The following is a 55265-nucleotide window of genomic DNA, read 5'->3' on the forward strand; positions in this document are numbered from 1 at the left end:
CTTGACAGAGACGATCGTCGCGTCGCGCCACTCCAGCGACTGGAAATAGGTCTGGTACCAGCGCAGCGACCATTGCTGCGGCGGGAATTGCAGCAGCGTCGAATCCGAAAACGACATGATGACGATGATGATCGACGGCGCGATCAGGAACAACAGCACGAGGCCGCCGAGGGCGTAGAGCCACAGGCGTTGCCGGTGCGAGATCGGCAGGCCGATATCCTCGCTCATCGCGAACTCCATACGCCGGTGGCGCGCGCGCCGAGCAGCCATTGGAATAGGCCAAGAAGCGCCAGCGTGACCACCAGCAGCACCACGCCGAGGGCCGCTCCGGCTCCCCAGTTGGAGTAAAGGCTGGTGGTCTGTTCCATGCGCATCGCCCACATGATCACCTTGCCGCCGCCCATCAGCGCCGGGGTGACGAAGAACCCCAGGCAAAGCACGAAGACGATGACCACGCCCGAGGCAAGCCCGGGCAGCGACAGCGGAAAGAAGATCTGCCGGAAGGTGGCGACCGGACCGGCGCCAAGGTTCATCCCGGCGCGCAGGCAATCGCCGTCTATGGTCTTCATCGAGGCGTAGAGCGGCAGCACCAGGAAGGGCAACAAGATGTGCGTCATGCCGATGACGACACCCGACAGATTGTTGGCGAGCGACAGCGGCTGGCTGATCACGCCGAGGTCGATTAGCCAGCTGTTGATCAGGCCCTTGCGCTGCAGGATCACCAGCCAGGCATAGGTGCGCACCAGGACCGAGGTCCAGAACGGCAGGATAACGAAGATCAGGCAGATCGACGCCGCCCGGCGCGGCAGTTGCGACAGCATGTAGGCCAGCGGATAGCCGAGCAGGACGCAGGCGCCGGTAACGATGAAGGCGACCTTGAAGGTGGTGACGAAGGTCTTGATGTAGGAGGCCTGCTCGAAGAAGCGCGCATAATTGGCGACGCTGAGGACGCCGGCCTCGTCGAACAGCGACAGCCAGAACAACCAGCCGATCGGCACGACGATGATGGCAAAGACCAGGAACAGGCTTGGCGACAGCAGCGCCAGCAGCCGCAGCGACTCGCGCCGGGCGTCGGCCCGCAACGACTGCGCATTCAGATCGCCGGCAGATGCGTGGAAGGCGGATTGCGCGCTCATCAGTCTGATGCCACCAGGATCGTGTCCTGCGCGTCGAGGCCGAGGTTGATCGGCTGGCCGGGAGCCGGCATTCTGGCCAGCACATCGCTGCGGCAATAGTCGCGCAACGTCAACTGGCGGCCATCGCGCAGCGCCGCGTAGCAGACGAAGCTGTCGCCCTGGTAGATGATGTCACCGACCGTCGCATTGATCACATTGACGCCGCTTTGCGGCTCGGAATTTGCCAGCAGCCGCAACTTTTCCGGCCGCACCACCATCAGGTGTTGGCCCGATGCCGGCGCCGGCGCCGCGGTATGGATTCTCCTGTCCTCGTACCAGACCGAACCATTGCGGCATTCGACGGGAATGAAGTTCGATTCGCCGATGAAGCCGGCTACAAACCGCGTCTGCGGCGTGGCGTAGAGGGTTTCCGGTCTGTCTAGCTGTTCGATGCGCCCGCCATTCATCACCGCGATGCGGTCCGACATGGTGATGGCTTCGCGTTGGTCATGCGTGACATAGACGGTGGTCATGCCAAGCCGGCGATGCAGGCTGCGCAGCTCGATCTGCATATGTTCGCGCAGGCCCTTGTCGAGCGCCGACAGGGGTTCGTCCATCAGCACGATGCGCGGCTCGAAGACGATGGCGCGCGCCAGCGCCACGCGCTGGCGCTGGCCGCCGGAGAGCTGGTTGACGCGGCGCTCGCCGAGGCCCTGCAGCTTGACCAGATCCAGCGCCTTCTCGACGCGCTCGGCCGTCTCGGTGCTGGTGACGCCGCGCTGCTTCAGCGGGAAGGCAATGTTGTGGAAGACGTTCATATGCGGAAACAGCGCGTAGTTCTGGAACACCATGCCGATGTTGCGCTTGTGCGGCGGCGTGGTGATGATCTCGACGTCGCCGACCTTGATGCTGCCGGCATTGGCGCGCACAAAGCCGGCCAGGATCATCAGCAGCGTCGTCTTGCCGGATCCGGAAGGCCCCAGCAGCGTCAGGAACTCGCCGGCTTCGACATCGAGGTTGAGGTCGCGCAGCACCGCTACGCTGCCAAATCGTTTCTCGATCCGGCGCATGCTGATCGGCAGCGCGGATGGCGCAATGGACAAGATCATCGTCTCCTGAACTGAGGCGGCAGAGGCAGGGCGAGCGGTTGCGCCGCCCTGCCGTGGTTTGGGTTCTGGCCAGAGCCTATTGCTGGACCAGATTGTTGAACTTTTCCGTCGCCTCGACCAGAGTGTCGCGCCAGAATTCGGCGTCCTGCAGCACCTGCTTCTTGACGTTTTCTGGCGCCGAATTGATGTCCTTGATCCTCTCCGGTGGGATCTTGCCGGTCTCGAAGGCCTTTTCATTCACCGGCCCGTTGTCGACATAGAGCGGCAGGTTGGCCTGCAATTGCGGGCTGACGAACATCGCCAGCGCCTTCATGGCGGCTTCCTTGTTCTTGGCGCCCTTCGGAATGACCATGCAGTCGGCGGTCAGGACACCCTGGTCGAACGAGAAGCTGACCGGCGCGCCTTCCTTCTTCAAGGTGCCGGCGCGGCCGTTCCAGATGCTCGCCATGTCGACTTCGCCGTCCTTGACCAGCTGCATGGCCTGGGCACCGGAGGTCCACCAGGCATCGACATGGCCACGGATCTTGTCGACGGATTTCAGCGCGCCGTCGATATCGACCGGATAGACCTTGTCGATCGGAATGCCCTCGGCCAGTGCCGCGACACTCAGCGTCTCCGTCGCCTGGCTGCCACTCAGCGCGCGCCGGCCCGGAAACTTCTCGACATTCCAGAAGTCGGCCCAGGTCTTCGGGCCCTTGTCGCCGAAGACGTCGGTTCGGTAGATGAGCACGACCGAGGTGTAGGAAATGCCGACCCAGTCATCATGGACCAGCTTCGGGTTGATGCCGCTCTTGTCGATGATGCCGTAGTCGAGTTTTTCGAACAGGCCTTCCTTCGAGCCGCGCGCGCATTCGTCGGCGCCTAGCTCGGTGATGTCCCATTTGACGGCATTGCCGGTCACCTGCAGCCGCACGTCGTCGAGGCCGTTGGTGGTGTCTTCCTTGATGGTGATGCCGAGCGCATCGGCGGTCGGCTTGAAGAACGCCTTGGTCTGCGCCTCCTGGTAGGTGCCGCCCCATGAGGCGACGGTGATGGTATCGCCCGCCATGGCGGGGGCTGCGAGCGGCGCCATGAGAGCGGCAACCGCAACAACGCTAACGTTTCTGGTCATGTTCATTTTCGGCTCTCCAACCGGTGTTCCCATTGTTTTTGATTTCGCATGCTATCTTGTATACAATTTTGAGTGTAGCCTAGCGATCGGTGATGTCAACACCGTCCGGCGCGATCGAATTCAGGCGTGTCGAGCAGGGCAAAGATGGAAAGAGACGGCCTCGCTGGGGCGTGGCAAATTACGCCGACTGCGACTACAGCTGTGCGTGTCCCGGCTGAAAGACCGGAGAACTGGGGACGAAACCTTGGCCAAGGAAACCAAAAATACACTGCGCGACTCGGTCTATTCCTCGCTCAAGGCGATGATCGTGACCGGCCAGATTCCGCCGGGCTCGCGCGTCACCGAAAGCGACATCGCCGCGAAGCTGAATGTCAGCCGCACGCCGGTGCGCGAGGCCTTCAACCGCCTCGAGCGCGATGGCCTGGTCACCGGCAGGCCCCGCCAGGGCTATGTCGTCACCGAGTTCGACATCAGCATGTTCCGCGAGGCCTTCGAGATCCGCGAACTGCTCGACGGCCATGCGACAGAGTTGGCCGCGGCCGTGGCGACGGAGCAGGACAAGGCGCGGCTGCGAGCCATTCTGACTGAGTGCGAGCGGCTGGCCGCCATACCGGATCGCACCACCAGGGAAAAATTCCAGGAGCTCGAGGCCGGCATCGACCTGCATCGCGTCATCGCGCAGATCAGCGGCAATGTCATGCTGCACGGCATGCTGTGCGGCATCCTCGACAAGTGTCAGCACTATGTCTGGACCGAGCTCTTGTGGCTGGACGAATGGAAGATCGCCCGCGACGAGCATGCCGAAATCGTCGACGCGATCTGCGCCGGCGATGCCAGCCGGGCCGGCACGCTGGCGCGCGCCCATGTGCGGGGATCCCGCGACAACGTGCTGCGCCTGCTGCAGGCCAAATCGGACTACCAGAGTTTCCTCGCCAAGGCGTCTTGAACACGCCGGCTAACGGGATGAAGCGCCTGGCAGGCTTTCATTGGCACGCCCGAAGAAGTTCGAACGCCTTAGCGGCCAGCGCCTATCATGGGCTGAGATCTATGCGCTGCGGCCGAACCTGCGGCCGGCCAACGATAACGGGCGGAGGGGTACAGCCGGCGAGCCCGGCTGCATTCGGCCGCTGGAATGACATGACAGCCAGTCGCGTCCTGGTTTTCCAAATGGGCACGAGATGCCAGTGGCTCCTGCTTAGCGACGAATATGGATCCGGCTGGCGTCCCCGCCGATCGAAGTGGACCGCTAGGCCTTCGTTGACTGCTGCCAATACAGCGCACCGCTCAAGCTGATCGTCCGACAGCTCGCAATCAGGGACTTTATCTCGCACTGACTGAACTGCCGAAAAGGTCGAGATGATGCGTCCGGGGGCGGAGGAGTCGATATATCCAGCGATAGCGTCAGTGACGTCATCGGGAACAAGAAAGTTGAATTGGCGCGACGTGGTGGAAGCTACGATCCGATTTAGCATTTCGCCTGCTGAAAGCCCCAACGGATACTATCCGCTGCGGATGGTATATCAGCAAGAACTAATGGGCATCGGTCGGGTGTTATGCACCGAATTCTAATTGAACCTGTCGAAAGACACGCTGCCTCGTTCCGGCGAAGCGCCTTTGACCCTTCAGCCCTTGCGTTCCTGCAGGCTGTTGCCGCCGTCGACCACCAGCAGCGCGCCATTGACGTAGCTGGCGCCTTCCGATGCCAGGAACACGACCGCTGCGGCCACTTCATCCGGCCGGCCGGCCCGCGCTGGCGGCGTATGCAGGGCCGCGGTCCGCTCCATCTCGCTCGACGAACCCGTTTCGATCCAGCCGGGGGCCACGGCGTTGGCGGTGATACCGCTTTTCGCCACTTCGAGCGCCAGCGTGCGGGTCAGGCCGACCATTCCGGCCTTGGCGGCGGAATAGGCGGCGGTGCCTTCGAAGGACACCAGCGGCCCGGTGACCGATGCCACGTTGACGATGCGCCCATAGCCCGCTTCGACCATCGCCGGCAGAAATGCACGGGTGACCAGAAACGCAGTCTTCAGGCTGACGTCGATCCCTTGGTCCCAGTCGGCCTCGGTCATGGAGAGGAACGCCTTGTCGACCGAGGGCGATGCCAGCGAGCCCATGCCGGCATTGTTGACCAGGACGTCTATGGTGCCGGCGCTTGCCCGCAGCCGCTCGACATCGGCGGCGACAGTGAGATCGGCGACCACGGCAGTGGCATCGATGCCCTCGGCACGAAGCTCGGCGGCGCGATCGAGCACACGCGCGCTGGCGCCGGTGAGGACAACGGCATGGCCGGCATGGCTGAGCTGCCGGGCAATGGCAAAGCCGATGCCGTCGGACGCACCGGCCCCGGTGATCAGCGCACGCTTGATGCTGGCAGGGGACTTGGTCAAATCAGTCTCCGATGGTCGCAATCAAAGCACCATAGTCGATGAATGGATTTGGCGCGCCGGATCAGATGAAATTGGTACTGCTGTGTTGTTCGGCGCCTATCAGTTCTAATAGGCTCGGCCATTGCACAGAATGTTGGCGCACCAGTCGCCGGCCGCTGCGCGAACGGCAGATTCGAACCGGAGGCTCAAATGTCAGTTGTCGAGGAAGAAGCTTCGCCCGCGGTCCCCTCACATCCTGAGGAAATCAAGTCGGTTTTCGACCTGCGCTTGGGCAAGCATGTTACTTTGCAGGGCAGTGCCAGGATAACGCCGGCAGGCGTGATCAGCGCCGGCATCGCGGTCGCCGTGATGACGCTGGCGATGGGTTATCTTGCCTCGTCGACCAGGCGTCGCAGGCAATAGGCGAGAGCCAGCTGACGCGCCGGCCGAAAGGAAATTGCGCGCCGCTATGTCATTGCTGCGCCTGTTGGTTTCTGAGATCACCCGCTCGGAGTGTTAGGCCCGCTTGGCAGCATGAGCCGACGCTTGGCACCGAGGCGATGAACATCTCAATGGGGCCGGAAGCGACTGTCAGCTTTCAGGCTGGGCAAAACAGCGGCCCCTTGCGTCCAGCGTAGTGCGGACCGCTTTGCGCCGATTCTGTTGAAAGAGTCCGACGCACCGCAAAGTCCACGCCGCGGGGCGGGCCTCTCGTCAGGGCGCAGCATTAGGTGTACCATTTTGGCCCTGTTGGTCCGGGGCCGGGTGATGATCGTCCCTCCATTGAACCGGAAACTGCTGGCGATCCTGGCAGCGGACATGGTCGGCTATTCAAAGGCGATCGAGATCGACGAAGCTGGCACCATCGCACGCCTGAGGGCTATCCGGGCCGATGTGACCGATAAGGCGATCGCTCTGCGCCAGGGTCGAATTGTCAAGCTGTTAGGAGATGGCGCACTTGTCGTCTTCGACAGCGTGGTCGATGCGGTGATCTGCGCAGCCGAAATTCAGAAAGCTGTGGCCGTTCGCAATGGTGGATTGCCGGAGCATGAGCGGATTGTGTTCCGCATCGGGATAAATCTTGGCGATGTGGCGCTGGTGGATGGCGATGTGTATGGCGACGGCGTCAATATCGCCGCTCGCCTAGAGCAGCTTGCCGAACCGGGCGGAGTAATGGTGTCAGGTACGGCCTACGACCATTTGCAGGGCAAGCTTGATTGGCCACTCGATTTCGTTGGCGAGCAGCATGTCAAGAACATCAACCGCCCCGTGCGGATGTACCGGGTGAGGCTCGATGGCAAGCGGGTGCGTTGGACCTTACGCAAGGCGATGCCGCGCTGGACCAGGACGGCTGCGGCGGCCGTCGTGGTGCTGGCTCTGGCGGGTGGAGGGACCTGGTGGTTCTTTCAGCCCGCGCCACTGGGGGCCAAGCCGTCGGTCGCGGTGCTGCCCTTCAATAATTATGGCGACGACGAGGTCACCGGTCGTTTGGCCGATGGATTGACTGAGGATATCATCACCGACCTCGCACGGTTTCCCGAACTTGAGGTCGTGGCCCGGAACTCGACGGAAGTTTACAAAGGCAAGCCGGTGGATGCCCGCCAGGTCGCAAGTGCGCTCCATGTCGGCTTCGTGCTGGAAGGCTCTATCCAGCGGCAAAATGGGCGGGTGCGGGTTACCGCGCAGTTGATCGATGCACAAACCGGCAACCATCTTTGGTCGGATCGTTGGGACCGGCCCGCTGAGGACGTGTTCGCCGTCCAGACCGAGATTGCAGAGCAAGTCACCAACCGTCTCGGCAACGGCGTGGGGCTGATTCAGGGAGCGGGGCGGGCTGCAGCGAAGCGTAAACGGCCGGACAACTTGACTGTCTATGATTACTATCTGCTCGGAACCGAAAGGATTGAAAAGATTACCGTAGCGGATGAGGAGGAGGCTATCAGGCTGCTCAACCTCGCTGTCGCGCTGGACCCCGGGTTCGCCCGCGCCTGGGTGGAACTTTATCATGCTCATAACATATTGGCTGGCTTCGGTATCAATCCCGAGAGTGAGATCAAGGCGGCTGCCGATGTAGCCGAACGCGCGGTGCGGCTCGATCCGAGCGACGCCGAGGCGCACGCCGTTTTTGGCATGAGCCTCAAAGAAAAGGGCGACAACTCCCGCGCCAAGGTCGAGATGGACACGGCCCTCCGCCTCGCTCCGGGTTCGGCCGAAATCCTGACATTCTATTCCGGCTACGCGGCAGGCTTCGACGAACCCGAACGCGGCGCTCAGTTGGTCGACCAAGTTATACGGCTCGACCCGAATTACCCGATGTGGGCAACTAGTTTCTACTCCACGGCCTATTTTATGGCTGGCCGCTATGAGGACGCCGCGAAGATGCTGGAGCGCAAGACGCCCGATAACTACGGCAAAGGGGATTGGGTGGTGCGTAGCAGCTCCCTCGCGGCACTGGGTCGAACCGATGAGGCGGATGCTTCGGTCAGGGAAACCCTCAAACGGTATCCGGACCTGACCATCGAGGGCCTGGTCAATGAATTCAGCTCGAGCAAGAGGGAAAGCGGTCGTTTCATCGAGACAATGCCGCTCGCCGGCTTCCCACTTTGCGCCAAGCCCGACGGGCTGGCAAAGCTCGCCAAACCAGTGCGACTACCGGAATGCGAGACGGGGGAGGCGCAGCCTCTCGGGCAGCCATAGAACAGCTCGGCTTGAGCGCTGACCGCCCGGTGAAATGAGCTCCCTACAGTGAAAGCCGGCTCGGCAAGTGAAGTCTGGCCAGTGGCGGCTATGTCCGGAATTGAGCCGCAAGCAGATCGGCAGCTTTCGAGCATCCAGTTAGCAAAAGCAGCCATTCAGCTCACGACCCCAAGCGGACGATTTTCGCCGTTGGTCGAATTCGCGCCTCTGATTTTATTCCAGACATTCGTCGGATCCTAGACCGAACATCTAGCTTGGAACTCAAGGAGTACCGCCGAGCCGAAACGACCAGACTAGGAAGCTATTTGACCACAATGCTTGCCTGATTCCTGCCCCAGTTGCCCGCTCCAGAACGGTCACTCGTCGAGCCAGTATTGGCGGGGACAGCCGAACTGGCGCGAAGTGACAGATTGGCGCTTGGCGACAAATGCCAGTGCGAAGAGACTCCGGGGCGAGCTGTTCGCTTTCACACCAGGCAGGATCGTGTAACCCTGATCGACCAGTTGCAATTTCAGCTCGCTGAGATGCCGTTTGAAGCCGTTCTCGATTTGGCTCCGAGGGTAGCGCCATCCGTTCCTGCACGCTCGGATCAGAATGTCGGAATACAATTCGGCACTAACGGCTCTCACAGCATCTTCGGAAATCAGCTTGCCGCCAGATTGCGTGCCTTCGGACAAGCACGGTCCAACCGACAGAGGCAGCACCAGCATTGCGGCAAAGATAGATGACTTTGTCATGGACACCTCCTGCTTCCTGAATGGATCGGGTTTCTGCGACCCGACCAAACCCCGTCGACAGGAAAGCCTAGAATTGGTGGCGGTCGGATGGCATCGTGCAAATGCAGTGTTTTCGAGATCGCATCTGTAGTATTTTGCCGTGCCGGGTCGGCCACAACTCGTAGCGGATCGGAGACTTGAAGCGATGCTTCGCGCCGTGAGCAATCCTCTGACCAGTCTGTCGGACCGGGAGCGGGTGGTCGCTGCAAAATTCGCCGAGGGGATGACCTACCGTGAAATCGGCGAGACGCTCTTCATAGCGCCGACTACCGTTCGGACCCATCTGTCGGCCATATATCGGAAACTCGATATTCGCAGCAAAGTTGCGCTTGCAATCTTGCTTGCCGACCAACGCGAGCAAGACACGGGCCATGCATCATCCGGTGGCCTTTCGGTAGAGGCCTCTGGGCCAACAGTCGTTGCGGTTCTCCCTTTCGACAATCTGAGCGCGGACGAGCGATGGAACCGCTTGGCCGATGGCTTGTCGGCGGACATCATGGTCGACCTCGCTCGCTACCCCGACCTTGCGGTCATCGCCCGCCAGACCATGCTCTCGTACAAGGGACGGCGCGATGACGTGCTATCCATCGGGCGGGAACTGAATGCGGATTATCTACTTGAGGGGACCTTGCAGGCGGCAGCGCAGCAGCTGCGGATCTGCGTCCAACTCGTCGACGCGCGCACTGGAGTCGATTTGTGGACGGCCCGCTATGATCGATCAGCTGAAGACCTGTTTGCGATGCAGGACATGGTCACCGAAAACGTCGTCAACGTCCTTGCTAGCTGTTGCGGCAAGCTCGCAAAACTTCGACGCGATGTTGTCCGCCGAAAACACCCCGCCAGCCTACGTGCCTATGACTACTATCTGCTCGGCGTCGAGCAGCACAATTTGTACACGCACGCTTCGAATACGGAAGCGGTGCGGCTTCTGACGCGTGCCATCGAGCTCGACCCTGGACTTGCCAGAGCCTGGACAGTACTGGGGCTGGCGCATGCCGTCGCCGCCATCAATGCGTTTACCAACGACCCTTCCGCCGCAAAGGAGCAATGGAAACTGTGCCTCGAACGAGCTTTGGCGCTCGACGCGGGTGATACCCATGCACGCATATGTCTAGCCGAGCTTCGAGCCTTGCAGGGCGATCTCGATGCGACAGCAAGAGAACATGATCTTGCCTTGGCGGCCGCCCCGCACGATGCCGATACCCTCGCCTTGCTTGCCGGAGGAAAGGCATTCGTGACAGGCGACCCGCGGGAAGGATATGAACTGGCGAAGCGTGCGATCCGTCTCAATCCGTATGTTTCCTGGTACTATAGCATGCTTGGCCGATCGAGCTTCGTTGTAGGTCTCCACAGGGAGTGCCTGACCGCGTTCAGCCAAGCACCGCCGGACTCGCCTGCAACGCTGCTGTTCCAGGCCATGGCGCACGCCATGCTCGGCGAAACACCTCAGGCAATAAAGATTGCCAACCGGTTGGCGAGAGAATTTCCAAACACTTCGGCCGAAGGGTTTATCGGCTCCTATCCAGTCACCAATCCTCCCGCTATTGCCGCGATCCGGGAGGGTGCCCGCCGCGCGGGGCTGGCAAGCTTCAATTGAGATACCATTGCGGAGACCTCGCCGAGACCAGGCGAATCCTAGCCACAATGTTTATTGCGTATGGTGCCGTAGAGGCTGTCGGCTACGCGCAGGCGCAAAATCTGCTCACAATCATCGCACCAGTCTCCGGTCAGACTGCCGATGGGACGCTCTCCTTTTCCGGGAAGGCTTTCGTCAACAGCATTACACGGCGCGGAACTATTAGCGGACAGACCAATACCGGGGTCGAATGCCGAGGGACGGCTATCGTCAATCTTACGTTCTCGCATGGAGAAGGGACGATCGTTTGCGGGCAACTCTCATCCCGGTTCGTGTTCTCGCTGACCAGCAGACAACCCGTAGCTGCACAGGAGCGGGAACCCTTTCCGACGGGCGCAAGGTGATGTTGAGAATAGGACAATGACCACAAATCGACCGCCCTTTTGTCAAGAAGTGGCGAGCTGAAACATTGATGCAAGTGGGCTGACTATTACTCTTGCCAAGGCCGACGGATCCCGAGCCGATCGATGACGTCGCACGGGGAAACGGAAGCCCCCGAGCCCGGTTGTAGCGGATCATGGGTGGGCAACGCTTTCTCACGGCGGAAGTTGAACATCAACCACGAGCAATAGCCCTACGTTTTTTCGAGCGGATGGCTTAGGCTCGTCGCATGGGACTATTGACCTTCAGCATAAACGTCACCCTGGACGGCTGCGTCGATCATGAGGAGGGAATCGCTGACGACGAGACGCACGCGTTCTTCACCCGCCTTATGGACGAGGGCGGGGCGATGCTGTGGGGCCGCATCACCTACGAGATGATGGAGAGCTACTGGCCGGCGGTGGCTCGCGGCGACGTGCAGGCGCCGCCGGCGTTACGCGAGTGGGCGGTCAAGCTGGACGCCAAACCGAAGTACGTGGTGTCGTCGACGCGAACGGACTTCCCGTGGGCCAACAGCCACCATATCGCCGACGACCTGCGAACAGGCGTACAGAGGCTCAAGGACGCGACTCCGGTCGGCGTGCTCCTCGGTAGCGGCAAACTCGCGACCGAGCTGGACCGGCTGGATCTGATCGACGAATATCAGGTCCTCGTCCATCCCAGGATCGCTGGCCACGGCCCGACCCTGTACCAGGGCGGGCTGCCCAGTGCGCGACGGCTCGAACTGGTCTCGGCGAAGGCGCTCCGCAACGGCGCGGTCGCTATGCACTATCGGCGCGAGCGCTGACTCCGAGCAGCCTCAACGCGCCTAGCTCGGGGGTTTGCGCGTCGCAGGAGCGCCGCCGATTAACAGTCGGCTTTGGTAGCCTGGCGGCCCTGGATGAGACCAGATGCACCCAAGCGCCGGGCCGTCTGTAGCGGAGACCTCGGCTGGCTGCCCGTACTGGCGGGGTGACGATTCTGCGCGCCATTTGTGAACAAACTGGACACTCCTGCCGGAGCCGCCCGGCCGCCCATCGCCAGACCTTCCAGTAGCCAGCTTGGTCGAGGTCAATCGGCGACTTCTGCTTCCAGGACGTCCCCTTGCCTTCGGCCACCGTCAGACCGGCGAGCTGCTCGATAACGGCCAGGCGATAGGCCATGATGTCGATGGAACAGCTTCGAAAACGCGGCCGGGGTCTCGTAGCCGACACGGGTCGCAATCCTTGCAATCCCCTCGTCGCTTGTTTCGAGCAGAAACGCAGCCTCCGACATCCGGCGTGCGATCAGATAACGGTACATGGACTGGCCGACGAGGTTGGTGAAGCGAGCTGAAAACGCCGAGCGACCGAGCCCCACGCGCTGCCCTAGGTCGCCAAGGGTCCAGGGTTGATCCGGTCGTTCGTGAATCAACTGAAGCGCCGGTCCTATGTGCGGGTCCGCCATCGCCCCCAGCCACCCGCCTTCTCCGGAATCGAGAGACTTGATCCAGCTTCGCAACACCTCAACGAAGAGCACTTCTGTCAGTCGTGACAGTGCGACGTCTTGGCCGGGACGCGCAAGCGCCGACTCGCTCACCATGCGTTGCAGAATCGCCTCGAGCCATCCGCCGTCTTCCGTCGGCTTCAGGAGAAGCAGGGGCGGAAGCAATTCCAACACGCTGCCGCGCGAGGGCCGCTCCACAGTGAAATTGCCACAGATCATCGTCGAGAGTGGCTGCGCGTTGCCTCCATGACGAACGACGCCAAGACGTCCGGGCAGTCGACCGAGATCCGGAATCGGTAATGGCGTCGTCCGGCGATCCGAATAAATCAGGTGAGGCTCGCCGCGTGTGACGACGACAAAGTCGCCCGCAGTCATCTGGAGTTCTCGTCCCTGATCGAGCGCGAGGGTAGCTGAGCCGCGACTGAGATAATGAAACAGGGCGTAGGGGCGCGCTGGCAATGCCAGATTCCATGGATGGCCGAGCTCGAAGTGGAAGAGCAGAGTCCCACCGAGGCGAATGCGATCGAGCACTTGGGCGAGGATGTCCATCCTCCCGATATTAATACGACGGACGGTCGGACACAATATTCGGACGATTGATGGCTAACGTCCGAATGCTCCACGTACTAACTGATCTCAAGTCGAGCCAGCAGGTCGCGCGGCAAACCATTACGCAAACGGCAGATGGGAGAACCGCGACTTTTGCCGACACGCCTGCCCCGGACCCGCGTCGTCCGTCATCTCAACAGGAGCAATCAATGCGAAATCTTCTACTCTCAGTCGCCACCGTCCTCATGGCCGGAGCAACACTTGCCGCCCCCGCCCAATCAGCTCAACTGCCCAAGGGCGCGGCTCACAATATCGTGCTCGTCCATGGCGCTTTCGTCGACCAGACGAGCTGGAAGCCGGTTGCCGATATCCTGACGAAGAAGGGCTACAACGTAACGCTCGTCGAAAACCCGCTCACCTCCCTCGCAGCGGACGTCGATGCCACCAAACAGGCGCTCGCGAAACAGAACGGGAAGACCGTTCTCGTTGGACACTCTTGGGGCGGTGTGGTCATCACCCAAGCAGGCGACGATCCAAACGTCTCGGCGCTCGTCTACGTCTCCGCATTCGCGCCCGACGTGGGGGAATCTCTGGCGAGCTTATCCAAGAGCGGTCCGGCAACCGAAGGCGCCGCGGCGATCCATCCCGACGAACAGGGCAACCTCTACATCGATCCCAAAGTGTTTCCTTCGGCAGTCGCGGCTGACCTTCCTCCGGAGATCGCCGAATCCTTGGCAAACCATCAGCTCCCGTTGAACCACACGGCGTTCGAGGCTCCCGTCGATAAGGCAGCTTGGCGCGACAAGCCGACGTTCTATGTGATCAGCACGAAGGACAAGGTCATCGCACCCGAGGTCCAGAAGATGTTCGCCGACAGGATGAAGGCCCAGACGACGGAGGTCGCCGGCAGCCACGCCTCTCTCGTCGTCCACGCGAAGGAAGTCGCCGCCGTGATTGAAAAGGCCGCACTCGTGAAGTGACGATACCGCTCCCGGCACTTTCGTGCCGGGAGCACGGGTGCTCGGCGGACTACGGAATGCCTTGGACCGCGAGCGGCTCAGACCTAGCCAAAACCGCACCAGCTACTCCCACTCGATTATTTGCCAAGCATCCGGAGGATGACATGACTGAGTTCGACACCGCGAGCCAGGACGCCGCCACGCTAGAAACGGCGCCCACCCGTTACATCGAAGGCAGCGGAATCCGCTTCGCCTATCGCCGCCTCGGCCCATCGACCGGAACGGCGCTGGTTCTCCTGCAGCATTTCTCGGGCAACATCGACGCGTGGGACCCCGCCGTCGTGAATGTCCTGGCCGCCGATCGACCGGTGATCGTTTTCGACAACGCCGGGGTCGGCCGCTCGACAGGCCAAACGCCCGACAATATCGCGGCGATGGCCCGAGACGCGGTCGCTTTTATCAAACTGCTCGGCCTCTCCGAAGTCGACCTTCTGGGCTTTTCCCTCGGCGGTTGCGTCGCCCAGCAGATCGCTGCCGAGCACGGACGGCTGGTCCGCAAGCTAATCCTCGTCGGCACCGCTCCGAAAGGCGGAGAGGAACACCTGTTGACGGTTCTCCAGGACGCTTTTTCCCAAACCGAGGCGCCGGACCTCCGCCTGCCGCTATTCTTCACGAAGTCGTCCGCCAGCCAGTCGGCCGGCCTGGCGTTCCTGAAGCGGGCGAAGGTGCGAAGGGAAGATCGGGACACCGATAACGGCGGCGCGGTGACGGATCCGCAGGCCAAGGCGCTTATTACTTGGTGCGCCACACCTGATCCCGAGCACGCCATTCTGCGCGCCATCCGCCAGCCCGCCCTTGTGGTCAGCGGCAGCCACGACACCATGCTGCCGGCGGACAACGCCTACGCAATGTTCAAGGCTCTAAGCAACGCCCAGCTGGTCCTCTATCCCGATTCCGGCCACGGCGCGCTGTTTCAATACCACGAATTGTTCGTCAGCCACGTCCGGAGCTTCCTGGAAGCGTAATCGGCGGTTGCATAATCCCGGCGCGATCGGTCGCGCCTTTGTTCTTGAGAGCTGTAGCGGAGAAAGAAATGACAATCGCAAAGGTCGAGGTTGAGCGTTTCAGCCTGGCGTGTTCCAAACCCTTCGACGCCGTTGTGGCCGCGCTCAAGTCAGCGGTCGGGCAACCTGACATGGTCGATTTTTTCAAGGCGACGAGGGCTGCAAATTCCTTCTCGGATTTGGAGCGCGTTGTGCAAAACGGCCAAGGCCGCATCGGTCTCATGCTCTTCGCGGAATTCGACTTGGGCGCCATTCTGCGCCGCGAAACTGGACGCGACACTCCTAAGAGCATGCGGTTTCTGGTGGGCAATCCACTCATTATGAAAGAAATGGTCAAGCACGTTCCCGATGCTGGATCCTACGCCCCAGTCACAGTCCTTGTTGATCAACGTCCCGATGGCGTGCATGTCTCATATGACAAAATGGAGAGTTATCTGCTCTCCTATGGTAATTTGGAGGCTCTTGCTGTCGCCCGCGATCTTGATACGAAAATCACAAGCTTGTTACGCGAATGCGCAAGCTGAACTCTCCTGGTGACGCTTCAGACGGATGGAAGTAGTCCGTCCCGAACGGCGGATGGGAACCATGGCGGCGACGGCGTTTAGGAAAGCGGTCGCCGAAGCGATGGTGGCTCGGCATCCTTCCGGGTCGTGTGGAGCGGCTCGGTACAGTATCGCTTCGAGAGACCGTGATAGTCCCGCGAGCGAGCGCGTTCCGTCTCGGCGGCACCACTTGCGTCACGACGCGACCTGCGCTTTTCCCTAGGGAACTCGCGAGCTCGATCGAACTCACCCTCAGCTCTGCGCCAATGGCGGACGTTCGGTTGACAGACGTTCTCATAGGCGCGGATTACACGAGACGCGACATCTTAGGCATCGCCTCGCCAAGTGTTGCCGTGTTCGATCTTGTCGCGTGAGAGCAAGCAGCACTAGAAAGCAGGCCATTTGCTAATCTAACAAAGTACAATAGGGTGACAATCAGAGGGGGCCTAATGACGAGCGGAACGGACATTCTTGATGCCGCCGTCATCGGTGCCGGTTGGGCGGGTCTGGGCGTCAGTCATGCGCTGACGCAGCGCGGCTTGCGTCATAGAGTGTTGGAGCGAGGTCGCATCGGTGAGACCTGGCGGACCCAGCGCTGGGACTCCTTTCGGGTAAACACACCTAACAGCCAAACGGTCATGCCCGGGGATACCTATGTCGGCCCCGATCCCAACGGTGCAATGACAAGCGGTGAGTTTGTTACGCTGTTGGAGGACTATGCAGTCCGGTATGGCCTCCCGGTTGAAACCGGCACGCCGGTGACGGAACTTGTTGCGAGCGGCGGCCTGTATCGGCTGGCCCTTCCGCACGGCCCCTTGTGGGCGAGGACTGTGGTGATCGCAAGCAGCAACCAGAATTGCCCGGCGCGCCCGCCTTTTTCTGCGTTGCTGCCGCCGGAAGTCCAACAGATTGATGCATCGGCCTACCGCAACGCATCTCGTCTCGACAGCGGAGCCGTGTTGGTGGTCGGTAGCGCCCAGTCGGGCGGCCAAATAGCCGAGGACTTGGTCCAGGCGGGGCGAACTGTATTTCTTGCAACGAGCCGGGTCGGCCGACTGCCTCGAATGTACCGAGGCAGTCACATCAGCGTCTGGATGGTTCTTAGCGGACTGATAGATGTGACGCGCAGCGAAATACTTCAGCAGGGCCCCATCCCTGGAAGGCCGCTGACAGGTGCGCTCCATACGATCAGCCTGCAGTCCCTCAGTGCGCAAGGCGTTATCTTGCTGGGTCGCCTCACCGGCGTCGACAACGGCCGCCTCTCGTTCAGCGACGATGCAGAGGAGCATGTTCGCTATGCAGACGAGGGCTCCGCCAGAATTCGAAGCCATATCGACGAGTACATCACGCGCAACGGGATCGACGCCCCAAGGGCCGAGCCGGACCCGGCGGAGGTGATTGGCGCGCTTCTGCCGAATCCACCCGTCCGATCAATTGACCTCGCCGCGCGGGGGATCACAACGGTGATCTGGTGCACCGGGTTCAGAGGGGATTTCGGGTGGGTGCGCGTTCCCAATGTGCTCGATGCGCAAGGGCAACCATTGCACGAGGGCGTGTTCGCGGGCGCCCCTGGCGTGTATTTTGCCGGCCTGCCTTTCGCGATCTCGCGACGGTCGGGCACAATATTGGCAATCGCGGAAGAAGCAGCCCTGTTGGTCGAGGACATCCAGAGTCGTTTAGCAGACACCTGCCTCTGATGTCCCGATTCAGTGTGTGGACTCTGAGCGATCATCCGGCAGGCGGCTTCCTCCCTCTCGCGAGGACCAAACCACGAAGGTGATTGGCCGCTGAGGGTCGATCGCGGACCCCGAGTGCCCAGTGTTGCTCTGGGGTGGTGGTGATGTAATGGCGCGCCCGAAGAGATTCGAACTCCTGACCCCCAGATTCGTAGTCTGGTGCTCTATCCAGCTGAGCTACGGGCGCGCAACAGGCCATGCTTTCCATGACCCCGCTAGCCGATCGTGAACGACCGGCCGCGACGAGACGTGTTCCCTAGCGACTGAATTTCCGAAAAGCAAGCCGATCCGGCAAAAGTTTTGTCGCAAGTATGTCATCCGGCGACGGCGGTCAGGATTCCGCCATGTTCAAAAGGGCCCGAAGCCGAGCTAAAAAGCGATTCCTGGAGGGAATAGCGCCGACCCAGAGGAAATAGGCACCGGGCCTGCAGAGGAAGAGCATCGGGCGAAACAGCGCCCGAACCATCACGCCGGGCGGCGCAGGCCGTTGCGGGCCTGGTCGAGCCGGACCGGTTGGTCGGGAATGGTGACCGCGAATGTGGTGCGCCCGCCAATGCTTTCCACCAGCTCCACCGTGCCGCCATGCGCCCGGATCAGTTCGTGCGCGATCGCCAGGCCAAGGCCGGTGCCGCCGCTGCGGGCCGAGCCGCGAAAGGCCGCGAACAGGTTTTCCCGCGCCTTGGGTGGTAATCCGGGGCCGGTGTCGGTGACGACGATGCGGCTGACGCTGCCCAGGCGCACGGCCGATACCGCCAGGCGCCGGACCAGCGCGCTTTCATTGTCCGCGGCCATGGCCTGCACGGAATTGCGGCACAGATTGGTGAGCACGCGGAACAACTGTTCGGAATCGGCATCCACCTCGAAGGCCGGCTCGATCGCATTGACGAACTCGATGCCCTGCTCGATGTCGAGCAGGCCGTGCACGTCCTCGACCAGCTGGCGCAGCCTGAGCCTGCGGCGCGAAGGCGGCGGCTCCTGGGTGCGGCCATAGTGAAGCACGCCTTCGGAGTAGGAGACGGCGCGGTCGAGCGCGCGCAGCAGTTTCGGCGCGAAGGCCTGCACGGTCGGGTCCTTGACCTGGCGCAGGCGGTCCGACATCAGCTGCGCCGAGGCCAGGATGTTGCGCATGTCATGGTTGATCTTCGACACGGCCAGGCCGAGGTCGGCAAGGTGCTTCTGCTCCGAGAGCATCTTTTGCAGCCGCTCCTGCATCTGCGACAGCTCGCGCTCGGCGACGCCGATCTCGTCGGCGCGGGCGGCGGGATGGATGATGCGTCCGGGATCGTCCGGCGCTTCGGAGAAGGACAGCATCGAACGCGTCATCGTCCGGATCGGCCCGATCATGATCAGGTCGATCGCGGCATAGACCAGCATTGCGGTGAACAGCGAGATCAGCAGCGAGACGAAGGCGACGTTGCGCGAATATCGCAGCATGGCGTTGCGCAGACTGTTGTCCGGCATGATCAGCTCGAACTCCTTGTCGCTGTCGCCGACCGGGCCGAAGACGCGCAGCATCCTGTGGCCGCCGAAAAACAGCGTGTCGAGCGCGCCGGTCATGCCTTTGATCATGCCGATCGAGGCGATATCGATGTGTTCGTCGACCTGCGGCGGCATCTCGGCCACCACCAGCAGCCGCGACACGCCGCCGTCACGCACCGCGATCGCCTTGGCGCCGATCGCCATCAGCACGTCGTTCTGGGCCGCACGCGACAGCGAGGTGGATTCACCTTGCACCAGCACGATCGACACCGCCGCCGCCGTGCTCAGCCGCTCCTTCAGCCAGTTCAGCCGGTAGCTGGCGATCCACGGCAGGAAGATCAGCACTTCGGCCAGAAGCACGAAAACGATGGTGAGCAGCAGCAGCTTGGTCGACAGGCCGCGCGACAGCGGCACGGTGCGCCCGGCGGTTGGCGCCGCCGTGTCGATCCGTTCCTCCGCCTGTATGGTTTCGTTCATGCGGCTATGTCTTCACGATCACTTGATCAACGCAGATTAGGCGATTACGGCTTTTTTACCAATTTCATCCTTGGCCGGAAACAAAAACCGGCCTTGACGACGACCGGCTTCGGCCTGGCGACTCCGGATTGACTTCCAAAACCCTTCTTTCTATAAGCCCGCTCACGCTCGGGCCATTCGTCCCGGCGCGGTTTCGATCGCGCCAAAACCGGCCCGGCAAAGCTCCTGTTACACAGTGACAGAATCAAGAAGGGCCGCACCCCGCGGTATTAAAACAAATGAAGCGTACCTACCAACCGTCTAAACTCGTCCGCAAACGTCGGCACGGCTTTCGTGCCCGCATGGCCACCAAGGGTGGTCGCGGCGTCGTCGCAGCTCGCCGCAACCGCGGTCGCAAGCGGCTCAGCGCCTGAACGGAAGACGAGATCGTTGCCCGCATCCGGCAAGCCAGTGGGACCAAATCCCAAGCGGCTTCTGAAGCGCGCCGAATTCCTGGCCGTCCGTCGTGGTGAAAAGCGACGCGGGCGGCTTTTTCTCGTTGAAGTTCTCGACCGCGGCGACGGCCTGTCGCCGCGCGTCGGCTATACCGTCACCAAGAAGGTCGGCAATGCGGTTGTCCGCAATCGCGTCCGGCGACGGCTGCGAGAAGCGGTCCGTACGCATGCCGCAAGTGACATGGCGCCTGGCAATGACTATGTCATCGTCGGGCGCGAAGACGTGCTGACCATTCCGTTCGGCCAGTTGAAGGCCGAACTCTCCCGCCGATTGCGCGGAACACGATAGGCCAAGGGCTTTCGATGGAAAACAACCGGAACTTCTTCATCACCATCGCGCTGTCGGTGCTGATCCTGGCGGTATGGCAGTATTTTTATGTCTTGCCGCGCAGCGAGCAGCAGCGCGAGGCGGCCCGCATCGAACAGCAGCGCGTCGAAGAGCAGAAGAAGGCCGCCGACGCCGCCAATCCCGGCGCCGGTACCGCAACGCCCGCCGCACCTGGCGCCATTCCGAACGCACCCGGCACCGACGCCGTGACGCCTGCCGGCCGCGAACAGGCTCTGGAGACCACCAAGCGCGCCAAGATCGACACACCGAGCCTGGAGGGCTCGATCAACCTCACCGGTGCCCGCCTCGACGATCTCAAGCTCAAGCACTACACCGAGACGGTCGACAAGAATTCGCCCGAGATCAGCCTGCTCAACCCGGCGGCACTGCCCAACGGCTATTATGCCGAGATCGGCTTTGTCGGTAACGACAAGACCGGCACGGTGCCCGGTCCCGAGACGGTCTGGACCGTCGACGGCAATGCGACGCTGACCCCGACGACGCCGGTCACGCTGACCTATTCGAACGACAAAGGCCTGACCTTCAAGCGCACCTTTTCCGTCGACACAAACTACATGTTCACGGTTTCCGATACGATCCAGAATTCGGGCGCGGCCGCCGTCTCGCTGTCCAATTACGGTCGTGTCACCCGGTTCGACAAGCCGGCCGTTGCCAGCACCTATGTGCTGCATGAGGGCCTGATCGGCTTCACCGGCACGGAAGGCCTGCAGGAGCACAAATACGCGTCCATCGAAAAGGACAAGCAGGCGATGCCTGGCAAGTCCACCGACGGCTGGCTCGGCATCACCGATAAATACTGGGCGGTGACGCTGGTGCCGACCGAGAAGCAGCCGTTCCAGCCGCGCTACGCCTATTTTGAGGACGGTCGCCATCGCTACCAGTCCGACTTCCTGACCGACCCGATCACCGTCGATGCCGGTCAGTCGACGACGGTGGAGAGCGAAATCTTCGCCGGCGCCAAGGAAGTCGGCAAGATCAACGCCTATGCCGAAGACCGCCACATCAAGCGCTTCGACCTCTTGATCGATTGGGGCTGGTTCCACTTCATCACCAAGCCGATGTTCTGGCTGATCGACACGCTCTACAAATTCTTCGGCAATTTCGGCCTGGCGATCCTCGCCACCACCGTCATCGTCAAGGCCATCTTCTTCCCGCTCGCCAACAAGTCCTACGCGTCGATGGCGAACATGAAGAAGGTACAGCCCAAGATGCTCGAGATCCGCGAGAAATACGCGGACGACAAGATGAAGCAGCAGCAGGCGATGATGGAGCTGTACAAGACCGAGAAGATCAATCCGCTGGCCGGCTGCTGGCCGGTGGCGCTGCAGATCCCGGTCTTCTTCTCGCTCTACAAGGTGCTCTACATCACCATCGAGATGCGCCACGCGCCGTTCTTCGGCTGGATCCAGGATCTGGCGGCACCCGATCCGACATCGATCTTCAATCTGTTCGGCCTCGTCCCTGTCACTTTGCCGCACATGCTGATGATCGGCGTCTGGCCGCTGATCATGGGCGTCACCATGTTCCTGCAGATGCGCATGAACCCGACGCCGCCGGACCCGACGCAAGCCGCGATCTTCACCTGGATGCCGGTCATCTTCACCTTCATGATGGCGGGTTTCCCGGCCGGTCTCGTCATCTACTGGGCCTGGAACAACACGCTGTCGATCCTGCAGCAGGGCGTGATCATGAAGCGCCAGGGCGCCAAGATCGAGTTGTGGGACAATCTCGTGGCATTGTTCCGAAAGAAACCATCGCCGGCGGAATAGCAGGCGTCTCCTTCCATCAAAGCCCCGGCTGGTCCGGGGCTTTTTTATTGGCCACAGGTCGGGTCACGTTCCCGTGATCGGCGAAACTGAAAGCGGTCGCGAGGCGTGACTGCGTGTGCATTTCCAAAGGCTATCAATCCCGATCAGCCCTCACCCGGAGGAAGACCACATGCACTTGCCGTCATTCAGGACCATCGCCCTTTCCGCACTCGTCGCCGGCGCGACGATCGTCGCTCCAGCCTATGCCAAGAACCCCAATGTTGGTGGCGCGCCCATGTACACCACCAAGACCATCGTCGAGAACGCCGTCAACTCGAAGGACCACACGACGCTGGTCGCCGCCGTCAAGGCCGCCGGCCTGGTCGACACGCTGCAGGGCGCCGGTCCGTTCACTGTCTTTGCGCCGACCAATGAAGCGTTTGCCGCGCTGCCCAAGGGCACCGTCGACACGCTGCTGAAGCCCGAGAACAAGGACCAGCTCACCAAGGTGCTGACGGCGCATGTCGTGGCCGGCAAAATCTCCGGCAAGGACATGATGGCCAAGGCCAAGGCAATGGGCGGCAAGTATGAGATGAAGACCGTCTCCGGCGATACGCTGACCGCCGAGGTCAAGAAGGGCAAGCTCTACATCATGGATGAGTCCGGCGGCGAGGCCAAGGTGACGATCGCCGACGTCAACCAGTCGAACGGCGTCATCCATGTCGTCAACAAGGTGCTGCTGCCGAAGTAACGGCTTCCGGCGCAGGGATCAAGGCAGGTCCGTTGGGCTTTCTCGGGCCTGCCATCCCCACCTCATGACGAGGTGCCATATTTTCTTGGGAAGCCGTATCGGCATCGGCCGGGGTCCTGTAGTCCCCCACAGGGCCCCGGTTTCTTTTAGCATCGGCATATCCAAAGAGTAGCCCCTCGCGTCGTCACTCCACGACGGCGCTGTGGTCGACCTTGGCCGGCGTCGCCGGCTTGCGCAGCAAAAGAACCAGCGGAACGGCGGCAAGCGAAAGGATCATCATCAGCTTGAAGTCGTTCATGTAGCTGATGATCGTCGCCTGCAGCGTTACCACGCCGTCGAGCGCGGCACGGCCGGCGGCGCTGTAAGGGTTCATCGCCTGGAAGATCGCCGGGTTGCTGAACGCCTGGTTGTAGGGCGTCACATAGGTGGCGATGTTGGCGTGGTTGACCTGGACATTCTGGGTCAAAAGCGCGGTGACCACCGATATGCCGACACTGGAGCCGATGTTTCGCGACAGATTGTACAGTCCGGTGCCTTCCGCGCGCCGCTCCGGCGCCAGCGTGGCAAAGGTGATGGTGGTCAGCGGAACGAACAGGAAGCCGAGCCCCGCACCCTGGATGAAGCCGGTGCTGATGATCGTCCATTGCGAGACATCAGGCGTCCAGCCGGTCATGTCGTACATCGCCCAGGCGGTGATCAGCAGGCCGGTCAAGAGCAGCCAGCGTGTATCCACCTTGCCGACCAGCCTGCCGACCAGGAACATGCACGCCATGGTGCCGAGGCCGCGCGGTCCCATGACGATGCCGGCCGTCACCACCGGATAGCCCATCAGTGTCTGCAGATAGGGCGTCATCAAGGCCAGCGAAGCGAGGTAGGTGATGCCGACGATGAAGATGAAGACCATGCCGACGGCGAAATTCCGGTCGAGGAAGAGCCGTGGGTTCACGAACGAGTTGCGGGCGGTGAAGGTGTGGACGAGGAAGATGTAGAAGGCCGACGCGCAGATCAGCGCCTCGACGATGATCTCGGATGACGAGAACCAGTTGAGCTGCTCGCCGCGATCGAGAAACATCTGCAGCGAAGCGATGGTGAGGCTGAGCATGCCAAAGCCCAGCCAGTCCAGCCTTGCCTTGAGGTCGGTCTTGGTTTCCAGGACGAACATCGACACGCCCGCGAAGGCCAGGGCGCCGATCGGCACATTGATGTAGAACACCCAGCGCCAGCTGACATTTTCGGTCAGCCAGCCGCCGATGACCGGCCCGAGCACCGGCCCGACCATCACCGAAACGCCGAACAGCGCCATGGCCGAGCCGCGCTCTTCAACGCTGTAGATGTCGAGCAGGATGCTCTGCGACAGCGGCACCAGGGCCGCGCCGAACAGGCCCTGCAGCAGGCGGAAGCCGACGATCTGCGGCAGCGACTGCGCGAAGCCGCAAAGCACCGATGCGACGACGAAGCCGGCGATCGAGGTCAGCAGGATGCGCTTGCGGCCGAAACGATTGGCAAGGTAGCCCGAAGGCGGCGTCATCACGGCCGCGGCGACGATATAGGACGTCAGCACCCAGTTGATCTGGTCGGCGCTCGCCGAAACGCTGCCCTGGATGTAGGGAAGCGCCACATTGGCGATGGTCGTGTCCAGCGCCTGCATGATCACGGCCAGGATTACGCAGGCGGTAATGGCGCCGCGATTGGCGACCACCGATGTGCCCCCTGTCGCGGACGCGCTGGTCATGACTTCTGCTCGAACCGGTTGATGAGATCCGTGACGAAGTCCGGCAGGCCGCGAGCATGGCCGGTATCGATGCCGACGACGGCGCTCATCCCGCCGCGCAGCGGCGGTTTGCCCTGGAGATCGTCAATCGTCACGCGCATCGGGATGCGCTGCACGACCTTGACCCAGTTGCCGGTGGTGTTCTGCGCCGGAAGCAGCGAGAAGCTCGACGACGAGGCGGGGCTGATGGAGGCGACCGTGCCGTGCCAGACGCTGCCCGGATAGCTGTCGACGCTGATCGTCGCCGTCTGCCCCGGCCGCACATAGGTCAGTTCGGTTTCCTTCGGCTCCGCCGCGATCCACAGGTCCGTCGCCGAAACCAGGCTGAACGCCGGTTGCGACGCCGGCAGGTACTTGCCGACCTGGAGCGCGTCCACATTGGTGACGATGCCGTCGAACGGCGCCTTGACGATCGCATCGCCGAGGTTGCGCTGGGCGTCGTCCACCGCCGACTGGGCCTGCAGGTAGAAGGGGTTCTTCTCGACCGGCTGGCTGGCGTCGCCACCCAGCTGGGCAAGCATCGCGTGTGCCTGCGCCTTGGCGACGGACACTTTCTGGCGGGCGGCATCGAGGTCGTGCTGGGCGCTGTCGAAAGTGGCCTGCGAAGAGGTAGACGTCTTGAGAAGATCCTGCTGACGCTTGAAAGCGGCCTCATAATAGGGAATGTCGGCCTGCGCCTGCTCGATCTGCGCCAGCGACTGCTGGTAACTTGCCTGCAAGGTCAGCACCTGGTTGCGCACCGTTCCCAGCTGGGCCTGGGCCGCGGCAAGAGCGGTTTCGAAGGAGGCCGGCCTCAGGCGGAAAAGCACGTCGCCCTTCTTCACCGCCTCGTTCTCGTGCACGTCGATCTCGGAGACGGTGCCGGAGACGTCGGTGGAAACGCCGAGCGACTGCGCCTGGATGTAGGCATTGTCCGATGTCATGACCTGGCCGCCGACAACGTAGTAATAGCCGCCGACAGCCAGCGCGACGGGAAGCAGGGCGAAAAGGATCGGCCGTGTCAGGCTGCGCCTGGGCTTGACCGGCGCCGCAGGCGCAACAGCCACCATGGCTTGCGGCTGCGGCTCTTTGGAGGGGGCTTCAAGTGCCACCGGCTCCAGCGCAACCGGCGCTTCCAGCTCGCCATCGGCGATGACTGCGCTGGCACGCCTCTGCTCGCGTTCGCTATCCAGCCGGATGATCTGGTCGCTCTTGCGATCCGATGGTTCGTCCTTGCCGGGCTTTTTGGGTGAGGTCGATTCAGTCATGGTCGTTCTCCCGGTCGACGGCTGGCTGAGCGCAAGCCTCGAGCAGATTGGATTTGATCAGGCATAGGGTTTGCAGCAGATGCAGCTGGGCATCCGCCGAAAGGCCGACGAAGGCCTCGTCGCGCGTCTTCTGGCCGTTGCTGCGCATGATTTCGAGCAGGGGATGGGCTTGCGGCGTCAGGTAAAGCAGCCATGCCCGGCGATCGGCCGGATTTGGCCGGCGTTCGATGAAGCCACGCGCCTCCATCTTGTCGAGCAGCCGGGCGAGCGTGATCGGCATGATCTCGATCAGGTCGGCCAGTTTGTTCTGGTGGATGCCTTCATGCCGGGACAGATAGGCCAGCACCTGCCACTGGGCGCGGGTCAGGCCCGACGCTCGCGACCGCTGCTCGAACCGCTTTCGAAGCAGACGCGCGACATCGTGCAGCACGAAGCTGATGTTGGGTGACGATGGCATGGGAGGGGCTGGTTTTCTGAACGCGACTTTTAGTGAGCATGCTTATTATCATCATGCACATAATCCTGCTGGGCGCGGCGCACAAGACGCACTAAGTCCGGAAAAAATGTCACACGCGCTTGCGGCGCCCCAGAAGGGTCGAGCAACAGGCCGTTGCCGGACAAGGATATGATGATGAATTGGCTCAAGATCGCGACCGTGGCGGCTCTCTTGGGATGGCCCGGCATTGCACTCGCAAGGGAGGCGGTAAGCTGCGGCGGCGCCGCCATGCTGGGTGGGGCGCAATTGAACTGCAGCCACGTCGAACCCCAGGCGCCGCCTCAGTTTTGCACGTTTAGCTGGGCTCTGCACACGTCAGCCGGCGATCAGAAAATCGTCGAAGGCACCTTCATGTTGCCGCCCGGAGCTTCGAACGTCACCGTCTACCAGGGCAGCGGTTTCGACAGTGCGCTGTCCGATCCGATCGTGATCTGCCGCGGCAACAAATGAGCAACGCCACCACGCAAGACTCGCTCCTCAGCCGATTGGTGCTATAGGGCGGATCACGCTATTTTGAACCGGCGCATGCGAACTTCGCCTGTTGCCTGGTGGCCAATCATCCGACGGACATCGACATGGACGGACCCAACCCCGACATCAAGCACCCTATCCCGATGCACACCCGCGTCGGCTTCCTCAAGGGATTGGTGAGCGCGCCGAACATCGAGATCGGCGACTACACCTATTACGACGATCCGGACGGGTCGGACAAATTCGCCGAGAAGTGCGTGCTGCATCATTATCCGTTCATTGGCGACAAGCTCATCATCGGCAGGTTCTGCGCCATCGCCGAGGGCGCGCGCTTCATCATGAACGGCGCCAATCACGCCATGTCAGGCTTTTCCACCTATCCGTTCAATATTTTCGGCCATGGCTGGGAAAAGGGTTTTGACCCGGCGACATGGTCGAAGGAAGTGCGCGGCGACACCGTGCTCGGCAACGACGTCTGGATCGGCATGGAGGCGGTGATCCTGCCCGGCGTGACGATCGGCCATGGCGCCATCATTGCCGCGAAATCGGTGGTGACGCATGACGTGCCGCCCTATGCGATTGTCGCCGGCAACCCGGCCAAATTGGTGAAGACGCGTTTCGACGACCGGACGATCAGGCGGCTGCTGGCGGTGGCGTGGTGGGACTGGCCGGTGGACAAGATCAGCCGCAACCTCGATGCTATCCGGGGTGCCGATATTTCTCTTCTGGAGGCAGCAGCTTGAACGCTCTGAACAACACCGTGATCGGCACCGAACTGTTTACGCGCGGGTGGATCTTCATCCGCGGCGTGCCGGCGATGAAGTTCCTGCCGCCGGAAGGGCCGCCGGAAATCGCCTTTGCCGGCCGCTCGAATGTCGGCAAGTCGTCGCTGATCAACGCGCTGGTCAACCAGAAGGGACTGGCGCGCACCTCCAACACGCCGGGGCGCACGCAGGAGCTCAACTATTTCGTGCCGGATGGATTTTCCGGCGAGGGCGCCGACCTGCCGCCCTTGGCGCTGGTCGACATGCCGGGCTACGGCTACGCCACTGCGCCGAAGGAGAAGGTCGACGAGTGGACCAAGCTGGTCTTCGACTATCTCAAGGGCCGCGTCACGCTGAAGCGGGTCTATGTGCTGATCGACGCCCGCCACGGCATCAAGGCCAAGGACGACGAAGTGCTGTCGCTGCTCGACAAGGCGGCGGTGTCCTACCAGATCGTGCTGACCAAGACCGACAAGATCAAGGCTGCCGGCGTGCCGCGGCTGATCGAGGAGACGCTGGCAAAGATCAAGAAGCGGCCGGCGGCGTTTCCGTTCGTCCTGGCGACGTCGTCGGAAAAGGCCGAGGGCCTCGACGAGTTGCAGGCTGCGATCGTGTTGGCCGCTAATGGTGGCTAGAGCATGATCCCGAAAAGTGGATTCCGGTTTTCGGAAAAGGTCATGCTCAACAGACAAACAATTCCAGGAAAAGTGTGCAACGGTTTTCCGTCCGGAATCGCGCAAAAACAAACAGCTAGGGCTTAGCCTCGATTGCAATCGTCTGGTGGCTTTCTTCCGCGGCGAGGCTTTCGGTGCCGTAGGTCTTCAGGAACATGCCGACGCCGGACCTGACGATGTGGTCGATCTCATCCTGGCCCGGGGCTTTGGTGCGGTAGGCGAAGATGCACTGGCGGAAAAGACCGGCAAGGCACAGTTCGGTGAACTGGTAGGCGGCAAGATCGACATCGTCGATCCGCAGCAGGCCCCGCTCGATGGCGGCATCGAGAAAGGCCGCGACCTTGTCATGGCCGCGTTTGGGACCGCGCTCGTAAAAACGCGCGCCAAGCTCGGGAATCCGGTCGGATGCCCCGATCACCGTGCGCTGCGCCTGGATGACCTTGGCCGACGTGATCTTGAGGGCAAGCACCTTGCCGAACTTCACCAGCGTCTCGCGCAGGTCGTCGGCATTGTCCAGCACGTCATACATGTTCTTGAAGATCGTGCCGCGCTCTTCCTCGATCAGCGCTTCGAACAGTTCTTCCTTGTTGGCGAAGTAGACATAAATGGTGCCTTTGGAGACGCCGGCCTCGCGCGTGATGTCGTTCATCGACGCAGCCTCGAAGCCCTTGTCGATGAACACACGACGGGCGCCCTCGATGATCTGGCTGCGCTTGACAGGATCCTGGCCTGCCGCCGGGCGGCCACGGCGCACATGGTCCAGCAAGTCGCCGCACGGGTCGGTTTCGACGTTAGGCTGAGTCTCAACCATAAAAGTCACACCTCGAAAATAATTCGAACCAATCGGTTCGATTGCACTTGATATGGTCCTGTTTCCGCGCTATGTCAACGGCCGGATCGAACCGAACGGTTCAGTATTATAGCTTTATTTTAGAGAGATGTCATGTCCTCGAACGCGCCAGCCACAGCCGAAGTCCGTCCTTTCCCCAATGCCAAGGTCGCTCCGGCGACGGAAGCACCCGAAGTGCCTTTCCCGCCCGCCGTCAGCGCGCCGGTGGAAGCACCAGCCAAGAAGAAGCGTTCGGTGCGCTCGTTTCTGCTGCCGATCATCGGCGTTGCCTTGCTGAGCGCCGGCGCCTGGTACGGTTACAACTACTGGACCACCGGCCGCTTCATGATCTCGACGGACGACGCCTATGTCCAGGCCGACATGGCGTTCATCTCGCCCAAGATTTCCGGCTATGTCGATCAGGTCAAGGTGAGCGAGAACCAGTCGGTCAAGGCTGGCGACCCGCTGCTCGTCGTCGATGACGGCGACTACAAGATCGCCGTCGCCCAGGCCGAGGCCCAGATCGCCACCTTGAGCAAGACGCTCGACCGTATCGACGCCCAGACCGAAGCGGCGCGCGCCTCGCTGCAGCAGGCGCAGGCACAGAAGGTCGCTGACCAGGCCGCCGCCGACAATGCGGCGAAGGTAGAGGTACGCGCCTCGCAACTGCTCAAGACGCATGTCGGCACGCAGGCACAGCTGGACGATGCCCAGACGGCGGTCCAGCAGGCCAATGCTGCCCTTGTCGGCGCCGACGCGCAGATCGCCGCGGCACGGGCCAATATCGGCGTGCTGCAGGCGCAGCGCGCCGAATCGGCAAGCACCCTTGCTTCCTTGCAGCTCGGCCGCGACAAGGCCGCGCGCGATCTTTCCTTCACCGTGCTCAAGGCGCCTTATGACGGTGTCGTCGGCAACCGCTCGGTCGAGCAGGGCGATCTCGTCAGCCCCGGCCAGAAGCTGGCCGTCATCGTGCCGATGGACAAGCTCTACATCGTCGCCAACTTCAAGGAGACGCAGCTTGCCCGGCTGGTTCCCGGCGAGAAGGTCAAGATCTCGGTCGATGCGACCGACGGCCAGGATTTCGAGGGAACCGTCTCGTCGCTCGCACCGGCTTCAGGTGCGGTGTTCTCGCTGCTGCCGCCCGAAAACGCCACCGGCAATTTCACCAAGGTCGTGCAGCGCGTCCCGGTCCGCATCGACGTCCCGGCCGACGTGTTGAAGAGCGGTAGGCTGCGTGCCGGCCTGAGTGTCGTCGTCGCCGTCGACAGCCGTACCGCGCCCACGGCCTCGAATTGAGCGGCCGCCGGGGAGCAATGCCATGGCCACCGCAACCCTGACAGCAGGAGCGCCGCCGGCGATGCCGGCCGTGCCTGACACCATCTCGACGCGGCGCGTCATCGCCTTCCTGGCGATGGTGTTCGGCATGTTCATGGCCATCCTGGACATCCAGATCGTCTCGGCCTCGCTGGCCGAGATTCAGGCTGGCCTGAGCGCTAGTTCCGACGAGATCCCGTGGGTGCAGACCGCCTATCTGATCGCCGAGGTGGTGATGATCCCGTTGTCGGGATTCCTCAGCCGGATGCTGTCGACGCGCGTGCTGTTCACGATCTCGGCGGCCGGCTTCACCGCGGCCAGCGCGCTGGCCGCGACCGCCACCAACATCGACCAGATGATCGTCTACCGTGCCGTCCAGGGCTTCATCGGCGGTGGCATGATCCCGAGCGTCTTTGCCGCTGCCTTCACCATTTTCCCGCCGTCGCGCCGCGCCGTGGTCTCGCCGATGATCGGCCTTGTGGCGACGCTGGCGCCGACCATCGGCCCGACCGTTGGCGGCTATATCAGCCATGCCATGTCCTGGCATTGGCTGTTCCTCATCAATGTCCTGCCCGGCATCCTGGTGACGACGGCGGCCTGGACGCTGATCGACTTCGACAAGCCCAATCTCAAGCTGTTCAGCAAGTTCGACTGGTGGGGCCTCGCCGGCATGGCCGCCTTCCTGGGTTGCATGGAGTATGTGCTCGAGGAAGGCCCGAACAATGACTGGCTGCAGGACCAGGGCGTATTCATCTGCGCCATCGTCATGACCGTGGGCGCCGTGCTGTTCTTCTGGCGTGTGTTCACCGCCGAGGAGCCGATCGTCGACCTGAAGGCGTTCACCAACGTCAACTTTGCCTTCGGCTCACTGTTCTCCTTCGTCATCGGCATCGGCCTCTATGGCCTGACCTATCTTTATCCGGTGTTTCTCGGGCGCATCCGCGGCTACGATTCGATGATGATCGGCGAGGCGCTGTTCGTCAGCGGCCTGGCGATGTTCCTCACCGCGCCGGTCTCGGGCATCCTGTCGAGCAAGATGGACCCGCGCCTGATGATGATGGTCGGCTTCTTCGGCTTCGCCACCGGAACCTGGTGGATGACGCATCTGACCGCCGACTGGGATTTTTATGAGCTGCTCATTCCCCAGATCCTGCGCGGCTGTTCGATGATGCTGTGCATGGTGCCGATCAACAACCTGGCACTCGGCACCTTGCCGCCAGACCGGTTGAAGAATGCTTCCGGCCTGTTCAACCTCACCCGCAACCTTGGCGGCGCCGTCGGCCTGGCCGTCATCAACACCGTGCTGATCGACCGCAACGCGTTCCACTACGTCAGGCTCTCCGAGCACGTGCAGTGGGGCAGTGCCGCCGCGCAGCAAAAGCTGCAGAACATGACGCTCAATTTCGAGCAGACCGCCGGCCTCGACGCGACCAGCGCGGCGATCTCCAAGCTGTCGGGCATGGTGCAGCAGCAGGCCGCGCTGCTGTCCTTCATGGACGTGTTCTTCCTGCTGACGGTGCTGTTTGCGACGCTCGGGCTGTTCACCATGCTGATCCGAAAGCCGGCCGCGGCCGGTGGCCGCGGCGGTGGCGGCCATTGATACCAAACGTGGACAGCAGTTTCGGGAAGCTCCTCCAGTCCACGCCCGAAAAGCTCTGACCGCGCAAAAAAACTCCGGGCCGCAAGCCCGGAGTTTTTCGTATTCCGATTGGAGCACCGGAATTGCGTCAAAATGAGAAATGTCAGGCCGTGGCGGGCTTGAAGGTCAGCGCCACGCCGTTGATGCAGTGGCGCAGGCCCGTCGGCGCCGGGCCGTCATCGAAGACGTGGCCGAGATGGCCGCCGCAGCGGCGGCAATGTGCCTCGGTGCGGGTCATGCCGAGCGACCTGTCCACGGTCGTGCCGATGGCCTTGGGAATCTCCTGCCAGAAGCTTGGCCAGCCGGTGCCGGAATCGAATTTCGTCTCGGACGGATAGACCGGCAGGTCGCAGCCGGCACAGGCAAAGATGCCCTTGCGGTGTTCGTTGAGCAGCGGGCTGGTGCCGGGATATTCCGTGCCTTCCTTGCGCAGGACGTCGAAGGCGGCCGGCGACAGGATGGCTTTCCACTCGGCATCGGTCTTGGTGACCTCGAAGGTTTCCGCAGCCTGTGCGGGCTGTGGTTTGCCCATGCGCAGCATCGTTGCGGCAGCCCCGGCGACGCCGATGGCGGCGGCACCGCTCAAAAGAAAGTCGCGACGGTTCATGACCAGTTCCTCCTGTCGTCTCTTTTGCCAAACTATACCGCCACGCGGAAATCAAAAGCCGGTGACGGTGGCCCTCGAACGAACACTCCGCGCCGTTCCACATCTGAACGTGGGCGGCACGGAGTGCGCGGGCCGGTTGCCGGTCACGGGAGCGAGACCATGCAATCGACGGAGAGCCCTTGCTGCAATTTCGTCGGCAGCAGGCCCCTTGTTACATCTTCGCCCCTCTTTTTACATTTTGGGGAGCAGAACCTTGTCGATGACGTGGATGACGCCATTGGACTGTTCGACATCGGCGATCGTCACATTGGCGACGTTGCCGTTCTCGTCGGTCACGGTGACCTTGCCGCCGTCAGCCTTGAGCGACAGTTCGCAGCCGCCAACCGTCTTGACCTTGTGGGTGCCGCCATCGGCCTTGGCCATCGCGGCGACGTCCGCCCCCATCGCCTTGGCGCCGATGACATGGCAGGTCAGGATCTTGGTGAGCTTGTCCTTGTTCTCGGGCTTGAGCAGCATTTCGACCGTGCCGGCCGGCAGCGCGGCAAAGGCCTCGTTGGTCGGCGCGAACACCGTGAACGGACCGGCGCCTTGCAGCGTGTCGACAAGGCCGGCCGCCTTGACCGCGGCGACCAGCGTCGTGTGGTCTTTCGAATTGACGGCGTTCTCGACGATGTTCTTGCTGGCAAACATGGCAGCGCCGCCAACCATCGGGTTTTCGGCATAGGCCGCGGTGGCAAGAGCGGAAACGGCGATCGCGCTGGCAAGCAAAAGGGTGGCGTATTTACGCATGATGTCAAACTCCTCGGGTTTTTCTCTTCCCATCCTTGGGGACGCGAGGAGATACGGGTTAAAAATGCGGGAGTTTCAGAAACATCAGGATTTTTTAATTTTATTTGCCCTGCAGAGTGATTTTCACACAATGCGTTTTGGCCACTTACCGACGCAGTTAGACATCGTATGCGAAAAATAGACTGAAAGTCTTCTATGTCAGCGGTAAAGCCGTCAGATGCTCTTCAGATCGCCCGCCGCGACCACTGGTCCGGTCGGCTGGCCGGTCGGCGAACCGCCTGCCGGCTCGAGGCTGACGGCGAGCACCGCGCCCTGGGCGAGCTTCTGCTGGGCTGCCGGCGAGACGACAATATGCGCTGTCGCGCCGGCCGGGATGACGCCCATCGAGACCGGCGGGTTCTTGCCCTCGATCATCCACAGCTCGAAGTCCTTGCCGGCGGCACGCTCGCCGGAAACATGCGACAGGCCGACCTCGTGATGCGCGGCGTCATAGACGGCGAGATATTTGACATCGCTGCCATCGGCGGCCAGCGAGGCGACGAGGCGCGCCTGCGGCTGCTCGACCGGCGGGTTGAGGGTGGGCACGGCGATGTAGATCGCCAAAGCGGCGACCGCCGCAGCAGCGAGGCCGCGCCAGAAGGCCAGGCTGGACCACAGCCCGCCGCGCGATTCGGTGGGCGTGGTCACGGCCGCGGTGGACGTGAACAGGCGGCGATCAATCGCAGCCTTGAGCGAAGCCGGCGGCTCGATTTCCGGGTAGGCGGCGGCCAGCGGCGAGAACGAGACCTCCCAGCTGTCGACAAGACGGGCGAACTCGGTCTCCGCATCGATGCGCCTGGACGCGATCTGCCGCTCCTCCGCCGGCAGCACGCCGAGAACGTATTCGGCGGCGAGCAGGTCGTCGCCTCCGCGTTCCGGTCCGTTGTCTTCCGCCAGCGTCATCTTTCCAGACATTCTCTGAGTTTCAACAGGCTGCGGCGCAGCCAGGTACGCATCGTGTTCAACGGTACGCCATGGCGCTCCGCCAGTTCGGCATAGCTCTCGCCCTTGAGATAGGCGCCACGGACGGCCGCCGCCCGGTCCTTTTCCAACTCGTCGAGACAATGATGGATGCGTTCGGATTCACCGCCCGCCACCACCATCGCTTCAGGCCCTGGCGTCGGATCGGCCACGTCGAGCGCGGCATCGATATCGAGGCCGGGCTTGCGTCGCGCTCTGACGCGATCGATCGCGTGGTTGCGCGCGATTGCCACCAGCCAGGAGATCGGGCTCAAGTCTGAGACGGCAAAACGGTCCGCCTTCGTCCAGATCTTGACGAAGACTTCCTGCAGGGCTTCTTCGGCATCTCCCCGGTCGTTCAATACACGAAGGCAGACGCCAAAAAGTTTCGCACTGGTCTGCCGGTAGAGCAGATCGAACGCTGCCCGATCCTTCATCGAAGTCCGGACGATCAGCTTGGTGATGTCCTGCGGCGTCATGCAGGCAAGTTAGGGGATTGAAACGTATTTGCAACGACGGAAATCGCCTTGTGCACGCCAGACTTGCCGCATTGCCGGCGCGGATCTGTCCGTCGATTGCTAATGAAATCGCCACTGGCTAGCTTGTCTTTCCACGGTGAGGAAAACGCGCATGTCGGTTGAACATACATTGTGGGCGCAAGATGCGACCGGCCTTGCCGACCTCGTTCGCAAGGGCGAGGTCTCACCAATCGAGCTGACCGAAGCGGCGATCGCCCGCGCCGAGGCCACCCGTTCCGACATCAACGCCACGGCGGAGCCGCTTTATGATGCCGCGCGGGCCCGGGCGAGGACCGTCGACCGCTCGCTGCCGCTGGCCGGCATTCCCTTTGCCATCAAGGATCTCGGCATCGCCATCAAGGGCGTCGCGACGCATGGCGGCAGCCGTATTCCGGCATGGCGGGCTGATGTCAATTCGGTGCTGACCGATCGCTACCTCGCCGCCGGCCTCATTCCGATCGTCACCTCGACGTCGCCGGAATACGGGCTTCGGCTGATGACCGAATCCAAGGCCTTCGGCATAACCCGTAATCCCTGGAACACCGGCCATACAAGCGGCGGCTCATCCGGGGGTGCGGCGGCGCTGGTCGCTGCCGGCGTCGTGCCGGTGGCGCATGCCTCGGACGGCGGCGGCTCGATCCGGGTGCCTGCCGCCTGCACCGGGCTTGTCGGCCTGAAGACGTCGCGAGGCCGCATACCGCTGACGCCGCTGGTGAGCGAGAGCTGGTACGGCATGGTCGTCGACCATGCGCTCACCCGCTCGGTGCGCGACTGCGCGCTGCTGCTCGACCTCACCCACGGTCCCGACCTTTTGACGCCCTATGCGGCGCCGTCGCCCAAGGGCAGCTTCGTTGCAGCTGCCGCGCGCGATCCCGGCAAGCTCAGGCTGGCCGTGTACCGCAAGTCGCCGCTTGGCCTGCCGGTCTCGGTCGAGACGCTTGTCGCGCTCGACGCGGCGGTGGCGCTCGCTCGCGAGGGCGGCCATACGGTAGAGGATATCGACCTGCCCTTTATCCGGCGCGATTTCTTCGCCGATTTTGCCACGGGCGTGGCCTCGGCCGTCGCCGGCACGATGCGGGCCGAGGCGCTGCGTGTCGGCCGTTCCGTTTTGGGCGACATCGAGCGCGCGACGCGCATCCTCGCCCGCTTCGGTGAATTGGTGTCGGCCGGCGAAATCTATGCCGGCTTGCAGCGGCTGCATGCGACCTCGCGACAGCTGATCGCGGAGACCGCGCAATATGATGCCGTGCTGATGCCGATCATCGCCCACCCGCCGCTCGCCTGCGGCGCCATGGACCCGAAAGGCGCTGACGAACTCATCGAGAACCTGCTCGACAAGCTTCATCTCACCGTCTTGCTGAAGCTGAAGCCATTGCTCGGCCAGCTGATGGACAAGAGCCTCGGGTTCACCCATTGGCCGGCGATCCAGAATGTCAGCGGCCAGCCGTCGATCGCGCTGCCGGTCCATGTCACCGATGCCGGCCTGCCGCTCGGCATCCAGGCGGTGGGCCGGCCGGGCGACGAGGAGACACTGCTGTCGCTTGCCGCGCAGATGGAGAAGATCTCGGGTTGGTTGGGCCGCAGGGCGCCGCTGAGGGTGCCGTCATGATGACGACGTCGTGAGGCGCCCGAATATGACAGCAAAGCCATTTGCGGCTGGCCCCAATTCCCGCTAAGACGCCGCCGTCCTTACCTGATGCATCATGCATAAACCAAGTGCATGTCGCCCAAGAGTGCCCAGCAGTTTTGGGACGACGACATGCACAAAACCAAAAGCCAGGAACCACGCCGATGACGGAAATCACCGCCACCGCTGAAATGCAGGCCGCCCTGCTTTCGCGGGCGCTGCCTTACATGCAGCGCTACGAGCACAAGACGGTCGTGGTGAAATATGGCGGCCACGCCATGGGTGATATCGGCCTCGGTAAGGCTTTCGCGCGCGACATCGCGCTGTTGAAGCAATCGGGCGTCAACCCGATCGTCGTCCATGGCGGCGGCCCGCAGATCGGCGCCATGCTGGCCAAGATGGGCATCGAATCCAAGTTCGAGGGCGGCCTGCGCGTCACCGACCAGAAGACGGTCGAGATCGTCGAGATGGTGCTGGCCGGCTCGATCAACAAGGAGATCGTGGCACTGATCAACGCCGAGGGCGAATGGGCGATCGGCCTGTGCGGCAAGGACGGCAACATGGTCTTCGCCGAAAAGGCGCGCAAGACGATGATCGATCCGGACTCCAACATCGAACGCGTGCTCGATCTGGGCTTCGTCGGCGAGCCGGTCGAGGTCGACCGTACCTTGCTCGACCTCCTGGCGCGCTCCGAAATGATCCCGGTGCTGGCGCCGGTGGCGCCCGGCCGCGATGGCCACACCTACAACATCAACGCCGACACCTTCGCCGGCGCCATCGCCGGCGCCTGCCAGGCAACGCGCCTGCTGTTCCTCACCGACGTGCCCGGCGTGCTCGACAAGAACAAGAAGCTGATCGACGAACTGACCGTGGCCGAGGCCAAGGCGCTGATCAAGGACGGCACGGTCTCGGGCGGCATGATCCCCAAGGTCGAGACCTGCATCGAGGCGATCGAGCGCGGCGTCGAAGGCGTCGTCATCCTCAACGGCAAGACGCCGCATTCGGTGCTGCTCGAGTTGTTCACCGAACACGGCGCCGGCACGCTGATCGTGCGCTGAGCCGCCCTTTAATCTTCCGCTGCCGTCAATCGATCAGGCGGGCTGCGGAAGGCGCGCGATGACCTTGATTTCGAAATCGAAGCCCGCCAGCCAGTTCACGCCCACTGCAGTCCAGTTCGTATAGGGCGGTTCGCCGAACGCCTTCAGGCGAACGGCGTCGATCGCTGGCCATTGCTTAGCCGGATCGGTGTGGAACGTGGTCACGTCGACGATGTCGTCGAATGTGCAGCCGGCCGCCTTCAGCACCTCGGCGAGATTGTCGAAAGCCAGCTGGACCTGCCTTTCGAAGATCGGCTCGGCAGACCCATCCTCGCGACTGCCGACCTGGCCAGAGACGAACAGGAAGTCGCCCGAGCGGATCGCCGCCGAGTAGCGGTTGATCTCGTAAAGAGCCTGCCGGCCGGCAGGGAAGATCGCGTCGCGTTTGGTCATAGTTCACTCCATTTCAAAACAAGGCAGCCCCGGCCTTTCGGCGTCGCGAATTGGCATCGCAGGCAGGGCGAGACCCGTTCGCAAGGCTTCAGGGTTTTGGATCACTGCGCTCCACTGAGCGGGACGGCTATTGACATATGTCCCGTATGTTCGATGTGGGTGCATACGCTGCGTATGTCAATACGCATACGCGACGTATATTAATTCACGAGTCGAGCGGTCAGGCGTTCGGTGAGACCGCGATCCCGGGCAAAGCCAGCTTGCGCACCGGGTGTCGAACGGTCATCGATTCCTCCTCGGCGTCCTGCGGCGCGCCCCAGAACTCGGCAAGGGTCGGGCCGTCCTTCACCCGGCCGTCGCGGACCAGAAAACCCCAGACCTCACGGAACCAGACGCGGCGCCCCATCTGCGTGTACCAGCGCATCGAATGCCGCTGCTCGGGGTCCTTGTGGAACAGGATGCGCGCCAGCGCCTTCGGTCGCGACTGCACCGCCAGTTCGATCAGCTTGACGCTGAAAAACAGCATCCAGGGTTTCAGTCGCGTCATCTGCAGCACTTGGTGCTTGTAGTCCCACAGGCGGGCATCCTTCTGGATCACCTTGCGGTCCCGCGCGATCCTGAAGAACGGTGTCCAGCGATGCGGCGTGACATAAAGCGCCTGGATCTGGTCGGGATCGTAGGCGATGAGCTGGCGAAAGCCGCGCCACAGGTCGCGAAAGCCTTCATCCTCGAAGCCGGCCACCCAGGTCGCCATCGAATGCCGTTGAGGCGCAGCAGCCTTATCGCCTCGCGGTCGGATGAGGTGCTGCCGCCCTTGCGGATCAATGCAAGCGTCTGTTCGTCGGTGTTTTCCATGCCGAGCAGCCAGCGGATGACGCCGGCCTTGCGGTAGAGATGCAGGATGTCGGCATCGCGCACGATGTCGTCGGCGCGGGTCGAGCCCACGATCAGCACCGGCACGTTCTCGGCGATCATGGCGTCGAGAAAAGCGCGCCAGGCCTTCTTCGATACGGTCGGGTTCTCGTCGGCAAGGTTGATCAGCTCGACGCCGTGCTCGCGGTGCAGCCAGGCGATCTCCTTGGCGAATTTCACCGGATCGCGATGCCGCCAGCGGGTCCAGAAGCCGCGCTGGCCGCAATAATTGCACAGATGCGGGCAGCCGCGCGAAAACTGCATGACCACTGCACGCTTGCCGCCCCAGTAGCTGTAGCTGATATGGTCGATCAACTCCCAGCCGACACGGTAGGCGTCGAGATCGGCGATGGTCATTGCCGGCTGCGTGGCGAAGGGACGGCGCAGATCGTCGCGAAAGGCGATGCCCGCCACGCTTGCAGGCGGCTGGTGCATTTCCAGCGCCTCGACCAACGCCACCACAGTCGCCTCGCCCTCGCCGCGCACGATGAAGTCGAAGACGTCCGTTTCAGCCAGAATGTCGTCCCAGTGGTAGGTCGGAAACACGCCGCCATAGATGATGATGGTCGCCGGCTCGCGCTGCTTGATCAAGCCGGCTATCAGCAAGGCGGTCGGGTGCGCCGAGGTCGAGCCGGAATGGCCGATCAGGACGAAATCGGGATCATCGTCCAGGGCATTGCGCACCACCATGTCGAGCGGCATCGGCCCGAACTCGGCGTCGACGAGGCGCACCTCATGGCCGGCATCGATCAGCGGGCCGCCGAGCGCCAACAGGCCGAGCGGCGGCAGGTGATCGTCCGGCACGCGGCTGCCGATGGCGGTGTGCGGTGGATTGATCAGGACGATTTTCATGGCGGACCTCCGGGCAGTTGGTCCGCGGATTTTGGCCGGCGATATGGACGCCCGATTGGCCCGTTTCAGCAGTTTGCGTGCAGCTTTTCCGCAGGGATGGGCAGGGCAGGCACCATCACCGCCTGAGGTGGCCGAGCGGCACGTGGCCGGGGCCCTTGATGTTCTGCAGCACCAGCTGGGTGTGGACATCGCGCACGCCGTCGAGCCGCATCAGCCGGTGCATGACGAAAGCATTGAGCTCGTCGACCGACGGCACCATGACATGCAGCAGGAAATCGTGGTCGCCGGTCATCGTCCAGCATGACGATACCTCGTCCATGCGCTGCACGGCGGCGATGAAGCTTTCAGGCGAGCCGTCGCTGTGGCTGACGAGGCGCACCTGAATGAACACCTCGACCATCAGGCCGACCGCGCGGCGGCTGATCACCGCGGCAAAACCCTTGATGATGCCGGCCTCCTGCAGCGCCTCGAAACGTCGTGCGCATGGGGTCGTCGACAGGCCGATCTCTTGCGCCAGTTCGGACACCGGCTTGCGCCCGTCGCCCTGCAGGACCTCGAGCATCCTGATCTCGAAATCATCGAATTGAGGCATTTTCACTCCATGAAAGCGTTTCTGGAGTGAATGTTATCCCGAATATCGCGCTCGAGCCATCATCAAAACCGATTTGCCTCGGCAAATCCGGTTATCCTTTCGGCACGTCCGCCATTCATGACTTGCAGGGAGAAGACCATGACGACGATGAGCGTTGCCGAATATGCCCGCGACTGCGCGGCGCAAGGGTTGCGCGGCGACTATTCGGTTTGCCGTGCCGATTTCACCGTAGCGCAGGGTTACGATTACAGCACCGAGGAGCAGGCGGTCTGGCGCACGCTGTGCGACCGCCAGACCAAACTGACGCGGAAGCTCGCCCACCACTCCTATCTCGACGGCGTCGAGAAGCTCGGCCTGCTCGACCGCATCCCCGATTTCGAGGACGTCAGCGCCAAGCTGCGCAAGCTGACCGGCTGGGAGATCGTCGCCGTTCCGGGTCTCATTCCCGCCGCACCTTTCTTCGACCATCTCGCCAATCGCCGCTTCCCGGTCACCAACTGGCTGCGGACCAGGCAGGAGCTCGATTACATCGTCGAGCCGGACATGTTCCATGATTTCTTCGGCCACGTACCAGTGCTGTCGCAGCCGGTGTTTGCCGACTTCATGCAGATGTATGGCCGCAAGGCCGGCGACATCATTGCGCTGGGCGGCGACGAGATGATCACCCGGCTCTACTGGTACACGGCCGAATATGGCCTGATGCAGGAGAACGGCCAGCAGCTGAAGGCCTTTGGGGCCGGCCTGATGTCGTCGTTCACCGAGTTGCAGTTCGCCGTCGACGGCAAGGACGCCCACCACGTGCCGTTCGATCTCGAAACGGTGATGCGCACCGGCTACGAGATCGACAAATTCCAGCGCGCCTATTTCGTGCTGCCGTCGTTCGACGCCTTGCGTGATGCCTTCCAGACCGCCGATTTCGAGGAGATCGTCGCGCGCCACAAGGGCCAGCCGGCGCTCGACCCGGCGACGGTCTAAACAATTCCGGGAGAATTGTTTCCGCCCGGAACGACTTGCATCAGACACAAAGCGCGTCGCATGAATCCGTGTCGACGCGACGCGCTTTGGACGCTTTGATCCCGCTGGCTATTGCATGGCCGCGGGGTTCATCCACAGGAACTCCCAGACGTTGCCGTCGGGGTCCTCGATGTGGCGGTTGAACATGAAGCCGAGGTCCTGCGCAGGGTTGGGATCGGCGCGGCCGCCTGCCGCCACGCCCTTCTCGATTGTGGCATTGACCTCGTCCTTGCTGCCGGCGGTGAGTGCGATCAGCATCTGGCTGTCACGCCTGGCGTCGCCGATCTGACGCGTTGTGAACTGGCCATAGTGCTGGTGCGTCAGCAGCATCACCCCAATCGAGTCGGAGAACATGATCGAACTGGCCTGGTCGTTCGAGAACTGCGGATTTAGTGTGCCGCCGATCGCGAGATAAAACTTGGTCGCTGCCTGCAGATCGCGCACTGGCAGATTTATGAAGATCATCTTGGTCATCGGTCTAAGCCTTGCCTTCGTTGACAGGTACTAGTCAGTCCAGTACCGTTTTCATGACTATCATACGGGAACGGTACCGTCTAGTACTGGTCAGGAGGTCGCCATGAAAATCGACGGTGAGACGAGATCGGCACGCAAGGATCGTGAGATCATCCAGGCGGCCACGGCGGCGTTCATCGGCAAGGGTTATGACGGGACCAGCATGGAGGAAATCGCCACCAGGGCGGGGGCCTCCAAGCAGACCGTCTACAAGCATTTCACCGACAAGGAGACGCTGTTCGGCGAAGTCGTTCTTGCAACCGCTACCCAGGCCAACGATGTCATCGAGTCCGTGACGACGCTGCTTTCCGAGGCGAAATTCATGGAAGGTGGCCTGCAGCAGCTCGCTCGATGTTTGATAACGACGCTCATGGATGAAGAGTTGTTGAAGCTGCGGCGCTTGATCATCGCCAATGCGGATCGAATGCCGCAGCTTGGCCGCAGTTGGTACGAAAAGGGCTTCGAGCGCATGCTTGGCTCAATGGCTTCCTGCTTTCAAAAGCTCACCAGTCGAGGGCTGATACAGACCAGTGATCCCTATCTTGCAGCCAGCCACTTTTTTGGGATGCTTCTTTGGATCCCCATGAATGAAGCGATGTTCACGGGAAGCAACCGGCGCTCCAAGGCCGAACTGGAACGGCACGCGGATGCCTCAGTGGGGGCGTTTCTTGTCGCCTATGGGGTCCAGCCGAAATAGTCCCGTTGCCTGCCGACATTCGCAGTAACGCCGCCAACACATCGCACCCTATCGCCCAGGGTTGTCCGACCCCTCGGCCTTCAGCCGCGCCAACTGGGCGCGCTGCAGGTCGAGGGCGGCGTTGACGAAGCGCGATATGGTCGCTAGCTCGGCGTCGCTGAAGGTCGCGATGACCTTTTCGCCTTCCCGCGCAATAGTGCCGTAGTAGCGCGCCGACAGGTCCCGCGTGGCCTCGGTCGCCTCTATCACCACCTTGCGCCTGTCCTCGAGACTGCGCGTGCGTGTGAGCAGGCCGCGCGCCTCCAGCCGGTCGATCAGCGCTGTCACAGCGGCCGGCGTCAGTCCGGTTGCGGTGGCGATCGCGCCGGCCGATTGCGGGCCGCCATGGAGCAGCCCGATGCAATGGCGTTCGGCCATGTTCAGCCCCAGCCTCACCCCCACCGCCTCGTCATAGGCCTGCGTCGCGTCCTGCCATTGCATGATGGCAAGGCCGATGGCCGTCGTCATTTCGGTCCGATTCTCGCTTGACGAATTTATTTCGATCATCTAACTATCAATCTGTCTAACATTTAGACTATCTCAATAATATGCGGTTGCAGCGCCCACAAGGCAAGAGCCGGCCGCCATCATGGAGTGAAAAAATGAGCTTGATTCAACAGCGTACGCCCCTCTCGCATGAGGAAGAGTTCAAATATGCCAAGCTGGCCATGGAATGGTACGGATGGGGATCTCCCATCGGCCTGGGCATTTTGCTCGTGGCGCTGGCCGCTGCCGCGGTTCTGGTGCGCATCGCCGTCTACGGCTTCTGAGCTAGAGCAATTCCGGGAAAGGCGCGTAGCGCTTTCCCTCAGGGAATTGTGTAAAAAAATAGATGCCGCACATCAGCCGGCGCCATCACTGGCGCCGGCTCCCGTGGAACCGTCAGACGGTGACCACCTTGCTCAGATGGTCACCCAGCCGGCAGGCCAGAGCGGTGATCGTCGTCGTCGGATTGCATTCGCCCGACGTGCAGAACACCGAGGAGCCGCCGACATAGAGATTGTCCATGCCGTGCACCTTGCAGTTGGCGTCGACAACGCTCTTGGTGACGTCGGTGCCCATCCGCGTGCCACCCATATGATGATGGCCCGCCGTCTCGTCGTTGGTCGGGTAGTCGCCGCCATTGGTGATCCAGTCGGCAATGCGCACCCGGCCGAGATTCTTCTCGATCAGCGTCGTGCCGAACAGCCTAAGCCCTTCGAGAAGGGTGCGGTGTTCCAGCTCCGATTTCTTCCAGTGCAGCTCGATGCGCGGCACGCCGGCATGGTCGACATCGGTCGTCGACAGTTCGATCCGGTTGGAGGCCAGCGGCGCCTGTTCCCAGGCGACATAGAGCTGGGCCGCGCATCGCAGATTCTGGCTGAGCTTGGCGGACATCCATTCGGCCATGTCTGGCGCCGTGCAGGCGAGGTCGGCGATCAGGCTCTTGACGCCCGGATAGGGTGTCTCGATCAGCCTGATGCCGAAATTCATGATCTGTAGCCGCTCCATGGCGGCAAGCGTCGGCGAGAAGAAGACCTCGTTGACGGCATCGACCTCGAACTCGCCATAGTCGGCCAGGATGGCATTGCCGCCCTCGAAGGTCGGATGCTCCATCCAGTAGCGGCCAAGCGCCGTCGCATTCGGCACGACGCCGCCGTTCGAGCGCTGGTTCGACCACAGAAGCAGGCGCGAATTCTCCAGTCCGCCGGTGCAGACGATGAAATAGTTCGCGCTGAAGGCGCCGGCATCCTGCCCGTTGGACCACAGCCTGGCGCCCGTCACGCGTTTGCCGTCGCGGCAAGTTCAGTGGCGTAGGTGTTGAGCACGACCGCGATGTTCTCGCTCTTGTCGAGCTCGTCGGCGAATTTCTCGCCGAAGCGCACCGCCGGGCTCTTGATCAGCTGCACCCAGCGAATGTCGTCGGAGACCGGCACGTCCGGCCGGAAACCGGGAAGTTCGAGGATATCGTGCACTTCCGGCAGATAGGGTTCGATGTCGGCGCGGCGAATCGGCCAACCCGTGTCGGGCGCCCAGGCCTTAGGCTCGAAATCCTGCTTGTCGAGCACGCGGCACCAGCCCGCCCAGTGGTTCGAACTGCCGCCCATGAACCGCAGCCGGGTGACGTCGAGATCGAAGTAGAAATCACCGACCGTCGTGCCACGGTAGAAATCCTGCGACTCGTCGCTGAATTCACGCGAGCCGGCCTCCAGCACCACGACCGGAATGCCGGCGGCGCCAAGCTTGCGGGCAATGGTGGTGCCGGCCGGGCCGGAGCCGAGGATGCAGACCTTGGCGGTGAAATTCGCGGCGCGAAACGCGTCGTAGCTGTCGAAGATCATGCCAGATCGCTCCGCTTCAGGATCCAGCCATTGATCTCGACGATCTCGTTCAGATCGGCCCGTGTCGGGTCGGCTCGGTTTGGATCAGCATGCGAGGCATCGGCGTCAGGCAGCGTGCGGAACAGGGACAGGGCAGGCAGTGCGATCAACGCCTGCACGATAGCGCGGCGGGATATTTTCTTGATGAAGAAACTCATGGCTGGTCTCTCGGGTGGGGGCTTCGACGGCGCATGGCGCTACCTGAACGACGGGTCCCGGAACGGCACATGCATCGCGGCAGAAGCCAGTATTGTGCCACGCTACCCGCAAAGCAGCGAAAACCGGGTAAACGGCGTAACCGAGTGTGAACAGGGTTAGGATTTCCTTAACGGGCCGGATCCAGTGGATCGGCGGCCTGATCACGCCGCCTCGGAAATGTCCGTGTCGAGGATCGTCAGATTGCGGCCCCGGTGCTTGGCCTGGTAGAGGCGCCGGTCGGCGGCGCGCATCAGGTCCGATACGCTGATGTCCTCGCCGCAGACGGTTCCGCCGATGCTGACCGTGAGCGGAACGGTCCGCTCGTCGACGGGCCGGAAGCGGATCAGCTCGACTTCGCGGCGAATGCGCTCGGCGACGCGCTTGGCCTCCTGCTCGGTGGCGCCGATCAGCAAGGCGCCGAACTCCTCGCCGCCGATGCGGCCGAGCACATCGCCGCTGCGCACGCCGCGTTCGATCGCGCTGGCGATCAAGAGCAGTGCGTCATCGCCGGTCAGGTGGCCAAAATTGTCGTTGATCCTCTTGAAGTGGTCGGCGTCGATGATCAGCAGCGCCCCGCGATCGGACTTGCGGCGGGAACCATCGAGGGCGGCAAAAAAGTTTTCCCGGTTGAGCATACCGGTCATGTCGTCGCGGCTCGCCTTGTCCGCCAGGCGACGATGCGCGGCGGCGAGCTGGGCATGGGCTCGGGCAAGGTCGCGATGGGCGCTTTTCAGCCTGTCGCTTTGCCAGAAAGTGCTTGCGCTGGCGACCCAGGCGAGGACCAGCGGACAGAGCGTGGTGGTCAGCCAGATCGTGCGGTTGACCGGAAATCCCATCGCTGGAACGATGATCAGCGTCAAAAGGAGAGAGGCTGCGACAGAGGCAAAAGCAACGGCGGCGGATCTCAAAATTATGCTATTCATCGCGTGCTCCCACAGGTCTGCCTCTGTGCCAGCAAGCCCTGAAGGCTACCTTTCCCGGATGCTTAAAATTTGAAGGGTGACGCTATTTCCGCGACTCTCGGCGCGCATAAGTTGTGGATAAAGTCTCTTTTAGAATGTCTGTTTCATGCCATAAGGAGCGCATGACCACGCTGCCTGACCCCGCCCGCTTCGCTCATGTCACCGACTGGGTGTTCGACCTCGACAACACGCTCTATCCGCATCATTCGAATCTGTTCTCGCAGATCGACGTCAAGATGACCGCCTATGTCGGCGAACTGCTGGCATTGCCTCGCGAGCAGGCACGCAAGCTGCAGAAGGAGCTCTATCTGGAATATGGCACGACGTTGAACGGACTGATGACGCGCCACGGCATCGACCCCGACGATTTCCTCGAGAAGGTGCATGACATCGATTATTCGTGGCTCGTGCCCGATCCTGTTCTCGGCACCGCCATCCGCCAGCTTCCGGGCCGCAAGTTCATCTTCACCAACGGCGACCGCAGGCACGCCGAACGCACCGCGCGCCAGCTCGGCATCCTCGACCATTTCGACGACATCTTCGATATCGTCGCCGCCGGGCTCAATCCCAAACCGGCACGCCAGACCTACGAGAAATTCGCCGAACTCCACGCCGTCACCGGCCACAATGCGGTGATGTTCGAGGACCTTGCCCGCAACCTTGCTGTGCCGAAGTCGCTGGGCATGACCACGGTGCTCGTCGTGCCACGCAATTTCGAGCCGACCTTTTCCGAGATCTGGGAGCGCGACCCGGCCAACGAGGATGATGTCGATTTCGTCACCGACGACCTCGCCGGCTTCCTGACCGCGATCGTCGAGGTCACCGCCTGAGGTTCATGGATATTCAGGTGATGCCGGCCTGCAAACGGCGGCTTCCTGCGCTTCCGGTGCTCACGTACCCGAACGTACGCTCCGCTCCGGTTCTCTGAACCCACCGTTTTCGGCTCGGCCTGACCTGAATCTCGATGAACCTCGAACCGTCAGTGCTCTCACAGATTGTAGAAGCGGCTGATGATCCCCCAGGCCTCGTCGGCGGTGTCGACGAAATCGATAATGTCCTGGTCGCCGGGGCTGATCGTGCCCTGTTCGGCGAGGAAATCGAGATCGATCGCCCGTTTCCAGAAGGATTTGCCAAACAGGATCACCGGCACGCGCTCCATGCGCCCGGTCTGGATCAGGGTCAGCGTCTCGAAGAACTCGTCCATCGTGCCGAAGCCGCCGGGAAACACCGCGACCGCCTTGGCGCGCATGACGAAATGCATCTTGCGAATGGCGAAATAGTGGAAGTTGAAGCACAGCTCCGGCGTCACATAAGCGTTCGGCGCCTGCTCGTGCGGCAAGACGATGTTGAGCCCGATCGATGGCGCGCCGACGTCGTCGGCGCCGCGATTGCCGGCTTCCATCACGCCAGGCCCGCCGCCGGTCACCACGACATATTCGCGGTAGTATGACGCCGCCGACTGCTGCGAGCACAGCCGCGCGAACTTGCGTGCCTCCTCGTAATATTTGCTGTTTTCCTCGAGGTTCCTCTTCTGCGTCTCGTTCTTGGCCGCCCAGGCCTCGCCGCCGGGTTCCGGCAGGCGTGCGCCGCCGAACAGGATCACCGTCGAGCGGATGCCGCGTTCGGCCAGGATCATTTCCGGTTTCAGGAGTTCGAGCTGCAGCCTGACCGCCCGCAGTTCGCGCCGCGTCATGAACTCGGGATCGTTCCAGGCGAGCCGGTAGGTCTCGGCACGCGTCTGCGGCGTGTCCGGCACGCTCTTCGACCGCTCCAGATCCTCGTCCGAATGCGGCAGCGGCGTCCACCCCGCCTTTTCCATAGGAGTCATAATTACCTTACCCGTCCAATTTCTTCACTTGCGCCGTCCCATGGCGCAGCCGCGATTGACCCCCATTGAGCCTTAACATAAGCAGGTTCCGCAAAAGTGTCCGGCGGTTTTGCGACAAGAACCTGCTACATGCAAAGACCCAGGCGGGCAAAGCCTGCCCAGGGGTCCGCGCGACGTTCAAAACAGGGTAAGGCGCAGCCCCTTAACAGCTTGGTAATGGAGCAAATTCATGTCGAAGCCCGATCTGGCGAGTCTCGAAAAGACCATTGAGAAGGCCTTCGAGGAACGCGACGCGATTTCGACGGCGACCCGTGGCGAAACGCGCGACGCCATCCAGTCGGCGCTCGACCTGCTCGACCGCGGCACCGCCCGCGTCGCCGAGCGGCAGGCCGACGGCAAATGGCATGTCAACCAGTGGCTGAAGAAGGCCGTGCTGTTGTCCTTTCGGCTCAACCCGATGGAGATCATCAAGGGCGGTCCCGGCCAGGCCGTGTGGTGGGACAAGGTGCCGTCGAAGTTCGACGGCTGGAGCGCCGTCGACTTCGAGAAGGCGGGCTTCCGTGCCGTGCCGTCGTCGATCGTGCGCCGTTCCGCCTATGTCGCGCCGGGCGCCGTGCTGATGCCGTCCTTCGTCAATGTCGGCGCGTATGTCGACAGCGGCACCATGGTCGACACCTGGGCTTCGGTCGGCTCCTGCGCCCAGATCGGCAAGAACGTGCATCTGTCGGGCGGCGTCGGCATCGGCGGCGTGCTGGAGCCGATGCAGGCCGGCCCGACCATCATCGAGGACAATTGCTTCATCGGCGCGCGCTCGGAAGTGGTCGAGGGCTGTATCGTGCGCGAAGGCTCGGTGCTCGGCATGGGCGTGTTCATCGGCCAGTCGACTAAGATCGTCGACCGCGCCACCGGCGAAGTCTTCTACGGCGAAGTGCCGCCGAATTCCGTCGTTGTCGCCGGGTCGATGCCTGGCAAGCCTTTTCCGAACAACGAGCCAGGCCCGGGTCTTTACTGCGCCGTCATCGTCAAGCGGGTCGACGCCAAGACCCGCTCCAAGACCTCGATCAACGAATTGCTGCGCGATTGATCTTTTCCGGAAACGGACGCACCTTCCGCCGGCGCGACAATGAGTCGCGCGTGACTGATGGAGGGGTGACATGGACTGGAAGTATCTGCTGACCAGCTACGAGGGTCGCATCAACCGTGCCAAGTTCTGGGCTTGTGTCGGCGTTGTCTTTGTCGGCGGGATCATCGCGACGATCCTCGACAACATACTCGGCACGACGTTCAACCAAATGCCCTACGGCTTTATCTATTTGCTCTACTCGCTCGCCATGCTCTATTCGATCTTCGCCGTCTACGCCAAGCGCTGGCACGATCGCGGCAAGTCCGGCTGGTGGAGCCTGATCATCCTCGTGCCGATCATCGGCGGGATCTGGTTTCTGGTGGAGTGCGGCATTCTCGAAGGCGCCAAGGGCGCCAATCAATATGGACCGGACCCGATTGCCTGACAGATCAGATCTCACCTGGCTTTTCTTCAAAACATCGGGCCGCGTCAGTCGCGCGGCCTATTTTCTTGGCGGGTTGCTCGTCGCCATCATACAGGCCTTTCCGCTCTACCGCTTCACGCTGGTGCCGGAAGGCTCGGCCGAGAGCAACATGTGGTCGTTCATCTTCTTCGTCGCCTTCATCGCCTCGCTATGGTCGAACATCGCGCTGGCGGTGAAGCGGCTGCACGACCTCGACAAGCCGGGCATTGCCGCGCTGATCCTGTTCGTGCCGGTGGTCTCGATCGTCGCCTTCCTTGTGTTGTGCCTGTTTCCAGGGCAGCCTGGGCCCAATCGCTATGGCCGGCGCACCAACGAGCCGGCGCAATCCTGAGGGCCGATCGGACATGCGCTACCGCACGCTTGATCCGAAACTGATCATCGACACCGCCGAACGGCTGGAGGGCCGCGTCGCGGAGCGCTTTCCCAACGCCGGACTGCGCGGCGTCGCCGCCGAACTGGTATCGCTGTCGCGCGATCTGACCAAGGCGGCTCAGGCGCTCGAGGCGCCGATCTGGTGGCTGCGCGGGCTCATCGTCGCCGCCGTTGTCGCCGGCGCGCTGGTCTTCCTGTTCGTCGGCACCATCCTGCCGCTCATTCACATCTCCCAGGCCGACGACGCGGTTCAGTCGGTGCAAGGCATCGAAGCCACGATCAACATGATGATTCTCGCCGTGCTCGGTTTCCTGGCGCTGGTCCGCACCGAGGAGCGCATCAAGCGCAAGCGGGTGTTTCGCCAGCTGCACGGCCTGCGGTCGCTGATCCATGTCATCGACATGCACCAGCTGACCAAGGATCCGGCGGCCCTCTCGGCCAATTTCAAGCCGACCTCGCACTCGCCGGCCCGCATCACCAATGCCGCCGACCTGGCGCGCTACCTCGACTATTGCTCCGAAATGCTGTCGATCACCGGCAAGATTGCCGCGCTGTTCGCGCAGTCGGTCAATGACGACGTGGTCATCGACGGCGTCAACGACATCGAGAACCTGGCGTCCAACCTGTCGCGGAAAATCTGGCAGAAGATCACGCTGATCGAGGCCCATCCGGCGGCGCAACAACCTGCTCCGGCGCCAGGCCCGGCGAGCCAAGCCGCCCCGCCTCCGCCGCGCGCACCAAGGCGGTAACCTTTTTAAGCAGGGGCGCCGGCGTACCCGTCTGTTCGGCGAGGCCGAGCACCGCCCCCTGCAGTTCGCCGATCTCCGTCGGCCTGCCGCGTTGAAGATCGTCCCACATTGACGAACGCGCTTGCGGGTCGATCGCCAGCATGCGCCGCGCCAGCAGCCCGAACAGCCAGTCCGGCAGCCTGAGCACCTTCGGCAGCAGTGCCGGCCGCAAGCCGGCGATCCGCGCCGGCTCGATGCCGGACGCTTTCATCGCCGTGAGCGCCTCGTCGATCTGGCCGGCCAGGATCATCCGCCAGCGACGGTCGGCGAGTTCGCTCGCCAACGGCAGGCCGGACAGCGCCACCAGCGCGTTGTTCAAATTCATCAGCAGCTTGCCCCACAGCACGGCCTTCATGTCGCCATGGGTTTCGACCGCAGACCCTTCGACACCGAGAAGGCCAGCCAGGCCGGCATCACCGTCTTCGATCATCACCTTGCCGTCGCTGGCGCGGTGCACACGCAGCGGCAACTCGCCGTCCGGGGATTGCACCACGTTGAACGGCACCATGCCGGCCAGCACCGTCCGGCCGTCGAGCCCGGCGCGCAGCCTGTCGGCATTGTCGACGCCGTTCTGCAGGCTGATCACCACCGCATCGCGGTGGGCGTGAGCCCTGATGAGGTCTGCCATATCCTGCGTCGCGCCGCTCTTGACCGTGACCAGGATCACATCCGCCTGGGACAGGGCGACAGCCGGATCGGCGGTGACGACAAGCGCGTCCGGCGCGATCATGCGGTCGCGGCCCTGGAGGTCGCTGACCCGCAGTCCGCGCTGCCGCAACGCCGCCTCGATGCGCGGCCGCGCCAGCAGGATCACCCGGCGCCCGGCGAGTGCCAGGCAGCCGCCGGCATAGCAGCCGATGCTGCCGGCGCCGGCAATGACGATCCTCTTGTCCGCATTTGCCATCCCGTCGCTCCGCACCGGCCCGCAACTATACGACATGAAAACCATAATGTCGGCGCCATCACTGGCCCTTATGTCTGGCCGTGACAGGCCCGCCGCTTTCGATTATCGCTTTTGCCATGACGCTGCCGACCGATCCCGCCGAGAACCTCGCCGCCCTTATCCGTTGCGCTTCGGTGACGCCCGCCGAAGGCGGCGCGCTGACTGCGCTGGAGACGATGCTGAAACCGCTCGGCTTCCTGGTCGATCGGCCGGTGTTTTCGGAAGATGGCACGCCGGACATCCAAAACCTCTATGCCAGGCGTTCAGGCAACGGCCCGCATCTGATGTTCGCCGGCCACACCGACGTGGTGCCGGTCGGGGACGAAGCCGCCTGGACGCATCCGCCCTTCGGCGCCGAAATCGCCAATGGCGAGATGTATGGCCGGGGCGCCGTCGACATGAAGGGTGGCATTGCCTGTTTCATCGCCGCCGTGGCGCGCCATGTCGAGGACAATGGCGGCCCGAAAGGCTCGGTGTCGCTGCTGATCACCGGCGACGAGGAAGGGCCGGCCATCAACGGCACGGTCAAGCTGCTCGAATGGGCGGCTTCCAGGGGCGAGAAATGGGATGCCTCGATCGTCGGCGAGCCGACCAACCCGGACGCGCTTGGCGACATGATCAAGATCGGCCGCCGCGGCTCGATGTCGGGCGCCATCACCGTCAACGGTCGCCAGGGCCATGTCGCCTACCCGCAGCTTGCCGATAATCCGGTGCGCGGCCTGATGGGCCTGGTCGACGCCTTGCTGCATCCTGTCTTCGACAAGGGAACCAGGGACTTCCAGCCGACCAATCTGGAGGTCACCTCCATCGACGTCGGCAACCCGGCCACCAATGTCATTCCGGCCAAGGCGACCGCGACCTTCAACATCCGCTTCAACGACACCTGGACGGCCGAGACCGTGCAGGCGGAAATCCACAACCGGCTCGATCAGGCGGCCAAACGCAAGAAGTACCGGCAGGGCAAGAAGACGCCGGTCGACTACGACCTCGTCTGGCGCGACCGGCCGAGCCATGTCTTCCTGACCCGTGACGACAGGCTGATCGAAACGCTGCGCGGTTCGATCAGGTCGGCGGTCGGCAAGGAGCCGACGCTGTCGACCTCGGGCGGCACCTCGGATGCGCGCTTCATCAAGGACTATTGTCCGGTGGTCGAGTTCGGCCTGGTCGGCAAGACCATGCACATGGTCGACGAGCGCGTCGCCATTGCCGATCTCGAAACACTGACCCAAATCTACCAGCGCTTCATCGAAGACTGGTTCGGGCAGGCATGAGCATGCTTTCAGCGGACGAAACCCAAGCTTCGCTGACGGGCGCCTGGCGGTTGATGCTCGGCAAGGCCGACGGCCTGCGCCTGCTCGACCTGTCGGCCGACGGCTTCTGGAATTCCTTTTTCGCCATCATCGTCGCTGCACCGGCGCTGATCGTCGGGTGGGTCGGTATCGCCAACGAGATCGGCGATCCCGAGGCCTTTGCCGGACGCTTCAGCATGCTGTTGCGCCTGGCGACGGTCGATATAGGCTCCTGGGTGCTGCCGCTCATCGCTCTGGCCCTGGTCGCGCCGCGCGCTGGCATTGGCGGCCGCTTCGTCCATTATGTCGTTGCCAGCAACTGGGCCTCGGCCATCACCGCCTGGCTGATGCTGCCCTCGGCGCTGATCAGACTTTTCCTGTCGTCGGCAAGCCAGGTTTCGAGCCTTGTGTCGCTGCTGCTGTTTGCCCTGTCGATGGTGCTGACCTGGCGCATGACCAACACCACAATCGGCAAGGGCGTAGCCATCGGCTCGGCCGTTTTCGTCGGCATGTTCATCGCTTCGCTGTTGGCGCTGTTCGGCCTGCAGGCGCTGCTCGGCATCTCCGTGCCGGACGATGTCGGGTCTCAGAGCCTTTCCGGGTTCATCTCGGGATAGCGCCTTATGGGGCTCTATCCTGGATAATCGACGCCCTCGGGATAATCGACACCAATGAGAAAAAGCCCGTCGGGCGGCGCCACCTGGCCGCAGGCGGCGCGGTCGTGCGCATCGAGCGCCGCTTTCAGGTCGGCGACGGTCCAGGCGCCTTCGCCGACACGTTTGAGGGAGCCGACCATCGAACGCACCTGATTGTGCAGGAACGAGCGCGCCGAAGCCTTCACCTCGATCAGGTCGCCCTCTCGGCTCACATCCAGCCGCTCCAGCGTCCTGATCGGGCTGTTGGCCTGGCATTGGGTCGAGCGGAAGGTGGTGAAGTCATGCCGACCGAGCAGGACTTTCGCCGCTTCGTGCATGGCGCCGGCGTCGAGCCGTTTCGGCACCCACCACACCTTGCCCTTGTCGATAGCTGCCGGCGCGCGACGGTTGAGGATGCGGTAGACATAATGGCGGCCGGTGGCTGAGAAGCGCGCGTCGAAGCTGTCTGCGACGACCGTCGCCTTCAGGACGGCGATATGTGCGACGGCCATCTGCAGATGTGCGTTGACGGCATCACGCACCTTGTCGCCCGACCACGCCTTGGCGAGGTCGACATGCGCCACCTGGGCGGTTGCGTGCACGCCGGCATCGGTGCGGCCGGCGGCGCGCAACCGGACCTCTTCGCCGCAGAATTTTTCGATCGCCTGTTCGATCGCTTGCTGCACCGAAGGCTGATCCGCCTGGTGCTGCCAGCCGGCAAACAGACTGCCGTCATATTCGATGTCGAGGCGAAAACGCGGCATGCTAGAGCATGATGCCGAAAAGTGTGAAGCGGCTTTCGGACGACATCATGCTCTATCTCTTTGAGTTAGAGGCGCATTCAGATGCCGCTTACGCGGCGAGTGCCGACCCGAAGGCCGAGGCGTAGACCAGCCTGCCGGCTTCCGGGGCGTCGCCCCAGGTCAGTGCCTGCAGGGCCTCGCTCTGGTACTCGCTCTCGAACTTTTCGGCGCGGGCATGGGTGTAGCCGAAACGGCTGTAATAGGCCGGATCACCCAGCACCACGGCCAGCGTCTCGCCGGCATCCCTGAGGCGGATATGCGCCTCGCGGATCAGCGCGCCGCCAATGCCGCTGCCATGGAACGAGGGCTCGACCGCCAGCGGCGCGAGCGCCACGGCCGCAAAGTTCTTGCCGCCGCTCTGCACGAACAGTCGCGAAAACAGGATATGGCCGACCACCTGGCCGTCCTCTTCCGCCACCAGTTCGGCAACGGCGTCGCCGCCGGTCACCAGCGCGTCGACCAGTCCGGCCTCCGCCTGCTGGCCGAAAGCGTGTTCCTCGACGAGGCGGATGGCCTCGCGATCCCGCGGCGTCGCCGCGCGTATCGACATCATGCTCATGAGAATTTCATTCCTTTTTCGATCTTGGCCCCGCGCAGGAATTCCGACGCGGCAGCGGGCCTTCCGCCCGCCCGTTGAACTTCGACCAGACTGATCGCGCCTGCCCCGCAGGCGACCGTCAGCCGGTCATCGAGAATTCCTCCCGACTCGCCGGCGCCTTGCGATAGCGTCGAGCGAAGCAGTTTCAGCCGCTCCGGGCGGCCGCCAATTGCAATCTCGGACCAAGCCCCGGGAAAGGGCGACAGGCCACGAATGGTATTGTGCACTTCGCTCGCCGAGCGAGTCCAGTCCAAGCGAGTCTCAGATTTATCGATTTTCTTGGCG

The 55265-nt window shown here is 62.6% G+C and carries 57 protein-coding genes, 1 tRNA gene and 2 pseudogenes (2 of these 60 only partly in view); 30 read left to right on the forward strand and 30 right to left on the reverse strand.

Translation table 11 applies throughout. From position 1 onward, the window contains the following. The 4 genes from AC1D2G_RS03460 to AC1D2G_RS03475 form a co-directional block, all read right to left on the reverse strand. A protein-coding gene (locus AC1D2G_RS03460) for an ABC transporter permease (protein ID WP_457151103.1) crosses the window boundary here: on the reverse strand, positions 1-228 show its beginning. It extends 573 nt beyond the left edge of the window; 228 of the gene's 801 nt are visible here — the first part of the coding sequence; it begins with the start codon at positions 226-228; the stop codon falls past the left edge of the window. Beyond that, entirely contained in the window at positions 225-1136 is a 912-nt protein-coding gene (locus AC1D2G_RS03465) for an ABC transporter permease (protein WP_477412046.1), read from the reverse strand. The genes AC1D2G_RS03460 and AC1D2G_RS03465 overlap by 4 nt, the downstream gene beginning before the upstream one ends. Next, positions 1136-2218, reverse strand: coding sequence for an ABC transporter ATP-binding protein (locus tag AC1D2G_RS03470; RefSeq protein ID WP_477412435.1), 1083 nt, complete (start codon positions 2216-2218; stop codon positions 1136-1138). The genes AC1D2G_RS03465 and AC1D2G_RS03470 overlap by 1 nt, the downstream gene beginning before the upstream one ends. Positions 2219-2300: 82 nt before the next feature. Further along, a complete protein-coding gene (locus AC1D2G_RS03475; protein ID WP_477412048.1) occupies positions 2301-3341 on the reverse strand; it encodes an ABC transporter substrate-binding protein in 1041 nt (346 codons plus the stop codon). Positions 3342-3579: 238 nt separating this feature from the next. Here AC1D2G_RS03475 and AC1D2G_RS03480 point away from each other — a divergent pair, with 238 nt between their 5' ends. After that, the gene (locus tag AC1D2G_RS03480; RefSeq protein WP_095083584.1) at positions 3580-4281 is read left to right on the forward strand and encodes a GntR family transcriptional regulator; all 702 of its coding nucleotides are present in this window, start codon (positions 3580-3582) and stop codon (positions 4279-4281) included. Between the two features lie 676 nt (positions 4282-4957). Here AC1D2G_RS03480 and AC1D2G_RS03485 read toward each other — a convergent pair. Then, positions 4958-5722, reverse strand: a complete 765-nt coding sequence (locus AC1D2G_RS03485) for an SDR family NAD(P)-dependent oxidoreductase (protein ID WP_477412050.1) — start codon at positions 5720-5722, stop codon at positions 4958-4960. Between the two features lie 189 nt (positions 5723-5911). On the opposite strand from AC1D2G_RS03485, the gene AC1D2G_RS03490 reads away from it, so the two are divergent. Continuing rightward, a complete protein-coding gene (locus AC1D2G_RS03490; protein WP_095084346.1) occupies positions 5912-6124 on the forward strand; it encodes a hypothetical protein in 213 nt (70 codons plus the stop codon). Between the two features lie 345 nt (positions 6125-6469). After that, on the forward strand, positions 6470-8398 hold the full coding sequence (locus AC1D2G_RS03495; RefSeq protein ID WP_477412437.1) for an adenylate/guanylate cyclase domain-containing protein: 1929 nt from the start codon (positions 6470-6472) through the stop codon (positions 8396-8398). A gap of 356 nt (positions 8399-8754) precedes the next feature. Here AC1D2G_RS03495 and AC1D2G_RS03500 read toward each other — a convergent pair whose 3' ends face one another. After that, the gene (locus AC1D2G_RS03500; protein ID WP_477224970.1) at positions 8755-9141 is read right to left on the reverse strand and encodes a hypothetical protein; all 387 of its coding nucleotides are present in this window, start codon (positions 9139-9141) and stop codon (positions 8755-8757) included. A gap of 178 nt (positions 9142-9319) precedes the next feature. Here AC1D2G_RS03500 and AC1D2G_RS03505 point away from each other — a divergent pair, with 178 nt between their 5' ends. Further along, complete coding sequence (locus tag AC1D2G_RS03505; RefSeq protein WP_477412052.1) at positions 9320-10771, forward strand: LuxR C-terminal-related transcriptional regulator; 1452 nt, start codon at positions 9320-9322, stop codon at positions 10769-10771. A 649-nt stretch (positions 10772-11420) separates the two neighbouring features. Further along, positions 11421-11978 carry a dihydrofolate reductase family protein gene (locus AC1D2G_RS03510; RefSeq protein ID WP_477412054.1) on the forward strand — a complete coding sequence of 186 codons (558 nt, stop codon included), beginning with the start codon at positions 11421-11423 and terminating at the stop codon, positions 11976-11978. 263 nt (positions 11979-12241) lie between these two features. Here the strand turns inward: AC1D2G_RS03510 and AC1D2G_RS03515 are convergent, their stop codons facing one another. Beyond that, entirely contained in the window at positions 12242-13204 is a 963-nt protein-coding gene (locus AC1D2G_RS03515; RefSeq protein WP_477412055.1) for a cupin domain-containing protein, read from the reverse strand. A 209-nt stretch (positions 13205-13413) separates the two neighbouring features. Here AC1D2G_RS03515 and AC1D2G_RS03520 point away from each other — a divergent pair, with 209 nt between their 5' ends. The 4 genes from AC1D2G_RS03520 (at position 13414) to AC1D2G_RS03535 (ending at position 17466) form a co-directional block, all read left to right on the forward strand. Beyond that, complete coding sequence (locus AC1D2G_RS03520) at positions 13414-14184, forward strand: alpha/beta hydrolase (protein WP_095083571.1); 771 nt, start codon at positions 13414-13416, stop codon at positions 14182-14184. Between the two features lie 143 nt (positions 14185-14327). Beyond that, positions 14328-15188: an alpha/beta fold hydrolase gene (locus AC1D2G_RS03525; RefSeq protein WP_477412058.1), complete on the forward strand. Its 861-nt coding sequence runs from the start codon at positions 14328-14330 to the stop codon at positions 15186-15188. A gap of 68 nt (positions 15189-15256) precedes the next feature. Further along, positions 15257-15751 (forward strand): DUF302 domain-containing protein, encoded by a 495-nt coding sequence (locus AC1D2G_RS03530; RefSeq protein ID WP_477412060.1) that lies wholly within the window; start codon positions 15257-15259, stop codon positions 15749-15751. 467 nt (positions 15752-16218) lie between these two features. Next, positions 16219-17466, forward strand: a complete 1248-nt coding sequence (locus AC1D2G_RS03535) for a flavin-containing monooxygenase (protein ID WP_477412062.1) — start codon at positions 16219-16221, stop codon at positions 17464-17466. Positions 17467-17615: 149 nt separating this feature from the next. Here AC1D2G_RS03535 and AC1D2G_RS03540 read toward each other — a convergent pair. Continuing rightward, a tRNA-Arg gene (locus AC1D2G_RS03540) sits at positions 17616-17692 on the reverse strand. A gap of 278 nt (positions 17693-17970) precedes the next feature. After that, positions 17971-19461, reverse strand: coding sequence for an ATP-binding protein (locus AC1D2G_RS03545; RefSeq protein WP_477412064.1), 1491 nt, complete (start codon positions 19459-19461; stop codon positions 17971-17973). Positions 19462-19739: 278 nt separating this feature from the next. Between AC1D2G_RS03545 and rpmH the strand changes: the two genes are divergently transcribed. The 4 genes from rpmH to AC1D2G_RS03565 all read left to right on the forward strand — a co-directional run bounded on the left by rpmH (position 19740) and on the right by AC1D2G_RS03565 (position 22803). After that, on the forward strand, positions 19740-19874 hold the full coding sequence (gene rpmH, locus AC1D2G_RS03550; RefSeq protein ID WP_008833937.1) for a 50S ribosomal protein L34: 135 nt from the start codon (positions 19740-19742) through the stop codon (positions 19872-19874). Positions 19875-19890: 16 nt separating this feature from the next. Beyond that, positions 19891-20244, forward strand: a complete 354-nt coding sequence (gene rnpA / locus AC1D2G_RS03555) for a ribonuclease P protein component (protein ID WP_111545239.1) — start codon at positions 19891-19893, stop codon at positions 20242-20244. A gap of 14 nt (positions 20245-20258) precedes the next feature. Beyond that, a complete protein-coding gene (gene yidC / locus AC1D2G_RS03560) occupies positions 20259-22073 on the forward strand; it encodes a membrane protein insertase YidC (RefSeq protein ID WP_477412066.1) in 1815 nt (604 codons plus the stop codon). Positions 22074-22242: 169 nt separating this feature from the next. Further along, positions 22243-22803 carry a fasciclin domain-containing protein gene (locus AC1D2G_RS03565; protein ID WP_477412068.1) on the forward strand — a complete coding sequence of 187 codons (561 nt, stop codon included), beginning with the start codon at positions 22243-22245 and terminating at the stop codon, positions 22801-22803. A gap of 184 nt (positions 22804-22987) precedes the next feature. On the opposite strand, the gene AC1D2G_RS03570 is transcribed toward AC1D2G_RS03565, so the two are convergent. The 3 genes from AC1D2G_RS03570 to AC1D2G_RS03580 are packed head-to-tail and all read right to left on the reverse strand — an operon-like array spanning position 22988 to position 26278. Beyond that, the gene (locus AC1D2G_RS03570) at positions 22988-24535 is read right to left on the reverse strand and encodes a DHA2 family efflux MFS transporter permease subunit (RefSeq protein ID WP_477412070.1); all 1548 of its coding nucleotides are present in this window, start codon (positions 24533-24535) and stop codon (positions 22988-22990) included. Next, a complete protein-coding gene (locus tag AC1D2G_RS03575) occupies positions 24532-25821 on the reverse strand; it encodes an HlyD family secretion protein (RefSeq protein ID WP_477412072.1) in 1290 nt (429 codons plus the stop codon). Before AC1D2G_RS03575 ends, AC1D2G_RS03570 begins: the two co-directional genes overlap by 4 nt. After that, positions 25814-26278, reverse strand: coding sequence for a MarR family winged helix-turn-helix transcriptional regulator (locus AC1D2G_RS03580; protein ID WP_477302761.1), 465 nt, complete (start codon positions 26276-26278; stop codon positions 25814-25816). Before AC1D2G_RS03580 ends, AC1D2G_RS03575 begins: the two co-directional genes overlap by 8 nt. 174 nt (positions 26279-26452) lie before the next feature. Between AC1D2G_RS03580 and AC1D2G_RS03585 the strand changes: the two genes are divergently transcribed. The 3 genes from AC1D2G_RS03585 (at position 26453) to yihA (ending at position 28187) form a co-directional block, all read left to right on the forward strand. Continuing rightward, positions 26453-26767 carry a hypothetical protein gene (locus tag AC1D2G_RS03585; protein ID WP_095084342.1) on the forward strand — a complete coding sequence of 105 codons (315 nt, stop codon included), beginning with the start codon at positions 26453-26455 and terminating at the stop codon, positions 26765-26767. A 125-nt stretch (positions 26768-26892) separates the two neighbouring features. Beyond that, entirely contained in the window at positions 26893-27531 is a 639-nt protein-coding gene (locus AC1D2G_RS03590) for a CatB-related O-acetyltransferase (RefSeq protein WP_477412074.1), read from the forward strand. After that, entirely contained in the window at positions 27528-28187 is a 660-nt protein-coding gene (gene yihA, locus AC1D2G_RS03595) for a ribosome biogenesis GTP-binding protein YihA/YsxC (RefSeq protein ID WP_095083510.1), read from the forward strand. The genes AC1D2G_RS03590 and yihA overlap by 4 nt, the downstream gene beginning before the upstream one ends. Positions 28188-28302: 115 nt before the next feature. Here the strand turns inward: yihA and AC1D2G_RS03600 are convergent, their stop codons facing one another. Continuing rightward, positions 28303-29037 (reverse strand): TetR/AcrR family transcriptional regulator, encoded by a 735-nt coding sequence (locus tag AC1D2G_RS03600; protein ID WP_477393149.1) that lies wholly within the window; start codon positions 29035-29037, stop codon positions 28303-28305. A gap of 132 nt (positions 29038-29169) precedes the next feature. Between AC1D2G_RS03600 and AC1D2G_RS03605 the strand changes: the two genes are divergently transcribed. Both AC1D2G_RS03605 and AC1D2G_RS03610 read left to right on the forward strand, forming a co-directional pair. After that, positions 29170-30351 carry an HlyD family secretion protein gene (locus tag AC1D2G_RS03605; RefSeq protein ID WP_477412077.1) on the forward strand — a complete coding sequence of 394 codons (1182 nt, stop codon included), beginning with the start codon at positions 29170-29172 and terminating at the stop codon, positions 30349-30351. A 61-nt stretch (positions 30352-30412) separates the two neighbouring features. After that, positions 30413-31969, forward strand: a complete 1557-nt coding sequence (locus AC1D2G_RS03610; protein ID WP_477412439.1) for a DHA2 family efflux MFS transporter permease subunit — start codon at positions 30413-30415, stop codon at positions 31967-31969. Positions 31970-32111: 142 nt separating this feature from the next. On the opposite strand, the gene msrB is transcribed toward AC1D2G_RS03610, so the two are convergent. The 4 genes from msrB to AC1D2G_RS03630 form a co-directional block, all read right to left on the reverse strand. Continuing rightward, positions 32112-32615: a peptide-methionine (R)-S-oxide reductase MsrB gene (gene msrB, locus AC1D2G_RS03615; RefSeq protein ID WP_095083502.1), complete on the reverse strand. Its 504-nt coding sequence runs from the start codon at positions 32613-32615 to the stop codon at positions 32112-32114. Positions 32616-32846: 231 nt separating this feature from the next. Beyond that, positions 32847-33404 carry a fasciclin domain-containing protein gene (locus tag AC1D2G_RS03620; RefSeq protein ID WP_477302752.1) on the reverse strand — a complete coding sequence of 186 codons (558 nt, stop codon included), beginning with the start codon at positions 33402-33404 and terminating at the stop codon, positions 32847-32849. Between the two features lie 213 nt (positions 33405-33617). After that, the gene (locus AC1D2G_RS03625) at positions 33618-34346 is read right to left on the reverse strand and encodes an anti-sigma factor (RefSeq protein WP_477302954.1); all 729 of its coding nucleotides are present in this window, start codon (positions 34344-34346) and stop codon (positions 33618-33620) included. Further along, positions 34343-34882, reverse strand: a complete 540-nt coding sequence (locus AC1D2G_RS03630) for a sigma-70 family RNA polymerase sigma factor (protein WP_457151643.1) — start codon at positions 34880-34882, stop codon at positions 34343-34345. Before AC1D2G_RS03630 ends, AC1D2G_RS03625 begins: the two co-directional genes overlap by 4 nt. Positions 34883-35033: 151 nt before the next feature. Between AC1D2G_RS03630 and AC1D2G_RS03635 the strand changes: the two genes are divergently transcribed. Beyond that, complete coding sequence (locus AC1D2G_RS03635; RefSeq protein ID WP_477302750.1) at positions 35034-36530, forward strand: amidase; 1497 nt, start codon at positions 35034-35036, stop codon at positions 36528-36530. Positions 36531-36712: 182 nt separating this feature from the next. Further along, positions 36713-37606, forward strand: coding sequence for an acetylglutamate kinase (gene argB / locus AC1D2G_RS03640; protein ID WP_477412079.1), 894 nt, complete (start codon positions 36713-36715; stop codon positions 37604-37606). 33 nt (positions 37607-37639) lie between these two features. Here the strand turns inward: argB and AC1D2G_RS03645 are convergent, their stop codons facing one another. From AC1D2G_RS03645 to AC1D2G_RS03655, 3 genes and pseudogenes are all read right to left on the reverse strand, one after another. Next, positions 37640-38038, reverse strand: a complete 399-nt coding sequence (locus AC1D2G_RS03645) for a RidA family protein (RefSeq protein ID WP_477412081.1) — start codon at positions 38036-38038, stop codon at positions 37640-37642. 220 nt (positions 38039-38258) lie between these two features. Continuing rightward, a pseudogene (gene bchE, locus AC1D2G_RS03650) lies at positions 38259-39802 on the reverse strand (magnesium-protoporphyrin IX monomethyl ester anaerobic oxidative cyclase). A 115-nt stretch (positions 39803-39917) separates the two neighbouring features. Beyond that, on the reverse strand, positions 39918-40394 hold the full coding sequence (locus tag AC1D2G_RS03655; protein ID WP_095083483.1) for an Lrp/AsnC family transcriptional regulator: 477 nt from the start codon (positions 40392-40394) through the stop codon (positions 39918-39920). A 138-nt stretch (positions 40395-40532) separates the two neighbouring features. On the opposite strand from AC1D2G_RS03655, the gene phhA reads away from it, so the two are divergent. Then, positions 40533-41369, forward strand: coding sequence for a phenylalanine 4-monooxygenase (phhA, locus tag AC1D2G_RS03660; protein WP_477412083.1), 837 nt, complete (start codon positions 40533-40535; stop codon positions 41367-41369). A 108-nt stretch (positions 41370-41477) separates the two neighbouring features. Here phhA and AC1D2G_RS03665 read toward each other — a convergent pair whose 3' ends face one another. Then, a complete protein-coding gene (locus AC1D2G_RS03665; protein WP_184872954.1) occupies positions 41478-41882 on the reverse strand; it encodes a VOC family protein in 405 nt (134 codons plus the stop codon). 103 nt (positions 41883-41985) lie between these two features. Between AC1D2G_RS03665 and AC1D2G_RS03670 the strand changes: the two genes are divergently transcribed. Further along, a complete protein-coding gene (locus tag AC1D2G_RS03670; RefSeq protein ID WP_379105054.1) occupies positions 41986-42618 on the forward strand; it encodes a TetR/AcrR family transcriptional regulator in 633 nt (210 codons plus the stop codon). A gap of 48 nt (positions 42619-42666) precedes the next feature. On the opposite strand, the gene AC1D2G_RS03675 is transcribed toward AC1D2G_RS03670, so the two are convergent. Next, positions 42667-43164, reverse strand: a complete 498-nt coding sequence (locus AC1D2G_RS03675; RefSeq protein WP_477412085.1) for a MarR family winged helix-turn-helix transcriptional regulator — start codon at positions 43162-43164, stop codon at positions 42667-42669. 95 nt (positions 43165-43259) lie between these two features. On the opposite strand from AC1D2G_RS03675, the gene AC1D2G_RS03680 reads away from it, so the two are divergent. Beyond that, positions 43260-43427: a hypothetical protein gene (locus AC1D2G_RS03680; protein WP_184872957.1), complete on the forward strand. Its 168-nt coding sequence runs from the start codon at positions 43260-43262 to the stop codon at positions 43425-43427. Between the two features lie 112 nt (positions 43428-43539). Here the strand turns inward: AC1D2G_RS03680 and AC1D2G_RS03685 are convergent. The 3 genes and pseudogenes from AC1D2G_RS03685 to AC1D2G_RS03695 form a co-directional block, all read right to left on the reverse strand. Then, positions 43540-44978: pseudogene (locus AC1D2G_RS03685) on the reverse strand (GMC oxidoreductase). Next, entirely contained in the window at positions 44975-45175 is a 201-nt protein-coding gene (locus tag AC1D2G_RS03690) for a hypothetical protein (protein WP_477412087.1), read from the reverse strand. Before AC1D2G_RS03690 ends, AC1D2G_RS03685 begins: the two are co-directional and overlap by 4 nt. Before the next feature lie 201 nt (positions 45176-45376). Further along, entirely contained in the window at positions 45377-46138 is a 762-nt protein-coding gene (locus AC1D2G_RS03695; RefSeq protein WP_477302730.1) for a GGDEF domain-containing protein, read from the reverse strand. A 161-nt stretch (positions 46139-46299) separates the two neighbouring features. Here AC1D2G_RS03695 and AC1D2G_RS03700 point away from each other — a divergent pair, with 161 nt between their 5' ends. Continuing rightward, positions 46300-47007, forward strand: coding sequence for a pyrimidine 5'-nucleotidase (locus AC1D2G_RS03700; RefSeq protein ID WP_457152932.1), 708 nt, complete (start codon positions 46300-46302; stop codon positions 47005-47007). Between the two features lie 158 nt (positions 47008-47165). Here the strand turns inward: AC1D2G_RS03700 and AC1D2G_RS03705 are convergent, their stop codons facing one another. Beyond that, the gene (locus AC1D2G_RS03705; RefSeq protein WP_457152931.1) at positions 47166-48005 is read right to left on the reverse strand and encodes an LOG family protein; all 840 of its coding nucleotides are present in this window, start codon (positions 48003-48005) and stop codon (positions 47166-47168) included. Positions 48006-48234: 229 nt separating this feature from the next. Between AC1D2G_RS03705 and dapD the strand changes: the two genes are divergently transcribed. The 4 genes from dapD to AC1D2G_RS03725 all read left to right on the forward strand — a co-directional run bounded on the left by dapD (position 48235) and on the right by AC1D2G_RS03725 (position 50673). Next, positions 48235-49089, forward strand: a complete 855-nt coding sequence (dapD, locus tag AC1D2G_RS03710) for a 2,3,4,5-tetrahydropyridine-2,6-dicarboxylate N-succinyltransferase (RefSeq protein ID WP_457152930.1) — start codon at positions 48235-48237, stop codon at positions 49087-49089. Between the two features lie 70 nt (positions 49090-49159). Then, the gene (locus tag AC1D2G_RS03715) at positions 49160-49513 is read left to right on the forward strand and encodes a DUF805 domain-containing protein (RefSeq protein ID WP_477393131.1); all 354 of its coding nucleotides are present in this window, start codon (positions 49160-49162) and stop codon (positions 49511-49513) included. Further along, a complete protein-coding gene (locus AC1D2G_RS03720; protein ID WP_056593418.1) occupies positions 49506-49883 on the forward strand; it encodes a DUF805 domain-containing protein in 378 nt (125 codons plus the stop codon). Before AC1D2G_RS03715 ends, AC1D2G_RS03720 begins: the two co-directional genes overlap by 8 nt. 13 nt (positions 49884-49896) lie before the next feature. Beyond that, positions 49897-50673 carry a hypothetical protein gene (locus AC1D2G_RS03725; RefSeq protein ID WP_477393129.1) on the forward strand — a complete coding sequence of 259 codons (777 nt, stop codon included), beginning with the start codon at positions 49897-49899 and terminating at the stop codon, positions 50671-50673. On the opposite strand, the gene AC1D2G_RS03730 is transcribed toward AC1D2G_RS03725, so the two are convergent. Continuing rightward, the gene (locus tag AC1D2G_RS03730; protein ID WP_477393127.1) at positions 50573-51616 is read right to left on the reverse strand and encodes a 2-dehydropantoate 2-reductase; all 1044 of its coding nucleotides are present in this window, start codon (positions 51614-51616) and stop codon (positions 50573-50575) included. The genes AC1D2G_RS03725 and AC1D2G_RS03730 overlap by 101 nt on opposite strands. 116 nt (positions 51617-51732) lie before the next feature. On the opposite strand from AC1D2G_RS03730, the gene dapE reads away from it, so the two are divergent. Beyond that, positions 51733-52926, forward strand: coding sequence for a succinyl-diaminopimelate desuccinylase (gene dapE, locus AC1D2G_RS03735; RefSeq protein ID WP_477412089.1), 1194 nt, complete (start codon positions 51733-51735; stop codon positions 52924-52926). A 2-nt stretch (positions 52927-52928) separates the two neighbouring features. After that, positions 52929-53561: a transporter gene (locus AC1D2G_RS03740; protein WP_477302953.1), complete on the forward strand. Its 633-nt coding sequence runs from the start codon at positions 52929-52931 to the stop codon at positions 53559-53561. A 14-nt stretch (positions 53562-53575) separates the two neighbouring features. Here the strand turns inward: AC1D2G_RS03740 and truA are convergent, their stop codons facing one another. The 3 genes from truA to fmt all read right to left on the reverse strand — a co-directional run. Continuing rightward, a complete protein-coding gene (gene truA / locus AC1D2G_RS03745; RefSeq protein WP_477412091.1) occupies positions 53576-54343 on the reverse strand; it encodes a tRNA pseudouridine(38-40) synthase TruA in 768 nt (255 codons plus the stop codon). A gap of 88 nt (positions 54344-54431) precedes the next feature. Beyond that, positions 54432-54941, reverse strand: coding sequence for a GNAT family N-acetyltransferase (locus AC1D2G_RS03750; protein ID WP_095083451.1), 510 nt, complete (start codon positions 54939-54941; stop codon positions 54432-54434). Further along, positions 54938-55265: the 3' end of a methionyl-tRNA formyltransferase gene (gene fmt / locus AC1D2G_RS03755; protein ID WP_477393121.1), read on the reverse strand. 608 nt of this gene lie beyond the right edge of the window; the window shows 328 of its 936 coding nt (coding positions 609-936); the start codon falls outside the window, past its right edge — the gene reads right to left on this strand; the stop codon is at positions 54938-54940. Before fmt ends, AC1D2G_RS03750 begins: the two co-directional genes overlap by 4 nt.

The organism is Mesorhizobium sp. P2_C7, assembly GCF_056404515.1.

Coding starts and splice junctions, on each gene's coding strand:
- AC1D2G_RS03465 (WP_477412046.1), bottom strand. CDS start 1,136: ATGAGCGCGCAATCCGCCTTCCACGCATCTGCCGGCGATCTGAATGCG.
- AC1D2G_RS03475 (WP_477412048.1), bottom strand. CDS start 3,341: ATGAACATGACCAGAAACGTTAGCGTTGTTGCGGTTGCCGCTCTCATG.
- AC1D2G_RS03490 (WP_095084346.1), top strand. CDS start 5,912: ATGTCAGTTGTCGAGGAAGAAGCTTCGCCCGCGGTCCCCTCACATCCT.
- AC1D2G_RS03495 (WP_477412437.1), top strand. CDS start 6,470: ATGATCGTCCCTCCATTGAACCGGAAACTGCTGGCGATCCTGGCAGCG.
- AC1D2G_RS03505 (WP_477412052.1), top strand. CDS start 9,320: ATGCTTCGCGCCGTGAGCAATCCTCTGACCAGTCTGTCGGACCGGGAG.
- AC1D2G_RS03510 (WP_477412054.1), top strand. CDS start 11,421: ATGGGACTATTGACCTTCAGCATAAACGTCACCCTGGACGGCTGCGTC.
- AC1D2G_RS03515 (WP_477412055.1), bottom strand. CDS start 13,204: ATGGACATCCTCGCCCAAGTGCTCGATCGCATTCGCCTCGGTGGGACT.
- AC1D2G_RS03520 (WP_095083571.1), top strand. CDS start 13,414: ATGCGAAATCTTCTACTCTCAGTCGCCACCGTCCTCATGGCCGGAGCA.
- AC1D2G_RS03525 (WP_477412058.1), top strand. CDS start 14,328: ATGACTGAGTTCGACACCGCGAGCCAGGACGCCGCCACGCTAGAAACG.
- AC1D2G_RS03530 (WP_477412060.1), top strand. CDS start 15,257: ATGACAATCGCAAAGGTCGAGGTTGAGCGTTTCAGCCTGGCGTGTTCC.
- AC1D2G_RS03535 (WP_477412062.1), top strand. CDS start 16,219: ATGACGAGCGGAACGGACATTCTTGATGCCGCCGTCATCGGTGCCGGT.
- AC1D2G_RS03545 (WP_477412064.1), bottom strand. CDS start 19,461: ATGAACGAAACCATACAGGCGGAGGAACGGATCGACACGGCGGCGCCA.
- rpmH (WP_008833937.1), top strand. CDS start 19,740: ATGAAGCGTACCTACCAACCGTCTAAACTCGTCCGCAAACGTCGGCAC.
- yidC (WP_477412066.1), top strand. CDS start 20,259: ATGGAAAACAACCGGAACTTCTTCATCACCATCGCGCTGTCGGTGCTG.
- AC1D2G_RS03565 (WP_477412068.1), top strand. CDS start 22,243: ATGCACTTGCCGTCATTCAGGACCATCGCCCTTTCCGCACTCGTCGCC.
- AC1D2G_RS03570 (WP_477412070.1), bottom strand. CDS start 24,535: ATGACCAGCGCGTCCGCGACAGGGGGCACATCGGTGGTCGCCAATCGC.
- AC1D2G_RS03575 (WP_477412072.1), bottom strand. CDS start 25,821: ATGACTGAATCGACCTCACCCAAAAAGCCCGGCAAGGACGAACCATCG.
- AC1D2G_RS03580 (WP_477302761.1), bottom strand. CDS start 26,278: ATGCCATCGTCACCCAACATCAGCTTCGTGCTGCACGATGTCGCGCGT.
- AC1D2G_RS03585 (WP_095084342.1), top strand. CDS start 26,453: ATGAATTGGCTCAAGATCGCGACCGTGGCGGCTCTCTTGGGATGGCCC.
- AC1D2G_RS03590 (WP_477412074.1), top strand. CDS start 26,893: ATGGACGGACCCAACCCCGACATCAAGCACCCTATCCCGATGCACACC.
- AC1D2G_RS03600 (WP_477393149.1), bottom strand. CDS start 29,037: ATGGTTGAGACTCAGCCTAACGTCGAAACCGACCCGTGCGGCGACTTG.
- AC1D2G_RS03605 (WP_477412077.1), top strand. CDS start 29,170: ATGTCCTCGAACGCGCCAGCCACAGCCGAAGTCCGTCCTTTCCCCAAT.
- AC1D2G_RS03610 (WP_477412439.1), top strand. CDS start 30,413: ATGCCGGCCGTGCCTGACACCATCTCGACGCGGCGCGTCATCGCCTTC.
- msrB (WP_095083502.1), bottom strand. CDS start 32,615: ATGAACCGTCGCGACTTTCTTTTGAGCGGTGCCGCCGCCATCGGCGTC.
- AC1D2G_RS03620 (WP_477302752.1), bottom strand. CDS start 33,404: ATGCGTAAATACGCCACCCTTTTGCTTGCCAGCGCGATCGCCGTTTCC.
- AC1D2G_RS03625 (WP_477302954.1), bottom strand. CDS start 34,346: ATGACGCTGGCGGAAGACAACGGACCGGAACGCGGAGGCGACGACCTG.
- AC1D2G_RS03630 (WP_457151643.1), bottom strand. CDS start 34,882: ATGACGCCGCAGGACATCACCAAGCTGATCGTCCGGACTTCGATGAAG.
- AC1D2G_RS03635 (WP_477302750.1), top strand. CDS start 35,034: ATGTCGGTTGAACATACATTGTGGGCGCAAGATGCGACCGGCCTTGCC.
- argB (WP_477412079.1), top strand. CDS start 36,713: ATGACGGAAATCACCGCCACCGCTGAAATGCAGGCCGCCCTGCTTTCG.
- AC1D2G_RS03645 (WP_477412081.1), bottom strand. CDS start 38,038: ATGACCAAACGCGACGCGATCTTCCCTGCCGGCCGGCAGGCTCTTTAC.
- AC1D2G_RS03655 (WP_095083483.1), bottom strand. CDS start 40,394: ATGCCTCAATTCGATGATTTCGAGATCAGGATGCTCGAGGTCCTGCAG.
- phhA (WP_477412083.1), top strand. CDS start 40,533: ATGACGACGATGAGCGTTGCCGAATATGCCCGCGACTGCGCGGCGCAA.
- AC1D2G_RS03665 (WP_184872954.1), bottom strand. CDS start 41,882: ATGACCAAGATGATCTTCATAAATCTGCCAGTGCGCGATCTGCAGGCA.
- AC1D2G_RS03670 (WP_379105054.1), top strand. CDS start 41,986: ATGAAAATCGACGGTGAGACGAGATCGGCACGCAAGGATCGTGAGATC.
- AC1D2G_RS03675 (WP_477412085.1), bottom strand. CDS start 43,164: ATGATCGAAATAAATTCGTCAAGCGAGAATCGGACCGAAATGACGACG.
- AC1D2G_RS03680 (WP_184872957.1), top strand. CDS start 43,260: ATGAGCTTGATTCAACAGCGTACGCCCCTCTCGCATGAGGAAGAGTTC.
- AC1D2G_RS03690 (WP_477412087.1), bottom strand. CDS start 45,175: ATGAGTTTCTTCATCAAGAAAATATCCCGCCGCGCTATCGTGCAGGCG.
- AC1D2G_RS03695 (WP_477302730.1), bottom strand. CDS start 46,138: ATGAATAGCATAATTTTGAGATCCGCCGCCGTTGCTTTTGCCTCTGTC.
- AC1D2G_RS03700 (WP_457152932.1), top strand. CDS start 46,300: ATGACCACGCTGCCTGACCCCGCCCGCTTCGCTCATGTCACCGACTGG.
- AC1D2G_RS03705 (WP_457152931.1), bottom strand. CDS start 48,005: ATGACTCCTATGGAAAAGGCGGGGTGGACGCCGCTGCCGCATTCGGAC.
- dapD (WP_457152930.1), top strand. CDS start 48,235: ATGTCGAAGCCCGATCTGGCGAGTCTCGAAAAGACCATTGAGAAGGCC.
- AC1D2G_RS03715 (WP_477393131.1), top strand. CDS start 49,160: ATGGACTGGAAGTATCTGCTGACCAGCTACGAGGGTCGCATCAACCGT.
- AC1D2G_RS03725 (WP_477393129.1), top strand. CDS start 49,897: ATGCGCTACCGCACGCTTGATCCGAAACTGATCATCGACACCGCCGAA.
- AC1D2G_RS03730 (WP_477393127.1), bottom strand. CDS start 51,616: ATGGCAAATGCGGACAAGAGGATCGTCATTGCCGGCGCCGGCAGCATC.
- dapE (WP_477412089.1), top strand. CDS start 51,733: ATGACGCTGCCGACCGATCCCGCCGAGAACCTCGCCGCCCTTATCCGT.
- AC1D2G_RS03740 (WP_477302953.1), top strand. CDS start 52,929: ATGCTTTCAGCGGACGAAACCCAAGCTTCGCTGACGGGCGCCTGGCGG.
- truA (WP_477412091.1), bottom strand. CDS start 54,343: ATGCCGCGTTTTCGCCTCGACATCGAATATGACGGCAGTCTGTTTGCC.
- AC1D2G_RS03750 (WP_095083451.1), bottom strand. CDS start 54,941: ATGAGCATGATGTCGATACGCGCGGCGACGCCGCGGGATCGCGAGGCC.